This is a genomic window from Lysobacter sp. 22409 (assembly GCF_052045105.1).
Taxonomy (GTDB): Bacteria; Pseudomonadota; Gammaproteobacteria; order Xanthomonadales; family Xanthomonadaceae; genus Lysobacter; species Lysobacter antibioticus_B.
Genome location: NZ_JBQEOE010000040.1, coordinates 1 through 57389 on the forward strand (window position 1 = coordinate 1; position 57389 = coordinate 57389).

Annotated in this window: 43 protein-coding genes and 1 riboswitch; of the genes, 20 read left to right on the forward strand and 23 right to left on the reverse strand. The window is 68.3% G+C overall.

Going from position 1 to position 57389, the window contains the following annotated elements; genetic code table 11:
* Positions 1–243 precede the first annotated feature (243 nt).
* From ACTJJK_RS18195 to ACTJJK_RS18230, 8 genes are all read right to left on the reverse strand, one after another.
* The gene (locus tag ACTJJK_RS18195) at positions 244–1290 is read right to left on the reverse strand and encodes a LacI family DNA-binding transcriptional regulator (protein WP_031373094.1); all 1047 of its coding nucleotides are present in this window, start codon (positions 1288–1290) and stop codon (positions 244–246) included.
* 69 nt (positions 1291–1359) lie between these two features.
* Positions 1360–1719: a hotdog fold thioesterase gene (locus tag ACTJJK_RS18200; RefSeq protein ID WP_408953896.1), complete on the reverse strand. Its 360-nt coding sequence runs from the start codon at positions 1717–1719 to the stop codon at positions 1360–1362.
* 368 nt (positions 1720–2087) lie between these two features.
* A complete protein-coding gene (locus ACTJJK_RS18205; protein WP_031373096.1) occupies positions 2088–2279 on the reverse strand; it encodes a hypothetical protein in 192 nt (63 codons plus the stop codon).
* Positions 2280–2837: 558 nt separating this feature from the next.
* Positions 2838–4769: a phospholipase D family protein gene (locus ACTJJK_RS18210; RefSeq protein WP_440730883.1), complete on the reverse strand. Its 1932-nt coding sequence runs from the start codon at positions 4767–4769 to the stop codon at positions 2838–2840.
* The gene (locus ACTJJK_RS18215; RefSeq protein ID WP_161786138.1) at positions 4766–5473 is read right to left on the reverse strand and encodes a YceI family protein; all 708 of its coding nucleotides are present in this window, start codon (positions 5471–5473) and stop codon (positions 4766–4768) included. Before ACTJJK_RS18215 ends, ACTJJK_RS18210 begins: the two co-directional genes overlap by 4 nt.
* Positions 5464–5940, reverse strand: a complete 477-nt coding sequence (locus ACTJJK_RS18220; RefSeq protein WP_031373099.1) for a SixA phosphatase family protein — start codon at positions 5938–5940, stop codon at positions 5464–5466. Before ACTJJK_RS18220 ends, ACTJJK_RS18215 begins: the two co-directional genes overlap by 10 nt.
* Before the next feature lie 163 nt (positions 5941–6103).
* The gene (locus ACTJJK_RS18225) at positions 6104–6733 is read right to left on the reverse strand and encodes a ParA family protein (protein ID WP_031373100.1); all 630 of its coding nucleotides are present in this window, start codon (positions 6731–6733) and stop codon (positions 6104–6106) included.
* Between the two features lie 152 nt (positions 6734–6885).
* A complete protein-coding gene (locus ACTJJK_RS18230) occupies positions 6886–7794 on the reverse strand; it encodes an AEC family transporter (RefSeq protein ID WP_440730884.1) in 909 nt (302 codons plus the stop codon).
* 344 nt (positions 7795–8138) lie between these two features.
* Here ACTJJK_RS18230 and ACTJJK_RS18235 point away from each other — a divergent pair, with 344 nt between their 5' ends.
* Positions 8139–9629 carry an AAA family ATPase gene (locus tag ACTJJK_RS18235; RefSeq protein WP_440730885.1) on the forward strand — a complete coding sequence of 497 codons (1491 nt, stop codon included), beginning with the start codon at positions 8139–8141 and terminating at the stop codon, positions 9627–9629.
* Between the two features lie 25 nt (positions 9630–9654).
* On the opposite strand, the gene ACTJJK_RS18240 is transcribed toward ACTJJK_RS18235, so the two are convergent.
* From ACTJJK_RS18240 to ggt, 3 genes are all read right to left on the reverse strand, one after another.
* Positions 9655–10011, reverse strand: a complete 357-nt coding sequence (locus ACTJJK_RS18240; protein WP_440730886.1) for a gamma-glutamylcyclotransferase family protein — start codon at positions 10009–10011, stop codon at positions 9655–9657.
* A gap of 43 nt (positions 10012–10054) precedes the next feature.
* Positions 10055–11035 (reverse strand): ATP-grasp domain-containing protein, encoded by a 981-nt coding sequence (locus ACTJJK_RS18245; protein ID WP_440730887.1) that lies wholly within the window; start codon positions 11033–11035, stop codon positions 10055–10057.
* Between the two features lie 12 nt (positions 11036–11047).
* A riboswitch (S-adenosyl-L-homocysteine riboswitch) is annotated at positions 11048–11128 on the reverse strand.
* Between the two features lie 299 nt (positions 11129–11427).
* Entirely contained in the window at positions 11428–13158 is a 1731-nt protein-coding gene (gene ggt, locus ACTJJK_RS18250; RefSeq protein ID WP_440730888.1) for a gamma-glutamyltransferase, read from the reverse strand.
* A 289-nt stretch (positions 13159–13447) separates the two neighbouring features.
* On the opposite strand from ggt, the gene ACTJJK_RS18255 reads away from it, so the two are divergent.
* On the forward strand, positions 13448–14953 hold the full coding sequence (locus tag ACTJJK_RS18255) for a hypothetical protein (protein ID WP_440730889.1): 1506 nt from the start codon (positions 13448–13450) through the stop codon (positions 14951–14953).
* Between the two features lie 161 nt (positions 14954–15114).
* Positions 15115–15888 carry an ankyrin repeat domain-containing protein gene (locus tag ACTJJK_RS18260; RefSeq protein ID WP_440730890.1) on the forward strand — a complete coding sequence of 258 codons (774 nt, stop codon included), beginning with the start codon at positions 15115–15117 and terminating at the stop codon, positions 15886–15888.
* A 430-nt stretch (positions 15889–16318) separates the two neighbouring features.
* On the opposite strand, the gene ACTJJK_RS18265 is transcribed toward ACTJJK_RS18260, so the two are convergent.
* The 6 genes from ACTJJK_RS18265 to ACTJJK_RS18290 all read right to left on the reverse strand — a co-directional run bounded on the left by ACTJJK_RS18265 (position 16319) and on the right by ACTJJK_RS18290 (position 28041).
* Complete coding sequence (locus ACTJJK_RS18265) at positions 16319–19165, reverse strand: ATP-binding protein (RefSeq protein WP_440730891.1); 2847 nt, start codon at positions 19163–19165, stop codon at positions 16319–16321.
* An 8-nt stretch (positions 19166–19173) separates the two neighbouring features.
* Positions 19174–20370, reverse strand: coding sequence for an EAL domain-containing response regulator (locus ACTJJK_RS18270; protein WP_440730892.1), 1197 nt, complete (start codon positions 20368–20370; stop codon positions 19174–19176).
* A 195-nt stretch (positions 20371–20565) separates the two neighbouring features.
* A complete protein-coding gene (locus tag ACTJJK_RS18275) occupies positions 20566–21204 on the reverse strand; it encodes a hypothetical protein (protein WP_051885214.1) in 639 nt (212 codons plus the stop codon).
* A 243-nt stretch (positions 21205–21447) separates the two neighbouring features.
* The gene (locus ACTJJK_RS18280; protein WP_440730893.1) at positions 21448–23868 is read right to left on the reverse strand and encodes a family 20 glycosylhydrolase; all 2421 of its coding nucleotides are present in this window, start codon (positions 23866–23868) and stop codon (positions 21448–21450) included.
* A 194-nt stretch (positions 23869–24062) separates the two neighbouring features.
* Positions 24063–26750 carry a TonB-dependent receptor gene (locus ACTJJK_RS18285; RefSeq protein ID WP_440730894.1) on the reverse strand — a complete coding sequence of 896 codons (2688 nt, stop codon included), beginning with the start codon at positions 26748–26750 and terminating at the stop codon, positions 24063–24065.
* A gap of 202 nt (positions 26751–26952) precedes the next feature.
* Complete coding sequence (locus ACTJJK_RS18290) at positions 26953–28041, reverse strand: glucokinase (RefSeq protein ID WP_036149215.1); 1089 nt, start codon at positions 28039–28041, stop codon at positions 26953–26955.
* Positions 28042–28448: 407 nt separating this feature from the next.
* Here ACTJJK_RS18290 and ACTJJK_RS18295 point away from each other — a divergent pair, with 407 nt between their 5' ends.
* The 6 genes from ACTJJK_RS18295 (at position 28449) to ACTJJK_RS18320 (ending at position 35423) form a co-directional block, all read left to right on the forward strand.
* Positions 28449–29768, forward strand: a complete 1320-nt coding sequence (locus ACTJJK_RS18295) for a sugar MFS transporter (RefSeq protein WP_051885216.1) — start codon at positions 28449–28451, stop codon at positions 29766–29768.
* 340 nt (positions 29769–30108) lie between these two features.
* The gene (locus ACTJJK_RS18300) at positions 30109–30918 is read left to right on the forward strand and encodes a lysophospholipid acyltransferase family protein (protein ID WP_031373115.1); all 810 of its coding nucleotides are present in this window, start codon (positions 30109–30111) and stop codon (positions 30916–30918) included.
* Between the two features lie 7 nt (positions 30919–30925).
* Positions 30926–31915: a YheT family hydrolase gene (locus ACTJJK_RS18305; protein WP_031373116.1), complete on the forward strand. Its 990-nt coding sequence runs from the start codon at positions 30926–30928 to the stop codon at positions 31913–31915.
* Between the two features lie 93 nt (positions 31916–32008).
* A complete protein-coding gene (locus tag ACTJJK_RS18310) occupies positions 32009–34084 on the forward strand; it encodes a tetratricopeptide repeat protein (protein ID WP_031373117.1) in 2076 nt (691 codons plus the stop codon).
* Between the two features lie 99 nt (positions 34085–34183).
* The gene (locus ACTJJK_RS18315) at positions 34184–34810 is read left to right on the forward strand and encodes a YbhB/YbcL family Raf kinase inhibitor-like protein (RefSeq protein WP_440730895.1); all 627 of its coding nucleotides are present in this window, start codon (positions 34184–34186) and stop codon (positions 34808–34810) included.
* A gap of 139 nt (positions 34811–34949) precedes the next feature.
* Entirely contained in the window at positions 34950–35423 is a 474-nt protein-coding gene (locus ACTJJK_RS18320) for an RDD family protein (protein WP_440730896.1), read from the forward strand.
* Positions 35424–35447: 24 nt separating this feature from the next.
* Here the strand turns inward: ACTJJK_RS18320 and ACTJJK_RS18325 are convergent, their stop codons facing one another.
* From ACTJJK_RS18325 to ACTJJK_RS18345, 5 genes are all read right to left on the reverse strand, one after another.
* A complete protein-coding gene (locus ACTJJK_RS18325) occupies positions 35448–36302 on the reverse strand; it encodes a DUF4377 domain-containing protein (protein ID WP_440730897.1) in 855 nt (284 codons plus the stop codon).
* 98 nt (positions 36303–36400) lie between these two features.
* Entirely contained in the window at positions 36401–37330 is a 930-nt protein-coding gene (locus ACTJJK_RS18330) for a DUF4377 domain-containing protein (RefSeq protein WP_440730898.1), read from the reverse strand.
* A 127-nt stretch (positions 37331–37457) separates the two neighbouring features.
* Complete coding sequence (locus tag ACTJJK_RS18335) at positions 37458–37961, reverse strand: hypothetical protein (protein WP_440730899.1); 504 nt, start codon at positions 37959–37961, stop codon at positions 37458–37460.
* Positions 37962–38046: 85 nt separating this feature from the next.
* Entirely contained in the window at positions 38047–38538 is a 492-nt protein-coding gene (locus ACTJJK_RS18340) for a DUF2750 domain-containing protein (RefSeq protein WP_031373123.1), read from the reverse strand.
* Between the two features lie 50 nt (positions 38539–38588).
* The gene (locus ACTJJK_RS18345) at positions 38589–39395 is read right to left on the reverse strand and encodes an undecaprenyl-diphosphate phosphatase (protein ID WP_031373124.1); all 807 of its coding nucleotides are present in this window, start codon (positions 39393–39395) and stop codon (positions 38589–38591) included.
* 290 nt (positions 39396–39685) lie between these two features.
* On the opposite strand from ACTJJK_RS18345, the gene glnA reads away from it, so the two are divergent.
* From glnA to ACTJJK_RS18390, 9 genes are all read left to right on the forward strand, one after another.
* Positions 39686–41095, forward strand: a complete 1410-nt coding sequence (gene glnA / locus ACTJJK_RS18350; protein ID WP_031373125.1) for a type I glutamate--ammonia ligase — start codon at positions 39686–39688, stop codon at positions 41093–41095.
* Between the two features lie 579 nt (positions 41096–41674).
* Positions 41675–42478 carry a TorF family putative porin gene (locus ACTJJK_RS18355; protein ID WP_440730900.1) on the forward strand — a complete coding sequence of 268 codons (804 nt, stop codon included), beginning with the start codon at positions 41675–41677 and terminating at the stop codon, positions 42476–42478.
* 46 nt (positions 42479–42524) lie between these two features.
* Positions 42525–42863 carry a P-II family nitrogen regulator gene (locus tag ACTJJK_RS18360; protein ID WP_031373127.1) on the forward strand — a complete coding sequence of 113 codons (339 nt, stop codon included), beginning with the start codon at positions 42525–42527 and terminating at the stop codon, positions 42861–42863.
* A 20-nt stretch (positions 42864–42883) separates the two neighbouring features.
* A complete protein-coding gene (locus ACTJJK_RS18365; RefSeq protein ID WP_440730901.1) occupies positions 42884–44257 on the forward strand; it encodes an ammonium transporter in 1374 nt (457 codons plus the stop codon).
* Between the two features lie 223 nt (positions 44258–44480).
* Entirely contained in the window at positions 44481–45332 is an 852-nt protein-coding gene (locus tag ACTJJK_RS18370; RefSeq protein WP_031373129.1) for a helix-turn-helix domain-containing protein, read from the forward strand.
* A 23-nt stretch (positions 45333–45355) separates the two neighbouring features.
* The gene (locus ACTJJK_RS18375) at positions 45356–45715 is read left to right on the forward strand and encodes a VOC family protein (protein ID WP_031373130.1); all 360 of its coding nucleotides are present in this window, start codon (positions 45356–45358) and stop codon (positions 45713–45715) included.
* A 535-nt stretch (positions 45716–46250) separates the two neighbouring features.
* Positions 46251–47633 carry a S8 family peptidase gene (locus tag ACTJJK_RS18380; RefSeq protein WP_031373131.1) on the forward strand — a complete coding sequence of 461 codons (1383 nt, stop codon included), beginning with the start codon at positions 46251–46253 and terminating at the stop codon, positions 47631–47633.
* 460 nt (positions 47634–48093) lie between these two features.
* Positions 48094–50772, forward strand: a complete 2679-nt coding sequence (locus ACTJJK_RS18385; protein WP_440730902.1) for a TonB-dependent receptor — start codon at positions 48094–48096, stop codon at positions 50770–50772.
* A 275-nt stretch (positions 50773–51047) separates the two neighbouring features.
* Positions 51048–52610, forward strand: coding sequence for a sodium/sugar symporter (locus ACTJJK_RS18390; RefSeq protein ID WP_223618811.1), 1563 nt, complete (start codon positions 51048–51050; stop codon positions 52608–52610).
* Between the two features lie 89 nt (positions 52611–52699).
* Here the strand turns inward: ACTJJK_RS18390 and ACTJJK_RS18395 are convergent, their stop codons facing one another.
* A complete protein-coding gene (locus ACTJJK_RS18395) occupies positions 52700–53725 on the reverse strand; it encodes a LacI family DNA-binding transcriptional regulator (protein WP_031373134.1) in 1026 nt (341 codons plus the stop codon).
* Positions 53726–53859: 134 nt separating this feature from the next.
* Here ACTJJK_RS18395 and ACTJJK_RS18400 point away from each other — a divergent pair, with 134 nt between their 5' ends.
* Both ACTJJK_RS18400 and ACTJJK_RS18405 read left to right on the forward strand, forming a co-directional pair.
* Positions 53860–56448 carry a glycoside hydrolase family 3 N-terminal domain-containing protein gene (locus ACTJJK_RS18400; protein ID WP_440730903.1) on the forward strand — a complete coding sequence of 863 codons (2589 nt, stop codon included), beginning with the start codon at positions 53860–53862 and terminating at the stop codon, positions 56446–56448.
* A gap of 159 nt (positions 56449–56607) precedes the next feature.
* Positions 56608–57186 (forward strand): response regulator transcription factor, encoded by a 579-nt coding sequence (locus ACTJJK_RS18405; protein WP_036149219.1) that lies wholly within the window; start codon positions 56608–56610, stop codon positions 57184–57186.
* The last annotated feature ends 203 nt before the right edge of the window (positions 57187–57389 follow it).

Genomic DNA, 57389 nt, shown 5'->3' on the forward strand with positions numbered 1-57389 from the left:
GATTTTTCATACGGGACATCCCTGTCCCGATGAAAAACGGCGCGCATCCCTGCGCGCCGCCCTCCGGGTCTTCAATTGCCTTCGCTAGTGCCAAGCGACGCACAACAACCGCAACTGCAAAATCTTCACGGCAACGGCAACGGCAACGGCAACGGCAACGGCAACGGCAACGGCAAATCCCCCCTGGCCACCTTTTCCAAAGGGGGAAAGAGCAAAGGCGCGTCGTCGTGGTCGTGCGGCGGCTTACGGCGTCTGCAGCGGACGCGGCGGGGCGGTCGAACCACGCACCACCAGGATCGGGCTGAAGCCTTCGTTCGGCGGGACTTCCAGGGGCTGATCCACTTCGCGGCGCAGTTCGGCGATCAGGCGATACGCCGCGTGACGGGCGATCTCTTCGGTGGCCTGGCGCGCGGTGGTCAGGGTCGGCCACGACTGTTTCGAGAACGGACTGTCTTCGAAGCCGGCGATCGACAGGTCGTAGGGCACGTGCATGCCGCTCGACTTTGCCGCGGCCAACACGCCGGCGGCGATTTCGTCGTTGCTGCCGAAGATCGCGGTCGGGCGGTCGGGCAGGGCGAACAATCGCCGCGCGCCGCGGAAGCCGTCGTCGAAGGAGTAATCGCCCGGCAGCACCAGGTTCTCGTCTTCGGCGATGCCATAGTCGTTGAGCGCCTGGGCATAGCCCTTGTAGCGCTCCCAACTGGAACGGTGCGATTTGCCGCCCCACAGGAAACCGATGCGCTGGTGGCCGAGTTGGATCAGGTGTTCGGTGATGTCGTAGGCGGCGTCGCGGTCGTCGACCCAGACGCAGGGCGAACCGTCCTTCGGGTCTTCGGCGGCCGAAACGATGCGCACCAGGCGGATGCCGTGGGCGACCAGTTCGCTGACCAACTCCATGCGCTCGGACATCGGCGGCGCCAGCACCAGGCCGGCCAGGCGCGCGCCCTGGACCAGGTCGATCAGGTCGGCGGCGAGCAGCGGCGAGGACGAATCGCAGGGATGGATCTGCAGGCCGTAGCCGGTTTCGCGGCAGGCGGCCAGGACGCCGTTCTGCACGCTGATGATGTAGTACGGGTTCGGGTTGTCGTAGACCACGCCGAGCGCATACGGCTGCGCGCTGCGCAGGCTGCGCGCGGACGGGTCGGGGCGGTAGTCGAGTTCGGCGATCGCTTCGTGGACCCGGGCGCGGGTGCGGGCGCGCACGCCGGATTCGTCGTTGATCACGCGCGAGACGGTCTTCAGCGAGACCTGGGCCAGTTCGGCGACGTCTTTGATGGTGGGTCGGCGCACGGGGTTCTCGCGAGTCAGCGCAAAAACCGGCGCTGCTGCGCCGGATGAGGTCCTAGCCTACTCGCCGGGTCAGGGCTTGGGTACCACGGCCAGGGTCAGGCGCGAGATGCAGGCCAGCTTGCCGGCCTCGTCCTCGATGCGGATTTCCCAGACCTGGGTGCTGGCGCCGACGTGCACGGGACGCGCGGTGCCGGTGACGGTGCCGCTGCGCACGCCGCGGACGTGGTTGGCGTTGATCTCGATGCCGACGCACATCTTGCCTTCGGGCACGCTCAGGTTGGCCGCGCTGCTGCCCAGGGTCTCGGCGAGCAGGACCGAGGCGCCGCCGTGGAGCAGGCCGTAAGGCTGGTGGGTGCGGGCGTCGACCGGCATGGTGCCGCGGACGTAGTCCGGGCCGATTTCGGTGAAGACGATGCCGAGCGGTTCCATCGCGGTGTTGCGAGAGAGCCGGTTGAGGTCGGCGACGGTGTTGTGGCCGCGGAACGGGGAACGCGCGGCGGAGGGAGCGGTGTCGGAGGCATTCATCGCCTCACGATAGCGGCGATGCCGCGGTCGGACCAGTCGCGAGCGTCGGCTCGCAGGCGTTGCGGGCGTACATCGGATGCTGCGGTGAGGCGATGGAGCGGCGCTTGGGCAGTGCTTGGGCGATTGGCTCGGGGCGGTCGGGTGGCCCCGGCGTCCTCTAAAAAGCCCGGAACGGCGCGCGTTGAACAGTGGGGACTGTGCGCGCCGGTCCGGGTCGGAAAGAGGAGGGGGAGGTCACCGCGTTCGGCCGGCCCATGGACGAACGTCTGCGATCAGGCGAAGCGGAAGCGCGGCTGGACCCAGTTGCTGGCGTAGCTGCGGTTGCTGGCGTAGCCGCTGCTGTTGCCGTAGCCGACGCCGAAATCGCGCTGGCGGTGCTGGTGGCGGACGGTCGGGGCGGTCTGGACGGTGGCCGTAGCGGTCGTGGCGGTCGGGGAAACGGTGCGGGCGGTCTGGGCGTTCATGGCGGGCTTCCTGTGTCGTGGGGGGCTGTAGTGACTCGGTGTGTTGGTAAAGTACAACACCTAAACAATATTCGCTATGTGCTGGAAGTCATGCCCCGGTGTTTCGGGGCGCCCGGTGGGGGTTCCGGGCCCCGGCGGCTGGATGCAAGCGCCGGGATTGCTGATAGAGATGTGGCGAGGGGCGCGGAGGTTGCAATCGCGCACCTATGACTGAAGACCTATGCCAGGCGACGGATGTGACCGACCGAAGGGGACTGAAACCGGAGGGGAGATGTTTCTCTCCGAAGACGCGGGCCCCATCCCAGCTTTTTCGCTCATGCATACCCTCACCCCAACCCCTCTCCCGCAAGCGGGAGAGGGGCTTCGAGCGGATCGGTCGTGGGAGTGCGCCCTACCTCAACCCTCTTTCCGAGGTTTAGAGCGCAGCGGAAGAGGGCGCAGAGACAGCCGCTCTTCCTGTTTCCGCCTGCGTCGGTTACAGGAAGTGCAAGGCGAAGAAGCTTCCCTGCATGAGCAGGGACGCATGAGGACTTACGGCGCAACGTTGCCGCGTTGCGATCAAAGAATCGGAGCCAGCCCCGCGCCGAACGCAGTGAACATGCGCGTAGTGAGGCTTTTCACGCCGAGGTTGACCTCGGGGAAATCGCCGACCGGTTTGTAGCAGGCGCGGAAGCCCGGGTCGGTGCGGTACAGCGGGCTCGGGCAGTTCGGGCCGGGCACGAATTCGTAGCTGGTCGCGTAACGCACCGGCCACAGGTCGAACAGCGGCAGGTGTTCGGAGATCTTCGCGATCGAATACTCCAGTCCCGAGAACACCGGCGGTTTGTCGCGGCGCGCGATCACCCAGGAGTTGGCCGGGGCGATGTCGCGGCGGATGCTGTCGCCGAGCGCGCGGGCGAAGGCTTCGTCCTCGATCACCACCGCGCTCTCGGTGTTGTAGTGGTCGCCGCGCGGGTCGAAGTTGTGGGTGCCGATCACGCTGATGCGGTCGTCGATGACCATCGACTTGGCGTGCATGCCGATGCGCACGCCGGCGCGCTTGAGCGGCACCGGTTCGTTGCTGCGGCGGCGCGCATAGCGCGTGGCGACGTATTCGCGTTCGAGCGGCCGCCGGTACTGGTAGGGGTAGGCGACGCTGCTGCGGTCCTGGCGGCGCCAGCGCGCCGGCGGCGGCTGTTCGGGCAGACCCGGCAGACCGAGCGCGGGCAGGGTCGCGCCGGTCGCGGCGATGTCGATCGGCGCATCGGCCGGGAACGGTTTGTATTCGTAGATGTTGAAGCCGAACTCGCGCAGGTAGCGGCGCTTGTACTTGTACGACAGGGCGTAGGCGATGAAGGCGTCGGTCGCGGCGAGGCTGTTGGTGGAGACGATCACGCGCGGCGCGTCGGGGCGTTCGTGCAGGTCGCTGAATAATTTCTGCGCGGCCTTCGACAGCACCAGGTACGGCGTCTGCAGCATCACTTCCTTGCGCGAGTTCGCGATCAGGCCGCGCAGCGAGTCGGAGGCCAGGGCGCTGGCGTCGCTGTTCTCGCGATGCTTGTCGGGCGTATCGGAGATGTAGCGCACCTGCCCGACTTCGATGGCATGGTCGGCGACGCGCTCGCGCACGGTCTCGGCATTGGCGGCATCGTCGAGCATGGCCTGGGCGCGCTTGGGGCGCTCGAACTCGGTCTTCGGCAGGGCCGGCACGCCGTCGGAGATCAGGCGCCGGCCGACGTCGCTGAGGCGTTCGACGGGGACGCTGCGGCGGTCGTTCCAGAACAACTCGAAGTCGGTGCCCATCGCGTCGGCGACCGGGCCGGCGACGAGCACGTCGCGGTCGCGGAAGTTGTATTCGTCGTCCCAGTCGTAATAGTCGTCCTGGTAGTTGCGGCCGCCGGCGATGCCGACGCGGCCGTCGGCGAGCAGCAGCTTGGTGTGCATGCGCTGGTTCAGCCGGCGCCAGCAGCAGGCCGCGGCCAGCACGTACTGCGGGTAGGTGATGCGGGCACGGTGCAGCACCGGGTTGTAGAGCCGCACTTCCAGATTGACGTGGGCGCCGGACAGGGCGGCCAGGGTGTCGATGTGGCGCAGCGCCGCGAGTTGGTCCATCAGCAGGCGCACGCGCACGCCGCGGCGGGCGGCGGCGAGCAGTTCGTCGAGCACCAGCTTGCCGGCGTCGTCCTCGTCGTAGATGTAGGTCTGCAGGTCGAGGGTGCGGGTGGTGCTGCGGATCAGGTCGATGCGTGCGAGCAGGGCATCGGGGCCGCGGTCGAGGATCACCGCGTAGTGGCGCGGCTGCTCCGGGGTCGACGCGGCCAGGGCTTTGCTGCCCAGCTCGCGCAGCGGCGAAGGCTGCGCGCAGGCCTCGGCGGCGTCGCAGTCGATTTGGGTCGAGCGCGCCTGCGCGGCGATCTGGCTGGCGCGGTCGCGCTGCGCCGGGCTCAGCGTGGCGCAGGCCGACAACGATAGGACGAGCAGGGCCGTCAGGCCGCGCGGTACCGCATTCAACGGAAAGACTCCTTTCGTTCCGGAACCCGGCCGGGGTCGCCCGGGTGGCTTTCGCCGGAGCGCGCCTCGGCGGGCTTGGATTCGGGATGTTTGAACACGCCCGGCTTGAGCCGGACCTGCATGGTGAAACGAACCCGGTCGCCGAGTGCGAACTGCCAACCGTCGAGGCGGTAGTCGTAGCGGCTGACGCTGCCCTGGGCGATGGCGTCGCAGTCCTCGCCGGGACGGGCGCAGGCCGGCGCGCCGAGCACGAAGGTCTCCATGCGGCTGACCCCGTGCAGAGTCAGCTTGCCGCGCAGGGCGCCGCCGGTGCGCACCAGGTCGGGCGCGTGCGGTTCGGACAGGAATTCGATGTAGGGATACAGCGGGGCATTGAAGAAACGCTCGCCGCGGGCGAGGCGGGTGTAGCGCTCGGAATCGCCCAACTGCACCGCGGCGGTCGCCAGGCGGATCCGCACCTGGTGGCGGCCGTCGGCCAGGGTGGTGACCTCGCCGTCGTAACGCGGAAACACGCCGGCGACCTTCTGGCCCCAGCGCGTGCGCAGCTCGAAGCTGAAACGGGTGTGGTCGGGGTCGAAAACCTGGAACGTCGACTGCGCCCAGGCCGGGCAAGCGAACGCGGCCGCGAAGGCGGCGCCGGCGGCGACCCGACTGCGAAGGCGCCGCCAGCGCGACGGCGCCGGCCGCGCCGGGTTCACGGCCACCAAAAAGCGCTGAGCTGGGCCACTCCCGGTTCCAGTCCGGTGCCGACCGGCACGCTCAATACCGCGATCCCGCCCGGCGGCATGCCGCGGTAGTCGCCCGATTGGCCGCTGTGCAGCAGCGCGGCGAGGCGCTCCAGGCCGGGGTTGTGGCCGACCAGCATCAGCCGCTCGGCTTCGATGTGGGTGTCGGCCAGGCCGATCAGCGTACCGGGCGTCGCGTCGTAGACCGACGGCTCGATGCGTTGTTCGACATAGCCGATCGCGCCGAGCACGGCTTCCAGGGTCTCGCGCGTTCGTCGCGAGGGCGAGCACAGCACGCAGTCCGGGACCAGCTTGTTCTCGGCGAGCCAGCGGCCGGCGGCTTCGGCTTCGGCCAGGCCTTCGGCGGACAGGGGGCGGTCGAGGTCGGCCTGGCCTTGGGCGGCCGGCTCGGCGTGGGCGTGGCGGAGCAGGATCAATTCGCGCATGGAGTGGGCAGTTCTGGCGGCGGAGGTGAAAGCGGGGTCGGAAACGACAGGCGCGCGAAGGCTGGACGAATCGTTGCGACGTGCGAAGAGCGACGGTAGGAGGATGCCTGTCGGATCGGAATAAGGGTAGCGTCGGCGCCGACCGCGGCCGAGGCGGCGTGCCTTACTTGCGAATCCACTTCAGCAGCGGCTGCCAATCGGCCTGGTGTTCGCGGATCTGTGCGGAGTGGTAGTCGAACAGGCTCTTGCCGAGCGCGGTCATCACCACATAGGCCTGGCTGTCGCGGATCTGCCCGACCACCGGGTAGGGCCATTCGCGCAGCAGCTCGATGGCCTGCTGCGAGGCGTTGGTCCAGGGTTTGAGCTTGTTGCCTACCAGGCCGACGCGGAGCTGGCCGCGGCGCACCCGCGGGTGCTGGGCCAGGGTGTCGAGGAAGGGCACGGTCGCTTCGATATCGAGGGTCGAGGGCTGGATCGGCACCAGCACTGCGTCGGCGATCTCCAGGAAACTTTCCAGATCGTCGGCCATCGCGCCGGCCGGTGCGTCGATCACCGTGCGCTGGGCATCGTCGGGCAGGCTCTTGCGCCAGGCCTTGCGGCGGGTGCCGTCGAGCGGCAGGACCGCGCTTTCCAGGACCGAGCGGCGCTGCGCCCAGCGGGTCGAGGAACCCTGGGGATCGGCATCGATCAAGGCCGTACGCAGGCCATCGAGGGCCGCCTGGGCGGCAAGGTGGGTGGCGATCGTGGTCTTGCCGACGCCGCCCTTCGAACTGGCCACCAGCACGGTCTTCATGCGAGCTCCCTCCGGATGGAAACCGCAGCGTACACCGGGGGTGTGGCCGGGGCCATCACGGGGTGGTTCGATCACGCTGTGGAACGATCGGCGGCCGGGTGTCGGCTCGCGGCAGGCGGTCACGACCGCCGTGTGATCAACCCTGCTTCCGATTAGCTCAGGGTGACCCGCGCCCACAGCGGCAAGGTCAGCAGCGACAGCAGCAGGCCGTAGCCGACCATCGCCGCGGCCAGGCGCGGGGCGAGTTGGTGGGCGATGGCCAGGGCGCCGGCGGTGACCATCGGCGGCATCGCCGATTCGAGCACGGTGGTGCGGGCCATCTCGCCGTGCAGGCCGAGCAACGGCACCAGCGCCCAGGCCAGGGCCGGCATCAGCGCCAGCTTCAGGGCCAGCCCCGACAGCAGCGGCTTGAGCTCGTCGCGCGGCAGGGTCAGCTTCACCGACAGGCCGATGGTCAGCATTGCCAGCGGCAGCAGGGCGTCGGACAGGCGTTGCAGGCCGCCGGCGATCCAGCTCGGCGGTTCGGCCGGCATCACCGTGAAGCCGATCGACAAGGCCCACAGCGGCGGGAAGCGCACGATCCGGCGCAGCATGTCGGCGGCGCTGGGCCGCTGGTCGCCGCCGTAGCGCGCCAGCACCCACAGGCCGAAGGTCGACAGCATCAGGAAGGCGCCGAACTGGTCGTAGACCACTGCGTACGGCAGGGCGTGCTCGCCGATCAGGGCGCGGGTCAGCGGATAGCCGAGAAAGCTGGTGTTGCCGAGGGCGACGGTGAGCAGCAGCACCGCATGTTCGTCGCGGCGGAACTTCAGCCAGCGCGACAACGCGCCGACGCAGGGCACGGTCGCGGCCAGCAGCAGCCATGGCACCGCGGCGATGCCGAGCAGGGCCGGTTCCAGATGCAGGCGCGGCGCATAGCGCAACACCGCTGCCGGCAGGCAGACATACAGCACGACCAGGTTCAGCGTCTGCGCGGCGTTGTCGGGCAACACGCGCGAGCGCTGGAACAGGTAACCCAGCCCCAGCATGGCCAGGACCAGGGCGAAGGCGTCGAAAGCCATGGACGGGGATCGCGAACGTCGGGTGGTAGAGCATGGTCGCGGTTGCGCGGCGCGGCCTCAAGGCGGCTTTAGGCTTAGCGGCGCTCGAGGGGGCGGGCGGTTTGGAAGCGAAGCAAGAGCAAGTCCCCCTGGCCCCTTTTTCAAAGGGGGGAAGTGCCTCGGGTGGGAGTGCAAAGGCCCTGTGTTCGATGCGTCCTTGCTGCAGCGGCCCTGGCTGTTGCCCCCTTTGACAAAGGGGGCGAACGACCGCGCAGCGGGCGTGGGGGATTTGCGGTTGCCCGAGTTTTTCCGAGGCCGACCCATCCGCGCGCCGTATCATGTCGCGTCCACGGAAGAACGGCCCCATGAGCGAACTGCAAGACCTGACGGCGCTGATCCGCGCCAACACCGCATTGATCGTGATCGAGACCCGCGACGAGTCGCGGGTGATCGAGCTGTTCCGCCAGGTATTGATGAACGTGTGGCGGGCGCTGTACCGCTGGTCGATCACCGAAGGCCTGCGCCGGGTCGATTTCGACCGCGACGACGAAGAGACCGAGGTCGCTCCCGACATCTCCAACACTTTGCAGTCGATCCGCGACGCCGAACAGCGCGGCATCTACCTGATGTTCGATGCGCACCCCTACCTGGGCTACGCCAGCACTCAGCGCCAGCTGCGCGAGATCGTCCAGCGTCGCGGCTGCGAGCCGCATGTGCTGGTGCTGATCGGGCACAAGGTCGAGTTGCCGCCGGATCTGGAGTCGCTGGCGGTGCGCCATCAACCGAGCCTGCCGGACGCCAACGCCCTGCTCAAGTTGGTGCGCGAGGAAGCCGAGAACTACATGCGCGAGCACGGCGGGCGCCGAGTCGAGAGCGACGCCGACGTGGTCAAGCAGATCGTGCGCAACCTGCAGGGCCTGGACCCGGTCGATGCGCGCCGGATCGCGCGCCATCTGATCTTCCGCGACGGCGCGATCGGCCCGGACGACCTGCCGGAACTGGCCAAGCTCAAGTTCGAGCTGCTCAACCGTTCCGGCCACCTGCATTACGAATACGACAGTGCGCGCATGAGCGAAGTCGCCGGCGCGCGCCGGATCAAACGTTGGATCGAGCAACGCCGCGGCGTGTTCGTCAGCGGCGATGCGCCGCCCGGGCTGGACCCGCCCAAGGGCATTCTGTTGCTCGGCGTGCAGGGCTGCGGCAAGTCGATGATCGCCAAGGCGGTCGCGGCCGGCTTCGGCGTGCCGCTGGTGCGCCTGGATTTCGGCACCCTGTACGACAAGTTCCACGGCGAGACCGAGAAGAACCTGCGCGCAGCCTTGAGTTCGGCCGAGCAGTTGTCGCCGGCGGTGCTGTGGATCGACGAGATCGAGAAAGGCCTGGCCGGCGACGGCGGCGACAACGACGGCGGGGTGTCGCGGCGCGTGCTCGGTTATCTGTTGACCTGGATGGCCGAGCGCAAGTCGCGGCTGTTCCTGGTCGCCACCGCCAACCAGATCGAGGCCTTGCCGCCGGAACTGCTGCGTAAGGGCCGCTTCGACGAAATCTTCTTCGTCGACCTGCCGGTCGCGGAGGTGCGCGAGGAATTGTTCGCCAGCCATCTGCGCAAGCGCGCGCTGAAGCCGGAAGGTTTCGACCTGGTCGCGCTCGCCCAGGCCAGCGACGGCTTTTCCGGCGCCGAGATCGAGCAGGCCATCGTCGCGGCGATGTACGCCGCGCATGCGGCGAACACGCCCCTGGCGGATTTCCAGTTGCGCGCCGAGCTCAAGCAGACCCGGCCCTTGTCGGTGCTGATGGGCGAGCAGGTCACGGCGCTGCGCGAGTGGGCGCGCGGGCGCACGGTTGCGGCGGATTGAGGGCCGGCGACCGTAGGCGGCGGTCCTAGGCGCCCCGGGCTTTCACATACACCCAGGCCTTGCGTCCCGAGGCCAGGCTCTCCAGCACGCGCCGGTACTCGTCGACTTCGTAGGCATCGGCGTGGGCCAGTTCTTCGGCGCTGATCGCGAACACCATGCCTTCGACGCGGTCGTGCGGATCGCCGCTGGCTTCGACGATAGGGTGATAGGCCGCGCCGCTGGTGGCGACGACCTGTGCGTCTTCGATCTTCACCATCGTGCGGCGGTAACCGACCAGGGCATCGGCCTGGCCTTCGAGCAGGCGGCCGAAGGTGGCCTGCTGCACATCGGCTTGTTGCAGGGTGCCATAGGAAAACAGGGGCTCGGTGGTTGCGGGGGGCATGCGGACTCCGTTGCGCCGCCTTGCGGCGGCGCGGTGCAGAAGCTTATCCAGCGGCGAGCGTCGCCGATTCGCCGACGCTCGGCCAGCGCCGCGCCAGTTGCGCGGCGAACAACTCCGCCGCCGGGGGATACGCCGCGAAGTGCAGGAAGGGTTCGATGAACTCCAGTTCCATCAGGCGGAAGCCGTCGGCGGTCATCACCCCGTCCACGCGCACATAGGCCTGGTCGCGATAGCCCAACGCAGCCACGGCGTCGAGTGCGCGCCGGGCCGCGGCGAGAATCACCGGGTCGGGCTCGGTCAAGCTCGCGCTGCCGCCGAAATCGGTCTGCACGCGGTAGTCGCCGGCGTCGGGTTTCTTGAGCACGGCGTGGCTGTAGTGGCCGTCGAAAAACATCAGCGACCACTCGCCTTCGGCGACGATCTCGGCCATGAACGGTTGCACCAGGTAGTCGAGTTCGGGCGGCAGGGCCGCCAGGGCTTCGGCGAAGGCGGCCTCGCCGACCCGGCCGCGCACGGTATGCCAGGCGCCGCCGCTGACGGTGGGCTTGATCACCACTTCGCGTCCGGACATCGCCGCGACCGCGTCGGCGAGGGCGTCGCCGCGCGCCAACACGGTCGGGATGATCGCGACATCGCGGGCGGCGAGATCGAGCAAGTAGCGCTTGTTGCTGTTCCAACGCAGCAACGGCAGTTCGTTGGCGATCGGCAGACCGAGGGTTTCGATCTGGTCGTACCAGGCCAGGAAGTCGTCGTAGTGGCGGAAGTAGTCCCAGGTGGTGCGGACCAGGACGGCATCGAAGCGGGTCCAGTCCACGGCCGGGTCGTTCCAGACGCAGGCGACCGGCTCGATGCCGTGGCCGCGCAGGGCGTCGACGAGGCCGGCGTCGTCGGGATGGAACTCGGCGTAGACGGTCGAGGTGACCACGGCGAGCTGGAAGCCGTTCGGCGAGGCAGCGTGGGCGGCGCCGATCGCGGCACCGGGATGGATGTTCGCGTCGTCGGACGCGGTATGAGAAACGGGCATGACGCCTCCATGATCGGGAGGGCGCCCTTGTCTCGGCATCGCGGATCGAGCGTGGCGGAACGCGTCGGTTCCGTCGCAGCACCCCTCGGTCCGGACTGCGGACCGGCCCTGAGAGCGATCCGCAACTGGTGCGCGGCGCTGGTTCGACGCCGCGCGAATAGTGTTCGATAGCACAGTCGGCGCTGTCAATCGCGCGGCGATGCTTTTCGGGTAGGAGCGGCGCGAGCCGCGACCTGCGCAGCCGCGTGCGCCGACGCGGTCGCGGCTTGNGCTCCTGCCCTGAAGCCGCGGGGCTTTTGTAGGAGCGGCGTGAGCCGCGACTGCGTGGGCTCATGTCGCTGCGCATGTCGCGACTTACGTCGCTCCTACATTCCGAGCCCGAAGCGGTTCGCTCAGTAGCCCGCGGCCTGGCCGTCCTTGCGCGATTCGCTGGCGCCGACGTAGCCGCCGTGGGGATTGACCATGATCGCCTGGTAGCCGCCGTAAGGGCCGTGGGCGAAGCGCACGCTGTGGCCGCGGCGCATCAGCTCGCGCACGGTTTCGTAGGCGAAGCCGGTCTCCAGGTCGAGTTCGCCGCCGTCGCTCATGACCGTGGCCTGGCCGGCCGGTTCGGTGGAACCGTCGTGCTGCAGGCGCGGGGCGTCGCCGGCTTCCTGCAGGTTCATGCCGAAGTCGATCAGGTTGATGACGATCTGGGCATGGCCCTGCGGCTGCATCGCCCCGCCCATCACCCCGAACGACAGCCAGGGCTTGCCGTCCTTGGTCACGAAGGCGGGAATGATGGTGTGGAACGGGCGCTTGCCCGGCGCGAACGAATTGGGGTGGCCTTCCTTGAGCACGAACTGCTCGCCGCGGTCCTGGAAGATGAAGCCCAGGCCCGGCGGCGCCATGCCGCTGCCCATGCCGCGGTAGTTGGACTGGATCAGCGAGACCATCATGCCGTCGGCATCGGCGACGGTCATGTAGATGGTGTCGCCTTCGTCGAGCTCCTTCGGCGTCGCCGGCTGCACTTCGCGCAAGGCCTTGTCCATCGAGATCAGCTTGCGCCGCTGCGCGGCGTAGTCCTTGGAGATCAATTTCGCGACCGGCGATTTCGAGAACCCCGGGTCGGCGTACCAGCGCGCGCGGTCGGCGAAGGCGAGCTTCTTGGCCTCGGTGAACAGATGCAGGTGCTCGACGCTGCCGAAGCCGTAGGACTTCAGGTCGTAGGGTTCGAGCAGGTTGAGGATCTGCAGCGCGGCGATGCCCTGGCCGTTCGGCGGCAGTTCCCAGACGTCGTAGCCGCGGTAGTTGGTGCTGACTGGTTCCACCCATTCGCCGCGATGGGCGGCGAGGTCGTCGTAACTCAGGAAACCGTCGTTGGCCTTGAAGTAGGCATCGATGGTGCGGGCGATCTCGCCCTTGTAGAACGCATCGCGCCCGCTCTTCGCGATCTGCTCCAGGGTGTTGGCGAGGTTCGGGTTCTTCCACATCTCGCCGGTGCGCGGGGCGCGGCCGTCGATGGTGAACTGCTCCTTGAAGCCCGGCCACTTCGACAGACGCGGCACCGAGGCGTTCCAGTAGTAGGCGATGACCTCGTGCACCGGGTGGCCGTCGCGCGCATACCGGATCGCCGGCGCCAGGTTCTCGGCCATCGGCTTGCGGCCGAAGCGTTCGTGCAGGGCGAACCAGCCGTCGACCGTGCCGGGCACGGTGACCGGCAGCGGGCCGTGCGGCGGAATGTCCTTGAGCCCGCGCTTTTGGAACTCGGCCAGGGTCAGCGACTTGGGCGAACGGCCCGAGCCGTTGTAGCCGTAGAGCTTTTGGGTCTTCGGGTCCCACACGATCGCGAACAGATCGCCGCCGATGCCGTTGCCGGTCGGCTCCATCAGGCCGAGCGCGGCGTTGGCGGCGATGGCGGCATCCACCGCGCTGCCGCCGGCCTTCATCACGTCGAGCGCGATTTGGGTGGTCAGCGGGTGCGAGGTCGCGGCGATCGCGTGCGGGGCGTAGACCTCGCTGCGGGTGGCGAAGGCCTTGCCGCTGATGCGGTCGGCGGCGGGGGCGGACAGCGGCAGGCCGAGCGCGCAGGCCAGGGCGAGCAGCGCCAGGCCGCGGCGGGGCGCGGTGATCGGTCGGGACATGCGGTGCCTCTCCAGGTGAACCCCGACCATAACGCAGCCCGGCGACCGCGCGCCTGGGCCGAAGGTTGACCTCCCTCCCGCTCCCGTTCCTGCTTTGCTCCCCGATTCCCGATTCCCGATTCCCGATTCCCGATTCCCGATTCCCGATTCCCGATTCCCGACTCCCGACTCCCGACTCCCGACTCCCGACTCCCGAACCCTAGGGTCAACCCTAGCTCGGGCGCGTACCAGCTGTTTCTGCACAATCCGCGTCCATACGCTGCGTTCAAGTACCCAGGGGGTGGCCGCGATGAGCTTTCCAGAGTTCGACAGTGCGTTCCGTTTCGCCCAGTTGCCGAATCTGATCGATCACCTGCTGCACCCGCAGCCGTCCTCGCAACCCCTGCCGCAGGACACCGCACCACCGCTGACCCTGGCGAGCGCACCGGTCGAGCTGCCGTATTCGCCGCACGCGCCGGTCGACACCGCCGCGCAGGAGCCCTTCAGCGAGCAGCTCTACGGCCAGCAGCCGCAGAGGGCCATCGACACCTCGCTGGCCGAGCTGTCGAGCGACGTCTACAAGACCGACGGCGCCGGTACCGCCGGCTGGACCCGGCTCACCCCCGAGCAACTGCTCGACCTCAAGGGCCCGGACGGCAAGCCGGCCGGCATCGACCCGGCCTCGCTGGAGACCGAGGGCACCGGCTTCCGCGCCGCGGTCTACACCAACAACAACGGCCAGTACGTGGTCGCCTTCGCCGGCACCAACGGCTTCAGCCCGTTCGGCGACGGCGACATCGCGAACGACGTCGGCCAGGGCCTGGGCTTCGAGACCAGTCAGTACAAGCAGGCGGTCGCCCTGGCGAAGGAAGCCGAGGCTGCGTTCGGCGACAACGTCGTGTTCACCGGCCACTCGCTCGGCGGCGGCCTGGCCTCGACCGCGGCGCTGGCCACCGGCAACACCGCGGTGACCTTCAACGCCGCCGGTCTCAGCAACGACACCTTGCGCGACCTCGGCTTCAGCCCGCACGACGCGCGCTCGCAGGCCGAGGACGGCCAGATCCGTCGCTACAACGTCGACGGCGACCCGCTGACCGGCGTGCAGCAGAGCGTCGAGGTGCTCAACGGCACACCCGATGCGGTCGGTTACGAGCTCAACCTCAAGCATCCGGAAGGCTGGCCGAACGTGCTCAGCGCGCACGGCGCCGCGACCGTGATCGAGGCGATGAAGACCCAGACCCCGACGCCGACCGAGAGCATCGAAGGCGACGAACTCGGGGTCCTCGACCGCATGGCCGAGACCGGTTCGGAAACCGCGATCGACCTGCTGGGCGACGGCGCCCAGGAACTGATCGACCTCGGCGTCGACGCCTTCAACGTCGGCTACGATTTCGGCGGCGACCTCGACGGCGTGATCAACAACGAATACGCCGACGGCCGCTACATCGACGGCACCCTCAAGCTCACCGGCGACCTCGCCGAGGGCACCTTGAATCTGGCTGGCGACGTCGGCCGCGGCGGCTTCAACCTGGTCGGCGACGTCGCCGAAGGCAGCGGCGAACTTGCCGGCGGCCTGATCCGCGACCTCGGCGAATACGTCGGCCTCAAGGATGCCGGCGACACTCTCGGCGGCTGGATCGAGGACGGCGGCCAGATCCTCGGCGATGTCGCCGAAGGCGCCGGCGAGCTGACCGAGATCGTGTTCGATGGCCTGGGCACCGCGACCGAGGCCACCCTCGACTTCGCCGGCGATGTCGCCGAAGGCACGGCCAAGGTCCTCGACGACGTCGGCAGCTTCCTCAATCCCTTCGACTGAGGCGCGGACGCGAGCGTGGCGACGGCGTGGGCGCGCCCACGGCGGCGGGCTGCGTGGTCGCGTCTGCCCGTGAACGGCACCGCCTTCTCTTATCCGCCGGCGCGGCTGCGTTACGATCCGGCCATCCGACCACGGTCGTCTTCCAGAGCAGGCGCCTCGTCATGAACTTTCCGCATCTGAACCCGCGCGGCGCGGCCTCGCGCGTGATGGCCGCCGCCATCGTGCTTATGCTGTCGGTCTGCACGGCGTGTGCAGGCCCGGGAAACCGATCGATGCAAGCCAGCGAAGTCTTCCCCGACGTGCGCAGCGCCGAACTGGCCGAGGCCGCGGCGGACGGTAATGCCGCGCGCGTGCGCGAGCTCGCCGCCGCCGGCGCCAACCCGAACGCGCGCGGCGCCAAGGGCACCACCCCGTTGCAGTGGGCGCTGTATCACCACAGCAGCGCCGGCCTGGAGGCCTTGCTGGGCGTCGGCGCCGACCCGGCGGTCGGCAGCGACGACGGCATGACCGTGATGCACCTGGCGGCGATGGCCAACGACCCGCGTTACCTGCGGGTGCTGCTGGATCGCGGCGCCAACCCGGACACCCCGAACACCGTCACTCAGGCCACCCCGCTCGCGGCGGCGCTGATGGGCGAGCGCGCCGACAACTTCAAGGCCCTGCTCGCCGCCGGCGCCAAGCCCGACCTGGCCGACCGCATGGGCAACACCCCGTTGCACCAGGCCGCCAAGGTCAACGAATTCGGCCATGCCCTGACCTTGTTGCAGGCCGGCGCGAGCCCGAACGCCCGCAACGTGCAGGGCGCGAGTTTTCAGCGTTTCATGTTCATGACCCCAGAGAAGGTCCTCAACGGCCAGACCCGCCGCGAGCGCGAAGCGGTGATCGAATGGCTGCGCGAGCACCAAATCCCGATCGAGGATGCGCAGGCGAAGTAGGGCGTTGGGGTAACAGCAACAGTAACGGCAACAGCAACAGCAACAGCAACAGCAACAGCAAATCCCCCGCGCTGTAGACACGAGCGACCCCGGCGCTGCGCCGGGCGCCACCCCCTTTGTCAAAGGGGGCGAATCAACACGCTTGTTCGGAAGGTCTTGAGGCGATCGTCGCTGCCGGTGCAACGGCAACGGCAAATCCCCTGCGCTGTAGGCACGAGAGACTTCGGCGTTGCGCCGGGCGCGGCCCCTTTGTCAAAGGGGCGAGTCAACACGCTTGGTCGAAAGGTGTAGAGGCGATCGTCGCTGCGGCTGCGCCTATCGCTGCCGCCGCCCGCGCCGCACCCTCCGCAACTGCCGCTCCCCCCCTTTGGAAAAGGGGGGCAGGAGGGGTGCTCTTGGCGTTCTCATCCGGCCCAGCACCACGCTCGATTCAGCGCGGCAGTCGCCGCAAACGCTCGAGCGCGGTTTCCAATTCGCTGAGCACCGCCAGCAACGATGCCCAGTCTTCGTTGTGCGCGGCCTGCTCGACGGCCTGCGCGGCCTCGCCGAGTTCGTGGGCTCCGATGAGGGCCGCGGCGCCCTTGATGCGATGGGCCTGACGGCGCACGCCGGCGAGGTCGCCTTGCGTGCGCGCATTCTGCAACTCGGCCAGGTCTTGGCGAGTGACGACGAGGAAGTCGTCGAGCACCTCGGCGGTATCGCTGCCGCTGTCGCTCAGCAGGTGCTGCAGCACCTCGCCGTCGAGTACGCGTGCGCGTTCGTCGCTCGCCAGCGCCGGCGAGGTGCCCGGCGGCGGCACGGTGTGCGGCAACCAGCGCTGCAGGGTGGCGGCCAGGCGCGCGACCGCGACCGGCTTGACCAGGTAGTCGTCCATGCCTGCGGCCTGGCAGGCCTCGGCTTCGCCTTTCAAGGCCGACGCGGTCAGGGCGACGATCGGGGTGCGCGGCAGGCCGTCGCGCGTTTCCTGTTCGCGCACCGCGCGAGCCAAGCCGTAGCCGTCCAGGCCGGGCATGTGCACGTCCGACAGCAGCAGGGCATAGCGCCCGCTGCGCCAGCGCTGCAGACCTTCCTGGCCGCTGCTGGCGGCTTCGCTGGCATACCCGGCGAGGGCGAGCTGGCGCGCGATCACCAACCGGTTGGTCGGGTGGTCGTCGATCAGCAGGATCAGGCTGCGTTCGCGCTCGGCGGTGGCGAGGTCGGGCAGCGGACGCGCGACCAGTGCCGTCGCCTCGGCATCGCCGACGGTCGAGGCACGCAGTTCCGAAACCGGCGCCCGCGCCAGGGCGACGCGCAAGCGCATGCTCGTGCCAACGCCGGGCGCGCTTTCCATCGTCACATCGCCGCCCATCAGTACCGCCAGGCGCCGGCAGATCGCCAGGCCGAGGCCGGTGCCGCCGTAGCGGCGGGTGGTGTCGCCGTCGGCCTGACTGAAAGGTTCGAACAAACGCTGTTGTTGCTCGGCGCTGACGCCGATGCCAGTGTCGCTGACGCGCAGACACAAGGCATCGCGGGCTTCGTCGTCGCCGTCGGCGGGGACCGGACCGAGGTATTCGAGCGCGACCTCGATGCTGCCGCGCTCGGTGAACTTGACCGCGTTGGAGAGGAAATTGCCGAGGATCTGGCGCAGGCGCAGGGCGTCGGCGTAGTGCGCCGGGGCGATGCCGGCGTCGATCCGGCAGCTCAGGGTCACGCCGCGGCTGGCGGCGGCGCCGACGAAGCCGGCCATCGTGCTGCGCACCAGCGCCGGCAGGTCGACCGCCTCGGTGACGATCTCCAGGCGTCCGGCTTCGATCTTGGAGAAGTCGAGGATGCCGCCGATGATTTGCAGCAGCGATTGCGACGACTGCTCGATCACGTCGAGGGCGCGGCGTTGCTCGGCGTCCAGGCGCGAATGCGCGAGCACCTCGATCATGCCGGTGACGCCGATCATCGGGGTGCGGATCTCGTGGCTCATCGCCGCCAGGAACGAGGACTTGGCGCGGTTGGCGTCCTGGGCGCGCGCTTCGCTGGCGCGCAGTTCGCGTTCGAGCCGCTTGAGCGCGCTCAGGTCGGCGGCGATCAGCAGCAGGCCCGGTGCGTCTTCGTCTTCGTGGGTGGCCGACACTGCGACCAGCGCCGGCACCCAGGTGCCGTTGCGGTGGCGCAGGCGGGTTTCGCGCGGCGCGGCGTTGGCCAGGGCGAGCTCGCGCAAGGCGGTCCAGTCGGCGCGTACGCTTTGGCCGGTCTGCGCGCTCAACTCGCTCGCCAAGGCCTGTAAGGCGCGCGGTTCGAACACGGTGTGCAGGCGTTCGTGGCCGATCACCTCCCGCGCGCTGACCCCGAGCAGGCGTTCGGCGAAGGGATTGACCAGGGTCAGGCAGCCCTCGCCGTCGACGGCGAGGATGGCGATCTGCGCCGAATCCAACAGCGAACGCTGGAAGCGCTCGCGCTGCTCGAGTTCTGCGCGGGTGCGTTCGTTGCGGATCAACTGCCCGGTCAGTTCGGTCTCGAAGCCGAGCACGTCGCGGCGCATGTCGATGAAGGCCTGCATGACCGCGCCGAGTTCGCCGGCCGGCAGCTCGCCGGGCTCGGCGGTGTAGTCGTGCTCGCGCATGCGCCGCGCCAGCCAGGTCAGGCGGTCGATGCCGCGCGAGGCGTTGCGCAGGATGCGCCGGCCGATCAGCGCCGCGGTGGCCAGGGCGAACAACGACAAAGCGATTCGGATCAGGCTGACCCGCTCGCTGCGGACGATGTCGGCGCGCACCACGCTGTCGGCCTGGACCAGCTTGAGGTCGGACAGCAGTTGCAGGCGTTGGGTCAGCGGGTCGACCGCCGGGTACAGGCGTTTGTCGGCGAATTGGCCCAGTGCGCGGATGTCGCGATGGCGCAGGATCGCGCGCAGCTCGGCCGCGGCGGCGTCGGCGGTGCGGCGGGCCTGGGCGGCGGCGTGCAACTGCGCGCGCTCCTCGGCCGAATGCGGCAAGGCCTGCAGGCGCGGCCAGGCCTGGTCGACGCGGCGCTGGGCGCTGTCGACGCGTTGCAGGCCTTCGTCCCAGTCGACCAGGTAGTTGCGCACGCGGAACGTGGTGTCGACCACGTCCAGGCCGTAGCCGTCGGACACGGTCTTGATCAGGCGCAGGCCGAGCAGGGCGTCGTCCTGCAAGGTCTGCAGGGTGCGGCGCGCGCGGTATTGCTCGATCTCGTCGATCACCAGCACGCTGGCGCCGGTGAGCAGGAACAGGCCGAACAGCCCCCACAACTGGTGGCGGATGCTGAAGCGGTCGAGCCAGGCGAACACCGCGCGCCTCAATGTTCGGGCCGGCGCCAGCGGCCGAGCAGGGCCGGCAACTCTTCGCCGGGCACCGCGTCGCCGATCAGCCGGCCCTGGGCGATCGCGCAGCCCAGTTCGGCCAGCATCTGCCAGTCCTCGACCGTTTCCACGCCTTCGGCGACCGCGTCCAGGCCGAGCTTGCGCGCCAGGTCGAGGCTGGCCTCGACCACCGCGCGCTTGCGCGGCTGTTGGTTGGCGCCGGCGATGAATTCCTGGTCGATCTTCAATTCGGTGAACGGCACCTGCGAGAGTTGCGACAGCGACGACCAGCCGGTGCCGAAGTCGTCGATCGACAGGCCGAAGCCCTTCAGGCGCAGGCGCGCGAGCACGCCGAGTCCGCGCGCGGCGTCGGCGATCAGCGAGCTTTCGGTGAGTTCGAGCACGACCTCGGCCGGGTCGACGCCGGCCTCGCGGACGATGCGCTGATAGCGGTCGGCGGCGCCGGCATCGTCGAGGGTCGAGGCGGAGACGTTGACCGACAGTTTCAGGCGCAGCCCGCTGCGGTCCCACTGGCGTTTCCAGCGGCAGGCCTGGGCGAGCATCTGTTCGGTGAGTTCGTCGACCAGGTCATCGTTTTCCAGCAACGGCAGGAAATGCTGCGGCAGCACCACGCGGCCGTCGCTGCGGGGCCAGCGCGCCAACGCCTCGACGCCGATCGCCCGCCCATTGCCGAGTTCGACCTGCGGTTGGAACCACGGCACGATCTCGCCGGCGGCCAGCGCCGCGCGCAGGCTGTCGAGGCCGATCTCGCCGGGGTCGTCGTCGGCGACCGCGGCGGCGACCAGTTCCAGGCCGGCCAGGGCCTGGGAGAGTTTGCTCCGGGTCAGCGGTTTGGGCACCGCCTCCAGCACGCGCAGGCCGCAGGCGCGGGCCATGGTCTGGACGGTGTGCAGCAGGGCCGCGTCGAGCGCGCTGACCACCAGAATCGCGCGAGCCAAGTGCTCGCGGGCTAGGTGGTCGATGAATTCGATGCCGTCCATGCCCGGCATGTCCAGGTCGACCAACACCACGTCCGGCACCTGCGCCAGCGAGCGCAGCAGGCGCAGCGCGGAGGCGCCGTCGCCGGCCTCGTGCAGGCGGGCGACGCCGAGTTCGGACAGCAGGCGCAGCGCCATGCGGCGTTGGAAGCCGTGGTCTTCGACCACCACAACGCTCAGTAGCGAAAGGGACATCCGATCCTCGGCTGCGACGGCGCATCGACAGACCGACGTCGTCGAGCGAACGCGCGGCTGTGGACGGCCGACTGTAGCCGTGTAAGGAGTCCAACGGAAACAACGGCGACGAACGGTCGCGGTTGCGGTCCTCGCCACGAAAAAGCGGCGCGGCATNCAGGCCGGGCGAGGCGCCCGGCGCGGTCTTGCGCGGCCTTACGGCCAGCGCGGCGGGTTCTCGGCCCAGGCCTGTTGCACCTGGGCGAGGGTGGCGCGGTCGCTGTCGCGCCACGCCGGCAGCAGCTCGGCGTAACGCGAGCTGTCGCGCCACAGGTCCGGTTCGCTGCGCACCGCGGCGGCATACCACTCCACCGCTTCGTCCTTGCGTCCCAACGACCACAGCGCGACCGCGTAGGTCGGCGGCATCCATGCGGCGCTGACGTTGCGCGCGCCGTGCAGGGTCACCCAGTACTTGAACGCTTCTTCGTGGGCGCCGAGGTGGTACAGATCCCAGGCGTAGTTCCACATGATCGCGCGCCAGTAGGTGCTGCCGCTGTCGATCTCGCGCAGCGCCCGCCCGTACAACTGGCGGCCCAACTCGACCCGGCCGCCTTCCATGGCCAGGTGCGCGAGCTGCGCGGCCTCGGTCGGCGCGTGCGCCTTGCGTTCGATGATCTTGGCCAGCCGTTCCATGGCTGCGTCGCCGTTCTCTTTGATCGCGACCACCGGCTTGGTGGTCTGAGCGTCGGCGTCGAAGTAGAACTCGCCCGGCTTCGACAGGGCCTGGGCGCCGGCGGAGCCGGATACCACGGCGGCGGCGAGTGCCGCAGCCAACAACAACTTGCGAATAGGCATGTTTGTAGATCCCCCTGGAACCCCTACATGCTAACCGCTGCGATGCACAATCCATGAATCCGCGCACATAATTTATTTGACGCAAGCGGGCGAATAGCGTGATACGGACGGGCGGCATCGCTCGCTTGCGGCCGGGTCGGCCATCCCCGGCGCGGGTACGCTCGGGCAAGGACGGGCAGCGGCGGTCAGTGGGCGAGCGCTCCGCCGCGGTCGCCGCGGCGGAGCGAAGGGCGCCTGACCGGGTCAGTTCGCGGCCGGGCGTAGGGTCACGCGGTCGAGCGCCCACAGCGGGTCGTGGCCGCCGCTGGCGAACACGAAGCACAGGTCGTGGCGGCCGGCGAGCTTCGGCAGGGTCGCCTGCAGCGTGCTCAGGCCGTCCGAACGCTTGGCCTCGGCCAGCGGCAGGCGCGCGATCGGTGCGCTCTTGCAGTCGTCGACGCGCACTTCCAGGGCGCCGCCGAGTTCGGCCTTGCGGGTCACGATGTTCTTGGTGTCGTGCCAGAGCTGGAAGTTGTAGGGCACCTGGCCGACCCGGACCTCGATCCGGCCGACCCCGTCGAGGCGGGCGCCTTCGTAGATCCAGCAGGGGTCGATCAGGTTGGTGGTCAGCGAGGCGCGGGCGCCGTCGCCCTTGCCTTCGATCGCGGCGTCGTCCTCCAGGCGCAGGTTGTAGCCCTCGCGGCAAGGGCGCAGGCCGGCGCTGGTGCGGGTGCTCAGGTCGGACAGGTCGCGGGCGCTGAAACGGCGCGGCGCGGAAATCGCCTTGCCGTCGACGAAGGTGGTCGCCACCACGTCCAGCGGCAGGGTCGCGGCGAGCGGTTGCCGGTACAGCGGAGCGTCGACGCCCGGCTCCTGGCCGTCGGTGCGGTAGCGGATCTCGCCGAAGCCGGTCTGGTTGCTCAGCGCCAGCTTCGGCGCGGCGCCGTCGGCGCCGTCCTCGACCTTGAACTTGACCGCGAACGCGACGTCGGAGGCCTTCACGTCCTGGGCGCGGTAGCGCGCCATCTGCGCGGCCAGGCGTTGCTGGAAGTCGTTCCAGTCGATCCGCGCCTGCGGCGACCACACCACTTCGGCCAGGGCGTCCAGGCGCGGGTACAGCGCGGTCTGGATGCGCTCGAAGCTGCGGCGGTGCTCGCTCCACAGGTTGGCCTGGGCGCCGAGCACGTGCTTGCTCTGGGCCGCGTCGAGCTCGGGCGGCACCACCGAGAACTGATAGAAGTCGCGCAGGGTGCTGATCGGGAAGCGTCCGCTCGGCTCGTCGTCGCGATCGCTCTGGACGTAGTCGAGGTAGAGCTGGCGGTCGGGCGCGACGACCACGTCGTGGCCTTCGCGCGCGGCCTCGACTGCGCCCTTGGTGCCGCGCCAGGACATCACCGTCGCGCTCGCCGGCAGCTTGCCGCCTTCGAGGATCTCGTCCCAGCCCAGCAGGATGCGGTCGTGCTTCTGCAGGTGGCCGGCGATGCGGCCGACGAACCAGCTCTGCAGCGCCATCTCGTCCTTGAGGCCGAGCGACTTGATCTTGGCCTGCACGCTCGGCGAGGCGATCCACTGGTCCTTGGCCGCTTCGTCGCCGCCGATGTGGATGTAGCGCGACGGGAACAACCCGGCGACTTCATCGAGGACGTTTTCGAGGAAGCCGAAAGTCGAATCGTCGACGCCGTACAGATAGGTGTGCACGCCCCAGTCCGGCGACACCGGCGGCGCCTTGCGTACGACGTCGGTGACGCCGAGCTCGGGATAGGCGGCGATCGCCGATTGCGCATGGCCGGGCATTTCGATTTCCGGGACCACGGTGATGTGGCGCTCGGCGGCGTAGCGCACGACGTCGCGGATCTGCTCCTGGGTGTAGTAGCCGCAATAGGGCTTGGGCTTGCCCTCGGCATCGCGGCCGGCGGCGCCGGCGAGGATGCGGCAACCGCCGACCTCGGTCAGGCGCGGGTACTTCTTGATCTCCACGCGCCAGCCCTGGTCGTCGGTGAGATGCCAGTGGAAGGTATTGAGCTTGTGCAGCGCCATCTGGTCGAGCACCGACTTGACCTCGTCGACGCTGCGGAAGTGGCGGGCGACGTCGAGCATCAGGCCGCGCCAGACGAAACGCGGGGCGTCGTCGATGCGCTGCGCGGCGATGCTCGCCGCGCCCTTGCCGCCGTCGGCGGTGGCCAACTGCCACAGCGTGACCGCGCCGTAGAACAGGCCGGCCGCGGCGCGCGCCTGCACGCGCACGCCGTCGCGGCCGATCTCCAGCGTGTAGGCCTCGTCGCCGCTGGCGGCGGACTTGGGGTCGAGCGCGAACACGATCGCATCGGCGCCGGGCTTGCCGCCGCTGTCGATGCTCGGCGCGAAGCCGCGCAGCTGCTGCACGCGTGCGGCGAAATCCTCGGCGACGCGGCGCGCGGCGGTGTCGTCGGCGGCGACCACCAGACGCGTCTGCGGCCCGAACACGAACCGCCCTTCGCCGGCGACGACTTGCGCCGGGCGCGGGATCACCGCGCTCGCATGCGCGGCGATCGCCGGCTCGGCGCCGCTCGCGGCGGTGGAGGTGGCGTCGGCTGAGCCGGCGCCGGCCGAGGTAGAGCCGGCCGACGGGGTCGTGTTCTGGCAGGCGGCCAGTCCGATCGCCGCGGCGCTGGCCAGGGCCAGGTTCCAGGCGGTACGCGTTTTCATCGTTGCGCTGCTCCGTTCGTGGCCGGCGTGCGTGGAGGCGCGCCGGCGGTGTCAGTGTGCGGTGCTCAATGCGGCGAAGCCCGGCAGGGTGAGTGCCGGGCTTCGGATGCGAGATGCCGACGGGATCGTGGCGATCCCGGCGACGTGGCCACGCGTCCGGCCTAGCGGCCGGCGCGTGCGTGTTGCGGTGCGGATCAGAAGTTGAACCGGAACGCGGCCATGTAGCGACGGCCGCTGTGGTAGGTACCGACCGGCTTGCTCTTGCTGCCGGAGTACTGCACGTATTCCTCGTCGAGGATGTTCATGGCGTCGAACGACAAGGCCATGTTCTCGTTGAACTTCCAACCCACGCTGGCGCCGAGTTCGGAGTAGGCGTCGACGCTCGCCGGCGCTGCGCCGGCCACGTAGCCGCCGGCCAGGTAATGGCTGCGCCAGTTGTACGACAGGCGCAACGTCAGCGGGCCGTTCTCGTAGTACGGGCTGATCGCGACGCTGTCGCGCGACTGGTACGGCAGCGGGTCGCCGGTGTTGTTTTCGCCGTCGGCGTAGGTGTAGTTCGCGGTCAGGCCGAAGCCGGTGTCGGCGAACGGCTGCTGGTAGCTGACGTTGAAGCCCTTGACCTTGCCCTTGCCGGCATTGCGCGGACGCTGGATGTCGTAGTCGCAATAACCGTCCGCGGTGCAGCCGTGGAAACCGACCAGGGTGGTGTCGAACACGACCCGGTTGGTGTCGCGGATCGAGTTGTACTGGCGTTCGATCCGGGCCGCGCTGTCGATGTAGTTGGAGATGTCCTTGTAGAAGACCGACGCCGCCAGCACCGACTGTTCGGCGAAGTACCACTCGGCCGACAGGTTGAAGTTGGTCGACTCGTACGGCGACAGGTCGGCGTTGCCGCCGCTGCCGTTATACGTGGTGTCGTTGAGGAAGGTGTTGTTGACCATCTGGTTGTACGGCGCCCAGGCGATCACCTTGGCCGCGGCGAAACGCAGCAGCACGTCGTTGCCGGTGTCGTAGACCACGTTCAGCGACGGCAGCACGAAGTCTTCCTTCTTCGACTTGGTCTGCCACTTGCCGGCCAGGTTGTCGAGCGAAGGCGCGCCGCCGTAGACGAAGCCGCTGGCGTCGGTCTTGGATTCGACGTAACGCAAACCGAAGTTGCCGCGCCAGGCGCCGCTGGCGAAGTCGGCCTGCACATAGGCCGCGGTGTTGGTCTGTTCCAGCGCCCAGGTGTTGTTGAGGAAGCCGGCCGGGTCGGGGTTGGCGAAGTTCAGCGGGCTGCCCTTGACCCAGTCGAGCACGTTGCCGCGGCCGACCTGGATGTGGCGCCCGTGGTCGTTGCTGAAGCCACGGATGTCGGTCAGGCCGACGGTGCCGACATCGGCCAGCGTGCCGCGGTTGACCGGGCCGTAGATGTTGAGCTCGAAGGACTCTTCATGCTTGGCGCGACGCACGCCGAACTGGAGGTTGTTGAACACGCTGTCGAACTCGACGTTGAAGTCGACTTGTCCGTAGGTGTCCTTGCTCTCGGTCGAGAACACGCCGTTGTTGCCCATCCAGCCGTTGACCAGGCCGCCCGACGGACCCCAGTTGGCCGGATTGCGCGCGGCGTCGGGGTTGTCGAAGGTGATGCCGCGGTCGATGTCCCAGCTGAAGCCGCCGTTGTAGACCGGCTCGATGAAGTACTGGGCGAGGTGCTTGTTCTCGGACTTGCTGCTGCCGATCTGGCCCTTGAAGCCCCAACCCTCGCCGTCGAACGCGGTGCGCAGGTCGATGCCCTTGGTCTCGACTTCCGACTCGCGCACGTTGTTGTCGTACAGCACCGTGCCGCCGGTGGCATCGGCGTTGGCGTTGGAGTGGCCGCTGGTGACCACGCCGTTCTTCGCATCGCCGAGGCGGTTGACCGCGGCGACGGTACCGTCGTTCCAGGTCAGGAAGCTGTACAGCGACTGGTTGTAGTTGTCGAAGTTTTCCTTGATGTACAGGCCGCTGAGGTTGAACTCCCACTCGTCGCTCGGCTTGAACTGCAGGTTGACCACGGCGCTGTCGCGCTTGCGGTGCTGCTGGAACCAGGCGGCGTTGATCGAGTTCGGCACTTCCGCGTTCGGGTCGAGACCGGCGCGTGCGGCGTTGGTGAAGGTCGAGGCCTTCGCGTAGCCGAAGATTTCCAGGCCCTGGCGATCGACCTGCTCTTCGTAGTGCTGCGCGGCGACCGAGACGCCGAAGGTTTCTTCCGGGTTCTTCCAGCTGTACAGCAGCGACGCGCTCGGGCGGCCCTTGCTGCCCTGGTCGCTGTAGTTGTAGCTGACCGATCCGGCGACGGAGTTGGCGTCCATGTCGAGCGGCTGGCGGGTGTGCATGAGCACGGTGCCGCCGAGGCTGCCTTCGGTGATGCGCGCTTCCGACGACTTGATGATCTCCAGGCGGCCGAGGATTTCCGGCGCGAGCAGGGTGTAGTCGAAGCCGCGGTTCGGCTGTTCGCCGTACAGCCAGATCGCCTGCGCGACCGGATGGCCGTCGAGGAAGGTCAGGTTGAGGCTGGGATCGGTGCCGTCGATGCTGACCCGCTCGCCCTGGCCGAAGCGGCGATCGAGAGTGACGCCGGGAATCTGCGACATCGCTTCGGCGACATTGGTGTTGGCGAACTTGCCGATGTCCTCGGCGGTGATCGCTTCCGACACGGTCACGTTGGCTCGCTTGGTATCCAGCGACTTTTCCAGGCTCGCACGGATGCCGGTGACGACGACGGTATCGAGCTCGGTGGCTTCCGACGATGCGGACGGGCTCGTTGCTGCCTGGGTGTCCTGGGCGGCCGCCAGGCCCGAACCGATACAGGTCAGGACCGCGACGATGCTGGCTGACAGGATGCTCTTGCGCGCTTTCATTAACTGTTCCTCCCTCGGGCGGTGATGGCTCGGCGATCGACCGGGGAAAGCCGGTTCGTCGCGAAGTCCGGTTTGTCTTGTCTTGTTTGTCTTGATGCAGCCGGTCGCGGCGACGCCGTTTCCGGTTTCGGTGTTGCCGCCTTCGATGCGAGGCCGCGGTTTCGCGCACGCGCCTTGCGCGCGTGCGCCTGAGGCCTTGCGCCTACTGCGTTTTTTGTTGGCGATTCGCCGGCGCCGTCGCGCCATCGCCGGGTTCGCTTTCCTGCGGGCCCTGCTCGTACTGGCCCGGCTCGTACCGACCGTGCTCCAGATACCAGCTCGCCGCACCGATCACGCCGAGCCGTTCGTTCTCGATCAGCCGCACCGGCACGCGTTCGAGCACCGGACGCATCGCGCCCTTGTCGAGCATGCGGGCGTGGAATTCGCTCTCGGGCACGAAGTCCTTGAGCTGGGGCAGGATGCCGCCGGCGATGAACACCGACTTGGCGCCGCTGATCACGGCCAGATCGCCGATCACGCTGCCGAGCAGCGCGCAGAACGTCAGCACCGCTTCGCGCGCGATCGCTTCGCCGCGACGCGCCGCTTCGGTGATCGCAGCCGGCGCCCGCAGCGACGGCTCGACGCCGTTGAGCGTGCACAGCGCGCTATACAGATTGACCAGGCCGGGACCGGAGACGAAGTGCTCGGTCGGCACGTGGGTTTGGCCGCGTTGCTGGGCCAGGCTCAGCATTTCGACTTCGCGCGAATTGCCCGGCGCGAAGGCGGTGTGGCCGGCTTCGGTCGGCAGCACCACGGTGGTCTTGCCGTGCGGAATGCGCACCGCCGCGCCGAGGCCGGTGCCGGGGCCGATCACCAGTACCGGGCCGGGCGTCGACTCGCTGACGCCGGGCGTGAGCAGGGTCGAATCGTTCGGCGCCATGCACTGGGCGGCGTTGGCGTTGGCCTGGAAATCGTTGATGAACAGCACCTGGCGCAGGCCGAGCTCGCGGCGCAGTTCCGACAGCGAGATCCGCCACGGCAGGTTGGAATTGATGACCTGGTCGTCGAGCACCACGCCGGCGCAGGCGATCACCACGTGATCGACGCCGACACCGTTGCTGGCGATGAACTCGGCCAGGATCGCGGCCAGGCTCGGGTAATCGGCGCAGACGTACTTGCGGTGAGCGAGCACGGTCACGGTGGACTCGCCGCCGTTGCCGGGGCGGACCAGGCCGACACGGGTATGAGTGCCGCCGACGTCGGCGGCGATGAACTGGGGCGTGGCCGTATTCAGCCGTGCAGCCGCGCTCATGCGCAGGCTCCGGCGACGGCCGTCGCTACGCCGGCGTGTGTGTTCATGATGCGTCCCCGCAAGGACATCGACGACGTCCCGTTCCATTCCCACTGCATGCGCCCTCCGCGGCTGCCGGTGTGTTTCCCCTTGGCGGCGCCGAGAGTGCTCTGGGTTTGACAACGTTGTCAACAAGTTCGCGCCAATGTGTCTCCCAGGCCTCAAAACCGTGTTTCGCTGCCCGGAATATTGATGCGCCGCAACATGGCGGCGCGCGCGCAAGATCACGGTTTGGCGGGCTTCTTGGCCATGCGACTGGTATGCGGGAGCGACTTGTGACAACGTTGGGCCGACGCTTGTCGTGCCGGTCATCCGGATGACCAGCGGGACGTGGCGGGCGGTACCCGCCGCTCTGGGAGGGGAGTCTCATGTCGGTTTCCAACGCCAGCGCTCGGCCGCGTCACCTGGGTTCGATCGCGATCATCGGCGCGCTGTTCTTCGTGTTCGGTTTCGTCACCTGGCTCAACGGGCCGCTGATCACCTTCGTCAAATACCGGTTCGAGTTGAACGACTTCAACGCGTTCCTGGTACTGACGGTGTTCTACCTGTCCTACCTGTTCCTGGCCCTGCCGGCGTCGAGCATCCTCAAGCGCACCGGCATGAAGAAAGGCATGTCGCTGGGTCTGTTCGTGATGGCGATCGGCGCCTTCGCCTTCGGCGAATTCGTCTTGCGCGGTTCCTACCCGGGCGCGCTGGCCGGACTGTTCACCATCGGCGCGGGCCTGGCGATCCTGCAGACCGCGGCCAATCCTTACATCAGCATCCTCGGCCCGATCGAAGGCGCGGCGCAGCGCATCGCGGTGATGGGCATCTGCAACAAGATCGCCGGTGCGCTGGCGCCGTTCGCGTTCGCGACCCTGGTGCTGGCCGGCATCAACAAATTCGATGCGCAGCTCGCCGCGGCGACCCCGGCCGGCCGCCAGACCCTGCTCGACGAATTCGCCGCGAAAGTGCACGTGCCTTACGTCGCCATGGCCGGCGTGCTGGCCTTGCTGGCGGTGCTGTTGCTGCGCTCGCCGCTGCCGGAAATCCGCGCCGAAGACGTCAACGCGACGCCGGCCGACAGCGGCGGCGTCGACAAGAAGGGCCTGGCGCATTACCCGCACGTCTGGCTCGGCGCCTTGTGCATCTTCGTCTACGTCGGCGCCGAAGTGATGGCCGGCGACGCGATCGGCACCTATGGCGCGGCCCTGGGCCTGCCGCCGAGCGAGACCAGCTTCTTCACCACCTTCACCCTGATCGCGATGCTGGTCGGCTATCTGGTCGGGCTGGTGGTGATTCCGCGTTTCGTCAGCCAGCAGAAATACCTGGCGATCTCGGCCGTGCTCGGCATCGTCTTCACCGTCGGTGCGTTCTTCACCAAGGGCTATGTCTCGGTCGGCTTCGTCGCCGCGCTGGGCTTCGCCAACGCGATGATGTGGCCGGCGATCTTCCCGCTCGCGATCGAGGGGCTGGGGCGTCTGACCGAGCGCGGTTCGGCCCTGCTGGTGATGGGCATCGCCGGCGGCGCGGTGATCCCGCAGCTGTTCGCCGCGCTCAAGCAGCACTTCGATTTCCAACTGGTGTTCCTGCTGCTGATGGTGCCCTGCTACCTGTACATCCTGTACTTCGCCAAGGCCGGGCATAAGGTCGGCCTGGCTCATCGGGCCACGGCTGCGGGCACCGCCTCGGCCGCGGTCTCGAACTAAGGGCCTTTCGGGCGCGGTTCCCCTTGTGCGTTAACTCGTACGAGGGGAATCCGGCGGGCTCGGCGTGGGCGTGCCGAGCCTGCGCATCGGGTGACCGGCGCCAGCGCCGGCCACCCCGCGCTGGGCGGGTTCAGCCAGCCGGCTGAAGCAGTTCCCCCGCCCGCTCTGTCGAAGAGGGGAGCGGGTGCCCGGTCTGCCTTCTCAGGTGCGGCGCCGCTGCCGGCCTGCAACCGCCCTCGTGCCCGAACGAGCGGTCAATTTTTCACCGTCGAATCGAAAACCCGCCATCAGTCGCAATCGCCGCTGGCCGCTGCGACGACGCTTCGGTATCGTGCACACAATGAATGCGCCGCCTCCCCACGCCGGCGCGGTCGCGCCTACGGGTGCGTCGACCGCGCGCGCGCTGCGTTACCTGATCCGTGTACCTCTGCTCCTGTGGCATGTGCTCGTCCATCTGCCGCTCGTGCTGCTGCTGACCACGCCCTTGACCACCCGCATCCCGGTCGGCGGCGGCGAAACCCTGGGCCATCGCCTGATCCGCGCCTGGTCGGCCGGGTTGATGCACGTGTTCGGTTTCCGCCTGCGCCGCGTCGGCACGCCGCTGCCGGGCGCGACCTTGTTCGTCGCCAACCACGTCAGCTGGATCGACATCGAGACCCTGCACAGTCAGCGCATGATGGGTTTCGTGGCCAAGCGCGAGATCGAGAGCTGGCCGGTGGTCGGCTGGCTGGCAGCGCGCGGCGAGACCATCTTCCACCACCGCGGCAACACCGAATCGCTCGGCGGCGTGCTGCACGAGATGCTCGCGCGCCTGCGCGCCGGGCGCTCGGTCGGCGTGTTTCCCGAAGGCGGCACGCGCGGCGGCGGCGAAATCGGCCCCTTCCATGCGCGCATCTTCCTCGCCGCGGTCGAGGCCAACGTGCCGGTGCAGCCGGTCGCGCTGCGCTACGGCGAGCGCGGCAACGCCCAGTCGGTGGTCGCCTTCCAGGGCAAGGAAAGCTTCTTCGCCAACTTCCTGCGCCTGCTCGGCGAACCCGGCTGCGTGGCCGAGATCCATTTCCTGACCCCGATCGGTCCCGGCGAAGCCGATGGCCGCCGCCGCATCGCCGACCTGGCGCGGCAGCGCATCGTCGAGGCGATGGCGAGCTGAGGCCATGCTGACCGCCGCCGACTACGCGCCTCCACGCTGGCTGAGGAACGCGCACGTGCAGTCGGCGCTGGGTTCCAGCCCGTTGCGCCGGCGCCGCGCCGAGCAACGCTTCGCCCAGATCGGCGCGCAGACCACCGAACACCTGATCGAGGCCGGCGACGGCGTGCGCCTGCACGGCCTGCACAGCGCCGTGCCCGGCACCGCCCCGCGCGGGCTGGTGATGCTGCTGCACGGCTGGGAAGGCAGCGCCGATTCCAACTACATGCGCCTGACCGCGGCGCAGTTGCTGGCGCGCGGCTTCGAGGTGTTCCGGCTCAATTTCCGCGATCACGGCGGCACCCACCATCTCAACGAAGGCCTGTTCCACTCCAACCGCATCGACGAGGTGGTGCAGGCCACGGCCGAGATCGCGCGGCGCTTTCCGTTGCGGCCGCTGTCGGTCGCCGGCTATTCGCTCGGCGGCAACTTCGCCCTGCGCCTGGCCTTGCGCGCCACCGACGCCGGCTTGCCGCTGGCCCATGTCGCCGCGGTCTGCCCGGTGCTCGATCCGGCCCGGACCATGGATTCGATGGAGTCCGGCCTGCCGCTGTACCTGTGGTACTTCGAGCGCAAATGGCGCGATTCGCTGGCGCGCAAGCGCGCGCTGTTCCCGGCGCTGCACGATTTCGACGACCGCACCCTGGGCCTGAGCATGCGCCCGCTGACCCAGTGGATGGTCGAGCGCCACACCGACTTCGGCACCCTCGACCGCTACTTCGACGGCTACTCGATCGCCGGTCAGCGCCTGGCCCGCCTGGAAGTGCCGGTCAGCATCCTGATGGCCGCCGACGACCCGGTGATCCCGGTCGCCGGCTTCCAGGAACTGGTCGTGCCCGAGCACGCACGCGTCGAGATCGCGCCCTGGGGCGGGCATTGCGGCTTCCTCGAGAACGCCCAGCTCGACGGCTTCGCCGAACGCTGGATCGCCGACCGCCTGAGCGCCTGCGCTTCGGCCTGAGGCGCGCGCTGGCGGCGCAAGCGGGGTCCGGGACCGGGAAAACCGCCGCGGCCCGCCTACAATTGCGGTTCTTATCCCACCCGAAGCAGACGAATGTACGAACCCATCCTCGACGCCCTGCGCCGCGGCGCCACCGCGGAGGCGTTGTCCGCCGCCGAGCAGGCCGTGGCCGCAGACCCGCAAGACGCTGCCGCGCATCGCCTGCACGCCGCCGCGCTGCGCCTGGGCGGCGACCGCGAAGGTGCGGTCGCGGCGATCGATCGCGCGATCGGCCTGGCCCCCGAGGATGCGCAGCTGCATCTGGAACGCGCCGGCGCGCTGCTCGACGGCCGTCAGCTCGACGAGGCCCAGGCCGCGCTCGCCACCGCGATCGGGCTCGACCCCAATCAGTTCCCGGCCTACATCGTCAAAGCTCACCTCGCGATCGCGCGCGGCGACCTCGATGAAGCCGAGCGTCTGGGCCGCACCGCGGCGCGCATCGCCCCGGGCCATCCGCAGGTCGCCGCCGTGGAAGGTTCGCTGGCGCTGCGCCGCGGCGACAACGACCGCGCCCTGGCGGTGCTCAGCCAGGCCGCCTCGCTGGCGCCGGAAGACGCCCAGATCATCCATGCGCTCGCCTTCGCTTACCTCGCCAAAGGCCATCTGGCCTTCGCCGAGCAGGCTTTCCTGACCCTGGCCGAGCGTCAGCCCGAGCAGCCCACGCTGCAGCTGATGATCGCCGACCTGATGCGCCGCCAGCAGCGCTTCGGCGAAGCCGCCGACCGCGTCGCCGCGGTGGCCCAGCGCGAGGATGCCGGCTTCGGCGTGCAGCGTTGGCTCGGCGAACTCGAACTCGACGCCGGCCGCCCCGAGCGTGCGCTGCCGGCGCTGCGCTCGGCGCTGGCCGTCATCCCCGACGACCCGCGCACGCTCAACGCGATCATGGAAGCCTGGCGCCGCCTCGACGACGTCGACGATGCGCGCCGTACCCTCGAATCCGCGCTCGCCACCCACGCCGACCTGCCCAACCTGTGGCGCGCGCGCCTGGCCCTGGAGCCGTTCGCCGAAGCCGGCGCGATCGAAGTCATCGAGCGCTGGCAGCAGGCCATGCCCGATCACCTGGGCGCGCTGGAAGCGCGCGCGGCGGTGCACGATTACCTCGGCGAACGCGCCCAGGCCGAAGCCATCGCCCATCGCATCGTCGAGCTGCATCCCGGCGACGTGCGCGCCGAGATGCGCATCGTCCAGGGCCTGGCCGAGACCGATCCCGACGCCGCCGCCGAACGCATCGAACGCCTGATCAGCCTGTCGCCGGATCCCTTGGTCAAGCGCGAGTTGCGCCAGTTGCTCGGGCGCGCCTTCGACCTGGCCGGCCAGCCCGAAGCCGCGGCCGCGACCTGGGCCGAGCTGCATGCCGAAGTCATCGACCAGCGCCTGCCGCGCAACACCATCAGCCGTCGCAACGCCGCCGAATGGCCGGCGATGGCACCGGTCGCCGACGGCGCCCAAGGCGTGCTGTTGCTGTGGGGCGCGCCGGGTTCGCGGGTCGAACGCTTCGCCCAGATGCTGACCGCAGTCGGTGCGCCGCTGTTGGTCGATCGCTACGGCGAGCAGCCGCCGACCGATCCGCTGCAGCGCTACGGCACGGTCGAGGAATTGCTCGCCGGCACCCTCGATCCGGCCTTCCTGGTCAAGATGTACCGCGCCGCCTTGCCCGCGCGCGGCGCCGCCGAAGGCCCGGTGTTCGACTGGCTGCTGTGGTGGGACAACGCCCTGCTGCGCGCGCTGCGTCCCTACCTGCCCGAAGCGATGATGCTGATCGCGGTGCGCGACCCGCGCGACATGCTGCTCGACTGGCTGGCCTTCGGCAGCACCACGCCGTACGCGCTGGAAACGCCCGAAGCCGGCGCGCGCTGGCTGGCCCAGACCCTGGACCAGGTCGTCGACCTGCACGAAGGCAATCTGTTCCCGCACAACCTGGTCAAGCTCGACGAGATCGTCGACGACCCGGGCGCGCTCGCCCAGGCCGTCGCCGACACCTTGCGCATCCAGGTGTCGCTGCCGAACGATCTGTCGCTCGGCGGCGTGCGTCTGGCGGCGGGCCGTTGGCGCGAGTACACCGGTCCGCTCGGCGAAGCCTTCGCCCTGCTCAAGCCGGTCGCCCGCCGCCTGGGCTATCCGGAAAACTGAGCCGAAGCGGCACGGCGCATCCGCCGGATGCGCCGTGCCGTCCTCCCTACCCACGACACGGACGCCGCGCTGACGGCGCCGTCGATGCAGGAGCCCGACATGCGTATCCACAGCAACAGTTTCGAGCACGGTAAGCGTCTGCCGGCCGAGTTCGCCGCCGGCCAGGCCACCGCCGAGGGTTTCGGCTTCGCCGCCAACCGCAATCCGCACCTGGCCTGGGACGGGGTGCCGGCCGGCACGCGCTCGTTCGTGCTGTTGTGCATCGACCCGGATGCGCCGACCGTGCCGGAGATGGTCGACCGCGACGACGTGCAGATCCCGGTCGACCAGGTGCGCGGCGATTTCTTCCACTGGGCGATGATCGATATCCCTGCCGCCGTCACCGAGATCGCCGCCGGCAGCTGCAGCGACGGCGTGACCGCGCACGGCAAGCAGAACCCGGCCGGTCCGGCGGGCGCGCGCCAGGGCATCAACGATTACACCGGCTGGTTCGTAGGCAACCCGGACATGGCCGGCGACTGGTACGGCTACGACGGCGCCTTCCCGCCGCCGAACGACCTGCGTCTGCACCGCTATTTCTTCCGCGTGTTCGCCCTCGACGTCGAGCGCCTCGAGGTGGATGCGCGTTTCACCGCCGGCGAGGTGCTGTACGCGATGCAGGGCCACGTGCTGGGCCAGGCCACGACCTATGCGACGTATGCGTTGAATCCGGCGGTCGCCGGCTGATCGACGGCGCACGGCATCGCCGCTGGGCGAGCGTGCATCGGCACCGGAGCGGCGCGCACCGCGATTGCGGGCGCGCTGTCGGTTGCCCTAGAGTCCGCCGAGGGGGCCCGCTTCGGGACCGACAGGGAGCACGACCGACATGGACGACAACCCGTATCACGCACCGCAGACCGACGTGCATGCGGACGAGCGCATGGCGAAGCTGGAGGCGGCGAGCTTCCTCCGGCGCTTCTTCAACTACTTCATCGATTTCATCGCCTGTTATGCGATCGGCTTCGTGCTGGCCTTCGCCTACGTTCTGTTCGCCGGGGAAGGCGCGCTGGCCTGGATGGAGCAGCCGAACCTGCTGCGCGACTACGCCATCGGCGTGGGCCTGATGCTGATCTACTACATCCCGCTCGAAGGCATGTTCGGCGTCACCGTGGGCAAGCTCATCACCGGCACCCGCGTGGTCGACGAGCAGGGGCGTCCGCCGAGTTGGGGGCAGGTGATCGGGCGCAGTGTCGCGCGCCTGATCCCGTTCGAGCCGTTTTCGGTGCTGTTCTCGGACAGTCGCCGTCCTGCCGGCTGGCACGACCGTCTGCCGAAGACCCTGGTGGTGCGGACGCGCTGAGCCCAGCGCGTCCGCGGTGGAGGCTTACGACTTCGGCGCCGGCACCAGTTCGCTCTCGACCACCATGTCGAGCACGTAGGCCACCGACGAAGCGTCGGCCGGCGGGTTCTTGATGTCGAACTTCTTGACCCGCACGACGTTGCGCACGCCGGCTTCGTGCTTGTAGCCCTCGATGTCCTGGTACAGGAACTGCCACTCGCCCGGCGCCTGCGACACGCCGTTGGCGTCGTAGCTGCGCTCGCGCACCCACAGGCACTGGTGCTTGGGCATCAGCGGATGCGGGCAGGTGCGGCGCTGCGCGTCGACCTCGAAGAACACGGTCGCGCCGGCGCTGCCGTAACGGGTTTCCGCGGTCGGCTCGCCACTGAGGCTCAGCGTGCTGCCCGAGGCGGTGGTCAGCAGCAGGCGCGGCTGCGGCGCCTCGCCTTCGATGGCGAACTTCGCGCTGCCTTCGAGCTGCTTGGAAATCTCGCTGTCCATTTGCATCAGGCGCTGGTCCTGGCAGGCCATCAGCGTGGTCTGGAACTGCTTGACCTCGATACGGTCGCCCTTGAGCGCGTACATCGCGCCGACGTGGTTGCAGCCGCCGGACACGCCGAGGCGGTCCTTGACGAAGCTCAGCTGCAGGCCGTACTTGCCTTCGCGCTGGAGCGTGGCGATCGGCTTGCCGGCGCTGTCGGTGGCCGAGTCGAGATTCCACTTGTAGCCGTCCAGGTCGATGGCGGAAGTCGCCGGCGCGGCATCGGCCGGCGCGGCGCTGTCGTGGGCGAGCTTGGCGGTGTCGCCGTTGCCGGTGTTGTGGGAAGGCGCGGCGCAGGCGGCAAGCAGGGCGAGCGACAGCGCGGCGGCGGACAAAACGAGGGGGCGAGTGATAGTCATGGGGCGTGATGATCCATTGTTTGCTGCGAAGACAGGATCAACGGCCGTGCGCGGGCCATGGGGTTGGCCGCGTTCAGCCGCGGGTCGGCCAGGGCCGATCATTGGGCGACCGCTCCGCCTACGCTGCCGTTCACATGGGTCGGTTCCGGGGCCGAGGGCGTGGCGTAGTCCAGCGCATACGAGCTTACGAGCCGGCCGCGCAGCATCAGCGGGTAATGGCGAACATGGACGAGTTCGTGCGCCCCGGGTGAATGGCGATAGCCCTCGATAAGGCCGTAGAAGCGATGCCAATCCGAGGCCGACACCCGCCGGCCGAGGACGTAATGCAGCTCGCGCACCCACAGGCAACGGGATGCGGCGACCAGCAGGCCTTCGCAATCGACTTCTTTCGCCGCGACCTCGAGCGTCATCTCGACCGGTTTGCTGCCCCACAGCGCATCCGCGGTCTGCAAGACCAACTGGGTGCCGTTACGGCTGGTCAAGTGCAGGCGCTGGCGCACGCCCCGGCCCTCCAGGCGGTAGCGATAAGGCGAGAGCAGGTATTCGTGGACCGCGATCGAAGTCGCCTGGGCGAGATGGTTGACACAGCCGAGGGCCTGTTGAACTTCATCGGACACCTCGAGGACATCGCCGCGCAGGCGATAGTTGCCGGACATTTCGCCGCAGTGTCCGTCGATCGTCAGGCGTCCGTCGTCGCCGAACTCGAAATGGATTTGCGAGAACGCGTTCGGCTGCAGCTCCGGCAGCGCGCGGCCGTCGGCCGCGGTCGCGAGCAGTATCTGCCAGCGATAGCCGACCAGGCCTTGCGGGCCCGGATCCGGTTTCGGCGGTGGCGGGCGCTGCGTCACCGCGGCCGGGCGCGCGTCGCCCGGTTTGGCGGTGGGTTCGGGCTCGGTCGCCGCCGCCGCCGAAGTATGGCCGGGCAGATCGCCGGCCCCGCTGCTGCAGGCGGCCGTGAGCAGGGCGGCGACCAGCGTCAGCAGAGGCGCACGGTAGCGATGGGTGGAAACGGAAGATGGCGTGGGCATGAGGGCCTCCTTGGCGAGATGGCATAGCCTGGGTCGCGCGTGCCGTCGCGCGCCATCGCCGAGGCGCGGACAAATGCGGGTTCGGTCACGTTGTCGAAGAAGGAAACAGCTCGCGCCCGCCCGCGTTTCAGCGCGCCGGCGCGGCCGGCAGGCCGATCAACTGCATGTGCGCGCCGTCGTCGGCCGTGAGGCGCAGGACCGGCGCGCGGCTGCGGGTGTCGATGGAGAAATGCGCGCCGATCAGGGGCTGGGCGAAAAAGGCGCGCTCCATCGCCGCGCCGCCGCGGCAGCCCGCCACGGTCTGCACCGCGTCGAGCCGTTCGTCGTGCACGATCCGTTCGCCTTCGACCCGATAGGCGCCGCTGATGGTGTTGCAGGCCCCTTTCACTCGATAGCTCTCGTCGCCGAAGCTCACATGCAGGCCGCGTCGACGCGCTCCGCGCAGCTCGCCGACGCGACGGCCCTGCGCATCGGTGGCCTCCAGCGGATACCAATCGAAGGCGCGCAACAAGCCGGCCTGGGTCTGCGGCAGCGGATACGTCGGGGCCGAGCGTTTCGACGCGACGGATGAGGACAGCGAACAGGCCGCGAGCGCCGCGGCGAGCGCTGCGGCAGAACAGATCCGGTGCATGCCGACTCCATGTCGAAGGGGATGCGCTGCGGGCACGACAGCGCCCGCGGCTCCTGGGCGAACGCGCCGTCGCGCCGCGCGGGGTTCAGGACTTCGGCTTGGCGAACTTTTGCGCCAGTTCGCGCTGGGCGCGCTCCAGGTCGAGGCGGCCGTCGCCGTCGTCTTCCTGCTCGCTTTCGTCGGCGAGCACGGCGTCGATATGCCCCAGCAGTTCCGCCGGGGTGACCACCGCGCACTGCATCGTCGTGTTCGGGAACACGCCGACGCCGAGGCCGGCTTCGGTCAGCGCCGGTGCGGCCTTCGCGCGCCAGGCTTCCAACTCGCGCAGCACCGGCGCATAGCCCTTGAGGTTCGGCGCGGCTGCCAGGGCGGCGCGCGCGGTGCCGGTCGAGGGCCATACCGGCAGCAGTTCCTGGCCGTCGGCGTCGAACAGGGTCAGGACGAATTCGCCGGATTCGGCGACCCACAACTGCCCGGTGCCTGCGATGGCCGCGACGAAGGCGGCGTAGCGCTCGGGTCCGGACAACTGCGCGTAGTCGAGCAACTCTTGTTCGGCGGCGCGATCTGCTTCGTTCATGGCGGCGGCTCCTGCCGGTGGGGCGACTCGATCAGCTGGGGCGATGTCATTCAACTGCCTGAGGGCATCAACAGCAACAGCGCTGCGCCGAACACGAAGCGGTAGATCGCGAACGCGGTGAAACGGTGGGTCTGGATATAGCGCAACAGCCACTTCACCGCGATGAAGGCGGTCACCGCCGAGGCGACGAAGGCCACCGCGAGCGCGTTCCAGTCTTCGTTGGCCGCGGCGGGCGTGCCGAGCACGCCGAGCAGTTCGTAGCCACTGGCCGCGAACATGGTCGGGATGCCGATCAGGAAAGTGAACTCGGTCGCCGCGGCGCGGCTGGTGGTGCCGGCCAGCAGGGCGATGAAGATGGTCGCGCCCGAGCGCGAGGTGCCCGGGAACACGCCGGCGACGACCTGGGCGATGCCGACCAGGGTCGCGACGGTCCAGGTGATCTCGCTGCGTTCGCCGAGCGCGGCGGCGCGCTTGGCGGCGAAATGCTCGGCCGCGATCATCCACACACCGCCGAGCACCAACGCCCAGGCGATCGGCAGCACCTGGTCGGGCAGGGAGAAGCCGGCCTTCTTGACCGCGATGCCGAGCACCGCGGTTACGCCGAAGGCGAGGGCGAGCTTGAACAGGTAGTCGCGGTTGTCGCGCTGGCCGAAGCCGGTCGCCAACGTCCACAGCCGGCGCCAGTAGATGACCACCACGGCCAGGATCGCGCCGGCCTGGATCGAGATGTTGAACAGGTCGGAGCGATGCCCGAGCCAGTGTTGCGCGATCAGCAGATGGCCGGTGCTGGAGATCGGCAGGAATTCGGTGATGCCTTCGATGATGCCGAGAAGCAGGGCGGCGAGCAGGTCGGTCATTAGGGGCGGGGGTCTTGGGTCGGGGAGTCGGGACGCCGGCGGCGCGATCGGGGGTTCGCGGCGGCGCGCCAGAATAACGGAAAGCGTGCCGCACTAATTTGGTGCGATTGCTTGCTTCGTTGCGCTCATCTGGTGCGTTCTGTCGGCAGTGAATCGAGGATTCGCTTTTATTTCATTGGCTTACCGGCGACTGAAAGTTGGCACGACGCTTGCTTGCCCAATAGGCAGGCGGCTTCAATGCCCTCGTGTTGCACGACTCTTTCACCCGACTCCCCATTCCCGGAACGAACATGTCTCTCGAACAGGTCGAAAAGCTCATCAAGGATCACAAGGTCGAATTCGTCGACCTGCGTTTCACCGACATGCGTGGCGTGCAGCACCACGTGACCTTCCCCAAGTCCATCGTCGAGCCCTCGCTGTTCGAAGACGGCAAGATGTTCGACGGTTCGTCGATCAGCGGCTGGAAGGGCATCAACGAGTCGGACATGATCCTGCTGCCGGATCCCTCGACCGCGTTCCTGGACCCGTTCACTGCCGATCCGACCGTCGTGCTGACCTGCGACATCCTCGACCCGGCGACCATGCAGGCCTACTCGCGCGATCCGCGCGGCGTCGCCAAGCGCGCCGAGGCCTACCTGAAGTCCAGCGGCGTCGCCGATCAGGCCTTCTTCGGCCCGGAACCCGAATTCTTCATCTTCGACTCGGTCCGTTACGCCAATGAGATGGGCCACACCTTCTTCCACATCGATTCGGAAGAAGCCGCCTGGAACTCGGGCAAGGAATACGAAGGCGGCAACAGCGGTTACCGTCCGGGCGTGAAGGGCGGTTATTTCCCGGTCGCCCCGCTCGACTCGCTGCACGACATCCGCGCCGAGATGTGCAAGACCCTCGAGCAGGTCGGCATCGAAGTCGAAGTGCACCACCACGAAGTCGCCAACGCCGGCCAGTGCGAGATCGGCACCAAGTTCAACTCGCTGGTCGCCAAGGCCGACGAGCTGTTGACGATGAAGTACATCATCAAGAACGTCGCCCACCGCAACGGCAAGACCGCGACCTTCATGCCCAAGCCGATCGTCGGCGACAACGGCAGCGGCATGCACGTGCACCAGTCCTTCGCCAAGGGCGGCGTCAACCTGTTCAGCGGCGACGGCTACGGCGGCCTGTCGCAGATGGCGCTGTGGTACATCGGCGGCGTGTTCAAGCACGCGCGCGCGATCAACGCCTTCACCAACTCGGGCACCAACAGCTACAAGCGCCTGGTGCCGGGCTACGAAGCGCCGGTGATGCTGGCCTATTCGGCCCGCAACCGTTCGGCCAGCTGCCGCATTCCCTACGTGGCCAACCCGAAGGCGCGCCGCATCGAGATGCGCTTCCCCGACCCGATCCAGTCCGGCTACCTGACCTTCGCCGCGCTGATGATGGCCGGCCTGGACGGCATCAAGAACCAGATCGACCCGGGCGCGCCGAGCGACAAGGACCTGTACGACCTGCCGCCGGAAGAGGAGAAGGGCATCCCGACCGTATGCCACTCGCTCGACCAGGCGCTCGAAGCGCTCGACAAGGACCGCGACTTCCTCAAGGCCGGCGGTGTGTTCACCGACGACTTCATCGACAGCTACATCTCGCTGAAGATGCAGGAAGTGACCAAGTTCCGCGCCGCGACGCATCCGCTCGAATACCAGATGTACTACGCGGTCTGATCACATGAGCGCCTACGCCTTGCCGCCACCCGCCTGCCGTCCCGATCGCCCGCGCCGCTTCGATGCGGCGCGGCGGGATGCCACGCGGCGGCGCGCGGACGCGATGCGCGACATGCGGTAACCAGCACACGGCCCGGGGCTAACGCTCCGGGCCGTGTCGCTTTCAGGGAAGACGAACCCTCCCGGGCGACGCCACTCGCCCACGCCACCCGATATCGGCCTGAGGTCGACGTCGCGGGAGCGGCTTGCCCGAACAAACCCAGGACACGCAGCGCAAAGTCCCGGACCGAAAACCGAAAACCGAAAACGAAGCAGAACGCAAACCCCGAAACCCAGAAACGATCGACCGACGCACTGCAGCCGACGCGACGAGTACGCAGCCATCGAGCCGCGACCGATCGACCCGCGCGGTGCCAGGACGACCGCACCGACAGGAGGACAGCCATTCGACGCAGGCGCGGACCGCAGAGTCCGCCCGCGCGTCCACCTCCGGCACGAGTACGACGAAGGCGTCGACGCGGCCGGAGCGCAACGAAGCAATGACCGGGGAGGGGCCACCGCTTATGAGGAGCCTGCGTCATGTCGTTACATCGCAAAACCGAACACGCCGGCGCCACCGCCGGTAAGACCGCGCTGGCCAAGGCGGCGCTCGCCACCGCGCTCGCGTTCGCCGCGCTCGCGGCCACGACCGCGCACGCCGGAACCTCGGGCTCGGTGAGCCTGACCAGCGACTACCTGTTCCGTGGGGTGTCGCAGAACAACCAGAACCCCGCCTTGCAGGGCGGTATCGAGTACGCGCACGACAGCGGTTTCTACGTCGGCGCCTGGGGCAGCAACGTCAGTTGGCTGTCGGACACCGTGGTGATCGGCGACGACATCTCCAATAGCCTCGAACTCGACGCTTACGCCGGTTACCGCGGCAAGGCCGGCGAGCTGTTCTCCTACGACGTCGGCGTGCTGACCTACTACTACCCCGGCGACTACCCGAGCGGCTTCAACAGCCCGGACACCACCGAGATCTACCTCGGCGGCACGCTGGCGCCGTCGGAGACGGTGTCGGTCGGGCTCAAATATTCCTATGCCGTGACCGACCTGTTCGGTTACGCCGATTCCGACGGCAGCGGTTACCTCGACGCCAACCTCAACTGGACCTTCCAGCCGGGCTGGACGCTCAACGTCCACGGCGGCAAGCAGTGGATCGAGCACAACAAGGATTTCGAGTACGCCGACTGGAAAGTGGGCGTGACCAAGAGCTTCGACAACGGCTTCTCGGTCGCCGCCGCCTACAGCGACACCGATGCCGAGCAGGCCTTGTACACCAACGCCCACGACAACTTCCTGGCCGACGACGCCTTCACCCTGACCGTGAGCAAGGCGTTCTGAGCACGCCCCGCGCACGACCGCACACGAACCACCACGGAGCCGCGAGATGAAACTGATCATTGCCATCATCCGCCCGTTCAAGCTCGACGAGGTGCGCGAGGCGCTGACGGAAGTCGGCGTATCGGGCATCACCGTCACCGAAGTCAAAGGCTTCGGACGCCAGAAGGGCCACACCGAGTTGTACCGCGGCGCCGAGTACGTCGTCGATTTCCTGCCCAAGCTCAAGATCGAGTGCGCCGTCCCCGACAGCCTGCTCGACGCGGCCTTGGAGTCGATCCAGAACGCCGCGCGCACCGGCAAGGTCGGCGACGGAAAAATCATCGTCCTGCCGGTCGAGAACACGGTGCGCATACGCACCGGCGAGCTCGACGACGACGCCCTGTGACCCTCCACGCGAGAAACGAAATGAAAGACACGACGATCGATTCCCGCTCGCGCGAGCGGATCACCCGCACCCTGGCCCTGACCGCCGCGCCGGCCCTGGCGCTGCTGTCGGCCGGCGCCGCGCACGCGCAGGAGGCCGCTGCCGCGGCCGTGCCCGTGGTCGACAAGGGCGATGTCGCCTGGATGCTGACCTCGACCCTATTGGTGCTGTTGATGACCGTACCGGGCCTGGCCCTGTTCTACGGCGGCCTGGTGCGCTCCAAGAACGTGCTGTCGGTGCTGATGCAGGTGTTGGCGGTGTTCTCGCTGATCGTCCTGCTGTGGGTGACCTACGGTTACTCGCTGGCCTTCGGCGGCGGCAACGCCTTCATCGGCACCTTCGACAAGTTGTTCCTCAAGGGCGTCGACAAGGCCTCGCTCGCGGCAACGTTCACCGCCGGCGTGTCGCTGCCGGAGTACGTCTTCATCGCCTTCCAGTCGACTTTCGCCGGCATCACCGGCGCCCTGATCGTCGGCGCCTTCGCCGAGCGCATCAAGTTCTCGGCGGTGCTGCTGTTCTCGGCGATCTGGTTCACCTTCGCCTACCTGCCGATCGCGCACATGGTCTGGTACGGGCCCGACGGCTATCTGTTCGCCAAGGGTGCGATCGATTTCGCCGGCGGCACGGTGGTGCACATCAACGCCGGCATCGCCGGCCTGGTCGGCGCCTATTTCGTCGGCAAGCGGGTGGGCTACGGGCGCGAGGCGATCAAGCCGCACAACGTCACCTTCACCATGATCGGCGCGTCGCTGCTGTGGGTGGGTTGGTTCGGCTTCAATGCCGGCTCCAACCTCGAAGCCACCGCCGGCGCGGCGCTGGCCTTCCTCAACACCTTGCTGGCGACGGCCGCGGCGGCGTTGGCCTGGAGCCTGGTAGAGAAGGTGATCAAGGGCAAGCCGTCGATGCTCGGCGGCGCCTCGGGCGTGGTCGCCGGCCTCGTCGCGATCACCCCGGCCTGCGGCACGGTCGGCCCGTTCGGCGCGATCGCGATCGGCGCGATCGCCGGTGCGGTCTGCGTGTGGGGCGTGCATGGCCTCAAGCGCCTGTTGCGCGCCGACGACGCCCTCGACGTGTTCGGTGTGCATGGCCTGGGCGGCATCATCGGCGCGCTACTGACCGGCGTGTTCAGTTCGCCCGCGCTCGGCGGCTTCGGCCTCGGCGCCGGCAACGAGACCATCGCCCAGCAGGTCGGCGTGCAGGCGCTGAGCGTCGGCATCACTGTGGTCTGGTCGGGCGTGGTCTCGGTGATCGCGTTCGCGATCGTCAAGCTGCTGGTGGGTTTGCGCGTGCCGGAGGAGTCCGAGCGCGAAGGCCTCGACATCACCACCCATGGCGAGTCGGCTTACGAGAGCTGAGTTGGGGGAAGAGAGGAACGAATGACTAGGAACTAGGAATGAGGAACGAGTGGGGCCCGACACTGAACTAGTTTCCCGTTCCTCTCTTCTCGCCCCTGCTGCTAGACGCCGCACAGCCCCTCTCCCATTCACGGGAGAGGGGTTGGGGTGAGGACCGCCATCGGCAAGGAAATCCCGGATTCGGCCATTGCCACGGTCCGCACCCGGGCCTAGCATCGGCCGTATGCACATCACCCCGCTCAGCGAAGGCGCATCGCTCTGCACGGTCGATTACCGCTGCGGGGCCGGTCCACAGGATGCGCCCTTCGTCGAGCGCCATCGCAGCCATTGCATCTCCTACGTCCGCCGCGGCAGCTTCGGTTATCGCGTGCGCGGAGAGGCCTACGAGCTCGTCGCCGGCAGTCTGTTGATCGGCCACGCCGGCGACGAATTCCTGTGCACCCACGAGCATCACGGCTGCGGCGACGAATGCCTGTCGTTCCATCTGTCGCCCGAACTCGTCGACGAACTCGGTGCACACAGCGCGCTGTGGCGCGCTGGCGGCGTGCCGCCCTTGCCGGAGTTGATGGTCTGGGGCGAACTCGCCCAGGCCGCGGCCGAAGGGCGCAGCGACCTTGGCGTCGACGAAGTCGGCCTGCTGCTGGCGCGGCGTTGCGTCGACACCGTCGAAGGTACGGCCAGTACGCGGCCACGGCCGCGCGCCGCCGACCGCCGCCGCGCGGTCGAGGCGGCGATGTGGCTGGACGCGAATGCGCATCGCGCCGTCGGCCTGGACGACGGCGCGCGCATCGCCGGGCTCAGCGCCTTCCATTTCCTGCGCCTGTTCGCCGACGCGCTCGGCGTCACCCCGCACCAGTACCTGTTGCGCGCGCGCCTGCGCCGCGCCGCCTCGATGCTGGCCGACCCGCAGCGGGCGATCACCGAGGTGGCCTACGACAGCGGTTTTGCCGACCTGTCCAACTTCAGCCGCAGCTTTCATCGCGCTGCGGGCGTCTCGCCGCGCCGGTTCCGCCAGGCGGCGCGCGGCGACCGCAAGATTTTCCAAGAACGCATCGGCCGCATCGTCGCAAGCTGACCTCCCTTCAAGGAGGTTATGCCATGTACGACCATATCGGTTTGAAGGTGCGCGATCTCGCCGCCAGCCTGAAGTTCTACCGTGCCGCACTGAAGCCGCTCGGCCATGTCGTCGGCTCCAGCGACGACAGCGGCGCCGGGCTCGGCCCGAAGGATGCGCCGGCACTGTGGCTGTATCCCGACGCCGACGCGCGCGGCGGCGCGCATGTCGCTTTTCGCGCCGAAAGCCGCGCCGCCGTCGACGGCTTCCATCGCGACGGCGTCAAGGCCGGTGGCCGCGACAACGGCGGTGCCGGCCTGCGCGAGGACTATGGCGTGGGTTATTACGCCGCCTTTCTGCTCGATCCCGACGGCCACAACGTCGAAGCCGTGTACATGGAATAAGCCGGCGAGACGGCCATCGCCGCGCGGCGGATCGCCCGCGGTCGGGTACGACATGGCTGATGCGGCAAGGTCGTCGACACGACCGTGGCCGGACGACCCATGCGCCGCGCCTGCGGTGCACACGCTCAATTCCTGTCGGCGAATCGTCCGCCGCGCCTTGCCGCGCCACTCTCGGTTGCAACTTTCCAATGGCGAAAAAACCGCCGGGCAAAGTCTTCACGCGTGGCGTCGCAACTCGAACGAACCCGCGCGAACCGCGCTCGCGCAAGCGACTCGTTCAGCCAGCGCGCGATGCCTGCGAGCGAATCCCGTATCCATCCGGCGGGTTCACGAATGCGGTGTGATGCAGATGCATTTGCGCCTTGCGCGCGCGGCATGAGCGCCTAGGCTGCCTAGCGCGGACATAGCGCTGTGTCCGCTCCACGTCCGGACGCGCTCGCGCTAGGCAGCAGTCCCTCCAACAGTCGATCGCGAGAGAGAACCAGGACGGTTCCGCCGCATTGTGCGGCTTACGAAACCTCACGGGAGTTTCGCAATGTCTCAGCCATCAAAGTCCAAGCTCCGCCGGCATGCGCTGGCGGTCGCCACCGTATCCATCCTGCTCGCCGCGCCGGCCTTCGCCGCCGACCGCGTCAACCTCAGCAGCCTCGATCCCGACCGGCCGGTCGCCGGCTTCGTCGTCGCCTATAAGTCGGGTGCGCCGAAAGCCCTGGATTTCCAGCGCGAACTCAGCACCGCCATCGGCACCCTGGGGCAGAAGAACCTGACCATCAAGCACGCCGGCCCGGTCTCGACCGGCGCAGAGCTGATCGAAGTCAGCCGTCCGCTCGACGTGGTCGAAGCGACCACGCTGATGCAGCAGATCGCCGCCAACCCCGATGTCGAATACGTCGAGCCGAACTCGATCTTCCAGCCGATCCTGACCCCGAACGATCCCAGCTATCCCTCGCAGTACGGCCTGCACGGCGCCGCCGGCGGCATCCGCGCCAACACCGCCTGGGACAACGGTTTTCAGGGCCAGGGCAAGATCATCGCGGTGATCGACACCGGCATCACCACGCATCCCGACCTCGCCGCCAACCTGACCACGCCGACCGGCTACGACTTCATCACCAACGTCACCACCGCCAACGACGGCAGCGCCCGCGACAGCAATCCGGCCGACCCGGGCGATTGGTGCGGCACCAACCCGTCGAGCTGGCACGGCACCCACGTCACCGGCATCGCCGCGGCGGTCACCAACAACCAGACCGGCGTGGCCGGCACCGCGTTCCGCTCCAAGGTGCTGACCGCGCGCGCGCTCGGCAAGTGCGGCGGCACCCTGGTCGACATCGCCGATGCAATCACCTGGGCTTCCGGCGGCACCGTCGCCGGCGTGCCTGCGGTCGGCGCCAACAAGGCGGTGGTCATCAACCTCAGCCTCGGCGGCAGCGGCACCTGCAGTTCGACCTTCCAGAATGCGATCAACGGCGCGGTGCAGCGCGGCGTGACCGTGGTGGTGGCGGCCGGCAACAGCAACGCCAACGCCGCCAACTTCCAGCCGGCGAGTTGCCAGAACGTGATCACCGTCGGCGCCAGCACCTCGGCCGGCGGTAAGGCCAGCTTCTCGAACTGGGGCACCACCAGCGTGGTCGACGTGGCGGCGCCGGGCGTGGGGATTTTGTCCACGCTCAACACAGGCGCGACCACGCCGGGCGCACCCAGCTACGCGAACTACAACGGCACCTCGATGGCGGCACCGTTCGTGGCCGGCGTGGTCGCGTTGATGCAGTCCAAGCCGGCGCCCGACGAAGTGCCGGCGGTGATCGAACGCCTGATCAAGGCCACCGCGCGTCCGTTCCCGATCCCGCCGGTGCCGCCGCAGTTGATCGGTACCGGCATCGTCAACGCCGATGCGGCCACCGACGCGATGCCGTAACCGCATCTCTCGTTCGCAAGGCAGTGCCAGGAACCCCGGCTTAGGCCGGGGTTCTTCGTTGGCGCGGCGCCGTGCGCGCGCGCGTGATGCATTGCGCAAACCCGTGCGCATGCACGGGCGAGCAATGTGCTGCGAGTTCCATTGACGCGATCCTTTGCGCCATCGACTTTGGTCGCAGACGCGCAGTCGCCGCGCGCGCGTTGAAAACGCTTACGCCTCGGTGAATGCGCGTTGCGCGTGATCCGCATCACGCTCCCTTGGGACAGTCGTCCTGGCCTCGCCGCGGCGATCGGTTGTGCGATGCAACCATGCTGCATTGCCGCATCCTGTCCGCAAGTTGACAGCGCTGTCATAGCCGCGCTACAAGCTTTGCGCACTGCCGCCGGCCTGTCGGCCCGGCGCGCTCACACCACAGACAACACGATCGGCTCGCAGCCGGCCCCGGGGAGGGGATGTCCTGATGAACGTGCCTATGCACCAGCGTGTCCGCGGTTCGACCTTGAGTTTCGCGATCTTCGCCGCGTTGTTGGCCGGCCATGCCGCCGCCCAGGACAGCGCGTCGACGCCCGCCGATGCGCAGCCCGCATCGGGCAAAGAGGCGACCGATCTGGATTCGGTGATCGTCACCGTCGAACGCCGCGAGCAAAGCCTGCAGAAGTACGCCGGCACCGCGCAGGCGCTGTCGCAGGACGATCTGCGCGGGCTGGGCATCAACAACGAACTGCGCCAGATGCAGGTCGCCGTGCCGGGCCTGAGCATCGCCAACCAGGAAGGCGCAACCGAAGTCTTCATCCGCGGCGTGGGTTCGTCCAACAACACCGAACTCGGCGACCCCGGCGCCGCGCCGCACGTCAACGGCGCCTACATCCCGCGTCCGCGCGGCCTTGGCGGCATGTTCTACGACCTCGAACGCGTCGAGATCAACAAGGGCCCGCAAGGCACGCTGCGCGGCCGCAACGCGCTGGCCGGTACCCTCAACATCGTCACCAAGAAGCCCGAGCTTGGCGGCCAGTTCAGCGGCTACGTGCAGGGCGAGGTCGGCAACCGCGATCAGAAGGGCTACGAGACCGCGCTGAATTTCCCGCTGGGCGAATACGCTGCGCTTCGCTTCGCCGGTTATCACGTCGAGAAGCACGCCGGCTTCAAGAACGTCGGCCTGTGGCAGCACCTCGACCCGGCCGGCATCCAGGACGACAGCGCCGGACGCCTGTCGTTCCTGTACGAACCCGACGACAAGCTGTCGGTGTTCGCGATGCTCGACGTCGGCCGCGAACTCGGCACCGGTTATCCCGGCGCCGGCCTGTTCCGCGCCGCGCAGGAAGGCTATACGTCCGAAGACATCGACATGCGCGATGTCATCTACCGCGGCGTGCAGGGCAAGGTCGACAACAAGCTGTGGGGCTTCCAGGGCACGGTCCGCTACGATTTCGGCGGCGTCGCCTTGGAGTACAACGGCAGCTACCGCGACGTCGATTATTTCCAGATCAACGCCGCCGCCGACGGCAATACCTGGCCGGGGCGCGACCTGCGCGCACGTCCGCCGGGCGAGCCGGCGACCTGGGGCGGCATCGACTACGACAATTTCGGCACCAACTACCTGCAGGCGCGCTCGCAGTCGCAGACCCATGAGCTGCGCCTGTCGTCCGACGACGATGCGCGCTTCCGCTGGACCACCGGCGGCTTCTATTTCCACGAGAAGCAGCAGGTCGGTTTCATGGCCCTCGCCGACAAGGGCGCGTTCTACTCGGGCACCGAATTCACCATGCCCGATGTCGACGGCAAGTCCTGGGCGGCGTTCGGCGACGGCACCTTCGATGTCAACGAGCGCCTGCGGGTCAAGGGCGGCGTGCGCTACACCGACGAGCGCAAGTCGCGCGACGGCATCGGCGGCAACTGGACCATCGGCCTGGGCGGCGACGGCGGCGTGTTCCAGACCCGCCTCGGCACCGAAGGCTTCAAGCCGACCCTGCTCGACCGGCCCTCGTTCGAGGTGACCGGCCTGACCAGCAACGCCGACCTCGCCCGTTTCCTGCTGCAGGGCATCCTGCAGGCCGGCGCGCGCGACACCATGCAGCAACAACTCGCCGGCATCGTCGATGGCAGCCGCCCGAACGGCACCTGCGTCGACCGCCCCGACACCGGCGGCAACACCGTCAACTGCCCGGCTAACGGCCAGCACAGCTTTCTCGTGCTGGGCGTGCCGTCGGCGCAGCACGGCTCGAGCGCATTCGACTTCATCGACTGGCGCCTGGGCTTCGAGTACGACCTCAGCGAGCGCAACCTGCTGTACGCGACCGTCTCCACCGGCCACAAGGCCGGCGGTTTCAACGACAGCTTCGACGTCAACGTGATTCCGGAAACCTACAAGCCGGAGAAACTGACCGCGTTCGAAATCGGCTCGAAGAACTCCTTCGAGTTCCTCGGCCGCACTTCGACCTTCAACGTCAGCGGCTTCTACTACGACTACGACGACCAGGTCTTCCAGGACCTCAGCGTGATTGCCTTCAACCCCGACGGCGAGGCCACCGGTTTCGCCCTGGTCAATCGCAACGTCGGCAAGTCCGAGCTGTACGGCATCGAGGCCGAAAGCCGCCTGCGCTTCGGCGGCGGTTTCACCCTCGACCTCAATGCGCTGTACCTGCAGACCGAGATCAAGGAGGGCATCGTCGCCGACGTGCGCAGCCAGGACTTCGGCAACGGCGGCATCACCTCGCAGATCGACCTGTCCGGCAACGACCTGCCGCTCTCGTCCAAATACACCTTCAATGCGCGTTTGCAACAGGCCATCGAGTTCTCGCGCGGCACCTTCGACTGGCAGGTGCTGGCTGCGTATCGCTCGTCGTTCTTCCTGACCCAGTACAACGACCGCGACGTGATCTTCCTGCGCGACACTGCCGGCACCGTCGACCGTATCGAAGACTCGGCGACCGCGGGCTTCCCCGACGAGCAGAAGGGCTTTACCCAGATCAACGCCGGCGCCGGTTTCACCACGCTCGACGGCGCCTGGCGGGTCGAGGTTTGGGGCAGCAACCTGACCAACAAGGACGTGTCGCAGAAGGCCCTGGTCGGCTCCGGCGTCAACACGCGCTTCCTCAACGATGCGCGCAGCTACGGCGTGCGGGTGCGCTGGAACTTCTGATGGCTGTCGTACCGCGTCCCAAGCCCCTCGCTCCGCTCCGCGCGAACCTCCACGGCGTGCGGGCGGGGCGAAGGGGATTCGAAGCGGACGTGGGCGAAGATCGGGGGGCGTTCGACGAGTTTCCGTGCGCCATCTTCCCGCCGCCGCGCCGCCTCCCGCGCAGCACACTTAGCCACTGCAATCGAATTCATCGATGAACAGCGGCCGCGATCATGGCCGCGCCGCACGGCAGCGCGTAGAACGGCGAAGACACCGCCCCGGACAGATAGGACCGCATGAAACTCTCCCTGCTCGACACCCTCATCGTCCTGGTCTACCTGGCCGGCGTGTTCGCTCTCGCGCAGTGGGTCTCGCGCGAGAAACCCGGGCACGAGAAAACCGCAAAGGATTACTTTCTCGCCAGCAAGGCGCTGCCGTGGTGGGCGATCGGCGCGTCCCTGATCGCCGCCAACATCTCCGCCGAGCAGATCATCGGCATGTCCGGGTCCGGCTATGCGCTCGGCCTGGCGATCGCGTCTTATGAATGGATGGCGGCGGCGACCTTGCTGGTGGTCGGCAAGTTCTTCCTGCCGATCTTCCTGCGCAACGGCATCTACACCATGCCGCAGTTCCTCGAGGAACGTTACGGCACCCGCATCCGCACCCTGATGGCGGTGTTCTGGCTCGGCCTGTACGTATTCGTCAACCTGACCTCGATCCTGTGGCTCGGTTCGCTGGCGATCGTGCAGGTGACCGGTATGGACCAGATGCTGGCGCTGAGCCTGCTCGGCGGTTTCGCCCTGGCCTATCAGCTGTACGGCGGGCTCAAGGCGGTCGCGTTGACCGACATCGTGCAGGTGTCGTTGCTGGTGCTCGGCGGCTTGCTGGTCGCCGGGCTGACCCTGAGCAAGATCGGCGATGGCGCCGGCATCGTCGCCGGCTTCAAGACCTTGTGGGCGACGCATCCTGAGCACTTCAAGATGATCCTGCCGCCGGACAGCCCCTTCTACAAGGATCTGCCCGGCATCGGCGTATTGGTCGGCGGCCTGTGGGTGGCGCACGTCAGCTACTGGGGTTTCAATCAGTACATCATCCAGCGCGCCCTGGCCGCCAAGGACCTGCGCGAGGCGCAGAAAGGCATCGTATTCGCCGCGATCCTGAAGCTGGTGCTGCCGATCATCGTGGTGCTGCCGGGCATCGCCGCGGTGATGCTGGCGCCGGGCCTGGAACGCAACGACGATGCCTACCCCGCGATGATGGCGCTGCTGCCGACCGGCGCGCTGGGCCTGGTGTTCGCGGCCCTGATCGCGGCGATCGTGGCCTCGCTGGCGTCGAAGATCAATTCGGTCGCGACCATCTTCACCCTCGACTTCTACGCCAAGCACCGCCCGGATGCGTCGGAGCGAAAGCTGGTGCGGATCGGCCGCATCACCGCGGCGGTGTCGATCGCGATCGGCATCCTGACCGCGCGGCCGCTGCTAGGCAGCTTCGATCAGGGCTTCCAGTACATCCAGGAATACACCGGCTTCTTCACCCCGGGCATCGTGGTGATCTTCGTGCTCGGCCTGTTCTGGAAGCGCGCCAACGAAGCCGGCGCACTCGCCGCGGCGGTGGGCTCGTTGGCGCTGTCGATCGTGCTCAAGCAAGCCTGGCCGGAGCTGCCCTTCGTCAACCGCGTCGGCGTGGTGTTCGTACTGGCGGCGATCCTGGCGGTGGCGGTGTCCTTGCTGACGCCGTCCGGCGCCGGTCGCGACCGCATCCATACCGACGGCGTGAGCTTTGCCACCGCGCCTTCGTTCAACATCGCCGCGATCGCCGTGCTGGCGATCCTGGTCGCGCTGTACACGCTGTTCTGGTGAGCGCGGCTGTTCTGGTAAGTGCGAGCGCGCGAGCCCGGCGGGCGCCGCGCGTCGCGCATATCGCCTCGGCGCATCGCCCGTGCGCCGGCTCAGCGCCGGCGCGTGCGGCCCTTGCCGATCGGACCGGTCGACTGGCGCAACTGCAGCTCGTAGCCGGCGGTGATCATCTGGCCGCCGTCGGGCGCCTTGATGCGCTTGAACAACTCGTGGGTCGCCAGGCGGCCCATCTCGCGCGTCGGCTGGCGCACCGTGGTCAGCGGCGGATAGATCTGGCGCGCGATCGGCGTGTCGTCGAAGCCGCACACCGACACGTCGCCCGGAATCGACAAGCCCATCTCGCTGGCGGTGCGGATCGTGCCCGCGGCCATGTCGTCGTTGGCGGCGAAGATCGCGGTCGGCCGATCCGCCATCAACAACAGACGCTGGGCGCAGATCGCGCCGGTGTCGTAGTGGAAGTCGCCGTCGATCACCAGTTCGGGATCGTAGGCGATGCCGGCCGCGGCAAGACCGTCGCGATAACCGTTCAAGCGCCACTGGCTGGCGCCGTGTTCGGGATGGCCCTTGATGTGGGCGATGCGGCGATGACCCAGCGAGACCAGGTGGGCCATCATCTCGCGCACCGCGCGTTCTTCGTCGAGGACCACGCCGATGCGGCCGCCGCGCAGTTTCGGCGAGATGTTGGCGTAGGGAATGCCGAGCTGGCCGAGGCGCTTCATCAGGCCGGGGTGATCGGTCAGCGGCGGCGTCAACACCAGACCGTCGGCGCGCGAGTGCTGGATGATCTCGTCGACGTGGGCGACGAATTTGCGTTCGCCGTAGGTCACCGGCGCCAGCATCAGGTTGTAGTGATGGGCGATGCAGGCATCGAGCATGCCGGCCTGCACTTCCATCAGATAGTTGCTCGACGGGTTGTCGTAGAGCAGCGCGACCAGGAACGAACGCTGGCCGGCGAGGCTGCGCGCCGAGGGATTGGGGCGGTACTGCAACTTGCGCGCGGCGGCTTCGACGCGCTTGCGCGTGTCCTCGCTGACGTTCGGTTCCTGGTTGAGTACGCGCGAGACGGTCTTCATCGACACGCCCGCCGCTTCCGCTACATCTTCGATGCGTACTCGCATGACCGGTCGTTTCCCTTGCCGCGTGTTCTGCGCATTTTGCCAGAATGCGCGCCGAATACTCATCTATTGCGCGCGACGACGACGAACGGATTCGCAGATCGTGCCCCATCGTATCGCCCCAACAGGAGTGAACCATGAATGCAACGACGAGCGAACGCGTTCGCGCCGCGGTTCCATCGATCCAAGTGTGCCGCTCGCGGGGGCGCTGGCGGCTGTGCGCGCTCGCCCTCGCCTTGTTGCCGGCCTTGGCCGTCGCGGCCGAGGGCGTAGCCAAGATCGATCCGGCCCACTGGCCGGCGCTGAAGGCGCCCTTGCCGCGCGACGAGGCGCTGGAGCGGCGCATCGCCGAGCTGATGGCGAAGATGAGCGTAGAGGAAAAAGTCGGCCAGATCGTCCAGGCCGACATCAACAGCGCCACGCCCGAGGATGTGCGCAAGTACCATCTGGGCTCGGTACTGGCCGGCGGCAACTCCGAACCCGGCGGCATTTCCGAGCCCGGCGGGCGCTACGACGCGCCGCCGCAGGAGTGGCTGGACATCGCCGACCGCTTCTATGCGGCATCGATAGACGCCAGCGACGGCAAGGTCGCGATCCCCATCCTGTTCGGCATCGACGCGGTGCACGGTCACAATAATCTGATCGGCGCGACCCTGTTCCCGCACAACATCGGCTTGGGCGCGACCCGCAACCCCGAACTGATCCGGCGCATCGGCGAGGCCACCGCGGCGGAAGTACGCGCGACCGGCATGGAGTGGACCTTCGCGCCGACCCTGACGGTGCCGCGCGACGATCGCTGGGGCCGCACCTACGAAGGCTATTCCGAAGACCCGCGGGTGGTCGCCAGCTATGCCGCGGCGGCGATCGAAGGCCTGCAGGGCAAGCTCGGCAGCAAACAATTCCTCGACGGCGCGCACGTGATCGCCACCGCCAAGCATTTCCTCGCCGACGGCGGGACTTTAGAGGGCCGCGACCAGGGCGATGCCCACATCGGCGAGGCCGAACTGCGCGACGTGCACGGCGCCGGTTATCCGCCCGCGCTGGAAGCCGGCGCGCAGACGGTGATGGCCTCGTTCTCGAGTTGGCAGGGCCAGAAGATGCACGGCAACCGCGAGTTGCTGACCCAGGTGTTGAAGCAGCGCATGGGCTTCGACGGCTTCGTGGTCGGCGACTGGAACGCGCACGGGCAGCTGACCGGTTGCAGCAATGAGAACTGCGCGGCGGCGTTCAATGCCGGCGTCGATATGCTGATGGCGCCCGACAGTTGGCGCGGCTATTACGACAATGCGCTCAAGCAAGTGCGCAGCGGCGAGATCGCGATGGCGCGGCTAGACGATGCGGTGGCGCGCATCCTGCGGGTCAAACTGCGTCTGGGCCTGTTCGAAGCCGGCGCACCGTCCAAGCGCCCGCTCGGCGGCAAGTTCGAGGTGCTCGGCAGCCCCGAGCATCGCGCGGTCGCGCGTCAGGCGGTGCGCGAGTCGCTGGTGTTGCTGAAGAACCAGGGCGGCCTGCTGCCGCTGCGGCCGCAGCAACGCATCCTGGTCGCCGGCGATGGCGCCGACAACATCGCCAAGCAGTCCGGCGGCTGGACCCTGAACTGGCAGGGCACCGGCCTGAAACCGGCCGATTTCCCGAATGCGCAATCGATCTGGTCGGGCCTGCGCGAGGGCATCCAGGCCGCGGGCGGCCAGGCCGAACTCGCCGTCGACGGCCAGTACAAGAGCAAGCCCGACGTCGCCATCGTCGTCTACGGCGAGGACCCGTACGCCGAATTCCAGGGCGACCTGCGCACGCTCGCGTTCCGGCCGACCCGCAATCCGGAACTCGAACTGATCAAGCGCCTGAAATCGCAGGGCATCGCCGTGGTCAGCGTGCTGCTGTCGGGCCGGCCGCTGTGGGTCAATCGCGAGATCAACGCCTCCGATGCCTTTGTCGCTGCGTGGTTGCCGGGTTCGGAAGGCGGCGGCATCGCCGACGTGCTGCTGCGCGACGGCCAGGGCGGCATCGCCCACGACTTCAAGGGCAGGTTGCCGTACTCGTGGCCGAAGACCGCGGTGCAGGTGACGAATGTCGGCGACAAGGACTATGCGCCGCAGTTCGCCTTCGGCTATGGCCTGAGCTATGCGCGCGGCGGCGAGGTCGCGGCCTTGTCGGAGGACCCGGGCACGGCCGATCTCGATCAACGTTCGATGCAGTTCCTCGGCCGCGGCGCCTTGCCGCGCGCCTGGCGCCTGCGCGTCGATTCGCAGGGCAAGCACGGCGAAGCGAGCAAGCCGCCGCTGGCGACCGCGGATCGCGCGCTCGCGATCACCGCGGTCGACTACCAGGCGCAGGAAGACGCCTGGCGCCTGCAATGGAACGGCGATGCCAAGGTGGAATGGGTCGCCGACACGCCGGTCGAACTGGTGCGCGAGACCAACGGCGACGTGCAGCTGCTGATCGACCTCAAAGTCGACGCGGTCGGCGCGGGCGAGACGAACCTGATCGCCGCCTGCGGGCCGAAGTGCGGGTCCAAGGTACCGTTCGGCGACACCTTGCGCGGCCTGCCGCGCGGCCAGTGGCTGCGCATCGGCGTGCCCCTGAAATGCGTGCGTGCCGGCGGCGCCGACATGGCCAAGCTCGAGGTGCCGTTCGGCCTGCAGGCCTCGGCCGGGACGACGATCACCCTGCACGAAGTGGCCTATGGCACCGACGCCGACCGGGTCGCGGACTGCAAGCGCCAATAAGCTGCCTCGTCGCAATCGTGGGCGCCCGCGTCATCGCTTTAGCCCCTCTCCCGTTCACGGGAGAGGGGTTGGGGTGAGGGGGGCACCACACCCTGGACAGTTTGTCCTGTGGCAGTTTGCCGCAGGCCCGCCGCGCGGGCATCGACTAGGATGCCGCGCATGAACGCATCGAGCAGTGCACGTCCGCTCCTCAGCGGCCTGATCGTGGACGACGACATGGCCTATGCCGCGACCCTCCAGCGCAGCCTGGGCCGCCGCGGCGTCGAAACCCGCACCGCGGCGAGCATCGCCGAAACCCTGGAACTGGCCCTGCGGCAAGTGCCGGCCTTCGCCCTGATCGACCTCAAACTGGGACACGAATCCGGCCTGCAACTGATCCGTCCCTTGCGCGAGCTGCGCGCCGACATGCGCATCGTGCTGGTGACCGGGTACGCCAGCGTCGCCACCGCGGTCGACGCGATCAAGCGCGGTGCCGACGACTATCTGCCCAAACCGGCGAGCATCTCCAACATCCTCGCCGTGCTCGGACTGGAGTCGTGCGACACGCCCCCGGTGCTGCCCGCGCCGGAGACGATGATGCCGTTGCGGCGGATGGAGTGGGAGCACATCCAGCAGGCCCTGACCGATACCGGCGGCAACATCTCCGCTACCGCGCGTTTGCTTGGGATGCATCGCCGCTCTTTGCAGCGAAAACTGGGTAAACGTCCGGGGCCGGAGCGCGGTTTGATCGGGTTTTGAGGTTGGGGTGGCCTGCGCCGTATCAGTCTTGCGACGCCATCGGCTGGAGCCCAGGGTAGGAGCGACGCAAGTCGCGACCGCGCTGTGATGGTCTTGCTTCGAAGCGATCAAGCAAGGTCAAGGTCAGGATCAAACGCCAAAAGCTTCCGCCACTAAAGCGGCGGGTTACTTTCTTTTGTCATAAGCAACAAAAGAAAGGTAAC

Bases quoted from the DNA above. Each gene is read 5' to 3' on its own strand.
- ACTJJK_RS18225 (WP_031373100.1), bottom strand. From the start codon at position 6,733: ATGAAGACCGTGCTGGTGGCCAGTTCGAAGGGCGGCGTCGGCAAGACC.
- ACTJJK_RS18280 (WP_440730893.1), bottom strand. From the start codon at position 23,868: ATGAAAACGCGTACCGCCTGGAACCTGGCCCTGGCCAGCGCCGCGGCG.
- ACTJJK_RS18285 (WP_440730894.1), bottom strand. From the start codon at position 26,750: ATGAAAGCGCGCAAGAGCATCCTGTCAGCCAGCATCGTCGCGGTCCTG.
- ACTJJK_RS18345 (WP_031373124.1), bottom strand. From the start codon at position 39,395: ATGACCGACCTGCTCGCCGCCCTGCTTCTCGGCATCATCGAAGGCATC.
- ACTJJK_RS18320 (WP_440730896.1), top strand. From the start codon at position 34,950: ATGGACGACAACCCGTATCACGCACCGCAGACCGACGTGCATGCGGAC.
- ACTJJK_RS18375 (WP_031373130.1), top strand. From the start codon at position 45,356: ATGTACGACCATATCGGTTTGAAGGTGCGCGATCTCGCCGCCAGCCTG.
- ACTJJK_RS18390 (WP_223618811.1), top strand. From the start codon at position 51,048: ATGAAACTCTCCCTGCTCGACACCCTCATCGTCCTGGTCTACCTGGCC.
- ACTJJK_RS18315 (WP_440730895.1), top strand. From the start codon at position 34,184: ATGCGTATCCACAGCAACAGTTTCGAGCACGGTAAGCGTCTGCCGGCC.
- ACTJJK_RS18360 (WP_031373127.1), top strand. From the start codon at position 42,525: ATGAAACTGATCATTGCCATCATCCGCCCGTTCAAGCTCGACGAGGTG.
- ggt (WP_440730888.1), bottom strand. From the start codon at position 13,158: ATGTCCCGACCGATCACCGCGCCCCGCCGCGGCCTGGCGCTGCTCGCC.
- ACTJJK_RS18290 (WP_036149215.1), bottom strand. From the start codon at position 28,041: ATGAGCGCGGCTGCACGGCTGAATACGGCCACGCCCCAGTTCATCGCC.
- ACTJJK_RS18230 (WP_440730884.1), bottom strand. From the start codon at position 7,794: ATGGCTTTCGACGCCTTCGCCCTGGTCCTGGCCATGCTGGGGCTGGGT.
- ACTJJK_RS18270 (WP_440730892.1), bottom strand. From the start codon at position 20,370: ATGTCCCTTTCGCTACTGAGCGTTGTGGTGGTCGAAGACCACGGCTTC.
- ACTJJK_RS18220 (WP_031373099.1), bottom strand. From the start codon at position 5,940: ATGCGCGAATTGATCCTGCTCCGCCACGCCCACGCCGAGCCGGCCGCC.
- ACTJJK_RS18380 (WP_031373131.1), top strand. From the start codon at position 46,251: ATGTCTCAGCCATCAAAGTCCAAGCTCCGCCGGCATGCGCTGGCGGTC.
- ACTJJK_RS18240 (WP_440730886.1), bottom strand. From the start codon at position 10,011: ATGCCCCCCGCAACCACCGAGCCCCTGTTTTCCTATGGCACCCTGCAA.
- ACTJJK_RS18245 (WP_440730887.1), bottom strand. From the start codon at position 11,035: ATGCCCGTTTCTCATACCGCGTCCGACGACGCGAACATCCATCCCGGT.
- ACTJJK_RS18400 (WP_440730903.1), top strand. From the start codon at position 53,860: ATGAATGCAACGACGAGCGAACGCGTTCGCGCCGCGGTTCCATCGATC.
- ACTJJK_RS18405 (WP_036149219.1), top strand. From the start codon at position 56,608: ATGAACGCATCGAGCAGTGCACGTCCGCTCCTCAGCGGCCTGATCGTG.
- ACTJJK_RS18255 (WP_440730889.1), top strand. From the start codon at position 13,448: ATGAGCTTTCCAGAGTTCGACAGTGCGTTCCGTTTCGCCCAGTTGCCG.
- ACTJJK_RS18275 (WP_051885214.1), bottom strand. From the start codon at position 21,204: ATGCCTATTCGCAAGTTGTTGTTGGCTGCGGCACTCGCCGCCGCCGTG.
- ACTJJK_RS18365 (WP_440730901.1), top strand. From the start codon at position 42,884: ATGAAAGACACGACGATCGATTCCCGCTCGCGCGAGCGGATCACCCGC.
- ACTJJK_RS18300 (WP_031373115.1), top strand. From the start codon at position 30,109: ATGAATGCGCCGCCTCCCCACGCCGGCGCGGTCGCGCCTACGGGTGCG.
- ACTJJK_RS18355 (WP_440730900.1), top strand. From the start codon at position 41,675: ATGTCGTTACATCGCAAAACCGAACACGCCGGCGCCACCGCCGGTAAG.
- ACTJJK_RS18340 (WP_031373123.1), bottom strand. From the start codon at position 38,538: ATGAACGAAGCAGATCGCGCCGCCGAACAAGAGTTGCTCGACTACGCG.
- ACTJJK_RS18310 (WP_031373117.1), top strand. From the start codon at position 32,009: ATGTACGAACCCATCCTCGACGCCCTGCGCCGCGGCGCCACCGCGGAG.
- ACTJJK_RS18330 (WP_440730898.1), bottom strand. From the start codon at position 37,330: ATGCCCACGCCATCTTCCGTTTCCACCCATCGCTACCGTGCGCCTCTG.
- ACTJJK_RS18395 (WP_031373134.1), bottom strand. From the start codon at position 53,725: ATGCGAGTACGCATCGAAGATGTAGCGGAAGCGGCGGGCGTGTCGATG.
- ACTJJK_RS18205 (WP_031373096.1), bottom strand. From the start codon at position 2,279: ATGAACGCCCAGACCGCCCGCACCGTTTCCCCGACCGCCACGACCGCT.
- glnA (WP_031373125.1), top strand. From the start codon at position 39,686: ATGTCTCTCGAACAGGTCGAAAAGCTCATCAAGGATCACAAGGTCGAA.
- ACTJJK_RS18235 (WP_440730885.1), top strand. From the start codon at position 8,139: ATGAGCGAACTGCAAGACCTGACGGCGCTGATCCGCGCCAACACCGCA.
- ACTJJK_RS18335 (WP_440730899.1), bottom strand. From the start codon at position 37,961: ATGCACCGGATCTGTTCTGCCGCAGCGCTCGCCGCGGCGCTCGCGGCC.
- ACTJJK_RS18295 (WP_051885216.1), top strand. From the start codon at position 28,449: ATGTCGGTTTCCAACGCCAGCGCTCGGCCGCGTCACCTGGGTTCGATC.
- ACTJJK_RS18325 (WP_440730897.1), bottom strand. From the start codon at position 36,302: ATGACTATCACTCGCCCCCTCGTTTTGTCCGCCGCCGCGCTGTCGCTC.
- ACTJJK_RS18200 (WP_408953896.1), bottom strand. From the start codon at position 1,719: ATGGAACCGCTCGGCATCGTCTTCACCGAAATCGGCCCGGACTACGTC.
- ACTJJK_RS18260 (WP_440730890.1), top strand. From the start codon at position 15,115: ATGAACTTTCCGCATCTGAACCCGCGCGGCGCGGCCTCGCGCGTGATG.
- ACTJJK_RS18385 (WP_440730902.1), top strand. From the start codon at position 48,094: ATGAACGTGCCTATGCACCAGCGTGTCCGCGGTTCGACCTTGAGTTTC.
- ACTJJK_RS18370 (WP_031373129.1), top strand. From the start codon at position 44,481: ATGCACATCACCCCGCTCAGCGAAGGCGCATCGCTCTGCACGGTCGAT.